Origin of the sequence: Vibrio sp. NH-UV-68 (assembly GCF_042940635.1) — a bacterium.
In the GTDB taxonomy this organism is placed as follows: domain Bacteria; phylum Pseudomonadota; class Gammaproteobacteria; order Enterobacterales; family Vibrionaceae; genus Vibrio; species Vibrio pacinii.
Genome location: NZ_CP134975.1, coordinates 2,710,562 through 2,768,232, shown reverse-complemented (window position 1 = coordinate 2,768,232; position 57,671 = coordinate 2,710,562). Strand labels below are relative to the sequence as shown.

Below are 57,671 nucleotides of genomic sequence, written 5' to 3'. Positions count from 1 at the left end.
TTTTATTAGTGATTGTCGCCGCGATGGTGCTGATACTGGCACTCGGGATTTTCTTGCCGATGTGGGGCATGCTTGATGCAATTAAAGGCTAGTGGCGATAATGTTCAGAAATCTAGGTTAGTTATCTGGTTATTACTGCTTATCCTTTTGGTTATGAGCTTTCTGTTTGCATGGCAAGCGGTTGAACAACAAGCCAGTAAATCAGCGTTGCAATTGGCTAATCAGCGCATAAATGAACGGGCAAGTTATTACAAACAACAATGGCTACTTGCAAAGCAACCAACCAGCCTCAAGATAGGCTCACAAAGGCTGAACTACACTAATACAGGATGGATAACACCTCTCAATCATCAATCGCAAGTAGATTGTAAATATTGGCTGGAGATTTTGTATCCAGAAACAGAGTTACTTGGCAGTCAGCCGCTTGAGGTTACCAATGAATCTATAGCGGGTCATTATCGTTGTTTGTATAACTATAATCAGAATGGATTTATTTCTATTAGTCTGATTGATAATAACTTTTCAGCAATAGTTGGCTTCTTAATTTAGTCGATTTATTGACATATGACATATAGCGAAACCATATAACCTCCGTATAATGCGGAGCAGAAACTAACGGGTTGTTACACTATGGCAAATAAGCAAACTGGTTTTACTCTGGTCGAGTTAGTGGTGGTGATTGTGGTTGTTGGACTACTCGCCGTTGCTGCGCTGCCGCGTTTTCTTGATGTGACCGATGAAGCAAAAAAGGCCAGCATTGAAGGTGTCGCGGGTGGATACGCGACAGGGGTTTTGTCCGCGCGTGCTCAGTGGGAAGCCGAAGCCAGGCCTTCGCTGAGCATCAATGGTGTTACGCGTAACTCAGTCAACTATGATGGCGTCAACTTTTGGCTGACCAGTTCAAATCAAGCTAATGGTAACTTCCGTGATGGTTACCCTTACGCGATCAATAACGATGACAGTAGTTTTCCTCTCTCACTGACCGATCAAGCATGCATTGATTTGATGGATAACTTACTGCAAAACCCACCACGAGTGGGGACGATAGCTGACGCTGAAAATAATTCAGATATCAAATATACCGCGCAAGCGAACGATGGTGATGCCACTTGTACCTACACACAAAAAGAGGGTAACAGCGATCACCAGTTTGTGTATGAAATTGAAACAGGTCGTGTGACCGTAACTTTGCAGTAACCCTGTAAGCAACCGACATAGAGAGAGTTAACGATGAAAAGACAAAGCGGTTTCACCCTAATTGAATTGGTGGTGGTGATTGTCATTTTAGGTATTTTAGCGGTCACCGCGGCACCGCGTTTTTTGAACTTGCAAGATGATGCTCGTCAAGCAACGTTAGAGGGCTTTAGAGGTGCAGTGGCAGGGGCTATGGGTATTTCTTATGGTCGAGCGGCGGTTTCAGGTATTGAAACAGTGCAATGGACGGCTACAACAACTAACACAATAGATGGAGTTCAGCACTCATTTGGTTATCCAATTGCAGATAATACAAACGGTATTGGTGCTACTATTGATCAGTCTGGTGACTTTATCGTGATTGCTGACTCTGGGGATAGTGGATCTAATGCCGCTACTATTGTATACGGTATTGCAAATTACAGTGGCGCTTGTGTTCGTTATACCGAAGCTAATAATGCAACCACACCAGCAACAGTAGTTCTAGTTGTGCCGGGAGCTGATAGTGAACCTACTACTGCATGTGATGTACCAGCACAAGCACCAGCACCTTAAAACTCGTAGTGGATTCTAAGGCCAGCCTCGCTGGCCTTTTTCTTCTTTCTATATTGCCTTTCCAGTCCTTCGCAAATTTCCTTGAAAAACAACAGCAATTGAATCGGCTAGGTTATACTTAGTGGTAGTTTTTTGACTTTGATTGTTGGCGAGTATGACACGCGTTAAAAACACTGGCTTTACATTGGTTGAACTGATTGTGGTGATCATCTTAGTCGCGATCGTCTCGCTCTATGCGGCCAGTCGCTACATTGGGCGTGGCAGTTTTGCGCCGATGGTCGCGCAAGAGCAGGTCATTTCGGTGATTCGCCAAGTGCAAGTTAATCGTATGCAGTCTAATGGGGCCAACTCATGCGCTGCCGATAGCAAGACCGCGCTTCGAGTTACCTCAACTTGCCTTGGATCCATTGAGGGCTGCACCCTTGCTAATGCTCAGCGCAGTGATAGGGTTTCGATTGACGAGGTTCGCTTCTCTCCAGTATTAAACTGCCTCGAATTCAATTTACTTGGTGAGCCTAGCCAGCGAGTAGAGCTGCAAATTCGTTCTCAATCCTCAATTTGCGCCGTTAGCATTGAAACCAATGGCTACGTGGCGCAAGGGAGTTGCACTTAATGCATAGTCGCCAACGAGTATCATCAGGGTTCACACTGATTGAAAGTGTGATTGTGATTATCGTTATGGGGTTGGCGATGCTCACCATTGCTAACTTTCTCGTTCCGCAAATCGCACGTTCGGGCGATCCGCATTATCAGACTCGCGCGGCCGCTTTAGGTCAAAGTGTGATGACGCAGATTTTGGCGCGCAGTTTTGACCATCATAGTGATTTTCAAGGTGGTTTGGTTCGTTGCTCATCAAGCGACACAGGCGCGACAGATTGCTCTGCGTTCAACGGTAATAGCCGCAGTCTCCGCATTGATAGCGATCGTGGCGAAACGGATGATAATCCTAATCGATATGACGATGTTGATGACTTTATCGGTTGTTGGACGCCAAATGCTACCGCGGGCTGTCACGATCTTAATCATTTAATTGGCGATAGCAATGGCACCTATCGAAACTTTCGCTTGGATATTACGGTGGCTTATGCCAATGCGTCTGATGCGAGTTTAAAACGAATTTCGTTGACCCTATCAGCCAGTAACCACACACCAATTTCGTTTATTGGCTACCGAGGTAACTACTGATGCGTCAGCGTGGTTTTACCTTAATTGAGATGATTTTAACCATTGTCGTCGGTGGTATTTTGGTGTTGGGTATTGCCGGATTTGTCGAGCTTGGCGCACGAGGCTACGCCGACACCGTCGATCGTCAACGCTTGCAGACCCAGGCTAAATTTGTGTTAGAGAAAATGTCTCGTGAAGTGCGCCACGCGGTGCCAAACCTGTTTCGTTCGCAAGATAATTGCGTGTTCTTTTATCCTATTGTGTATTCGGGGTTCTATGCTATCTCGAATAATGATATCGAGTTTATTGTCGGTCAGCGAGATGACCTAGATGCAAGCAGTTTTGACAATTTAGCCATGATTATCAACCCTACCACCAATCTCACTGTACGTGATGATTCATTCTCTTTGACGGGGAGGGTAACGGCCTTAGCCAATCAGGTATTCTCGGTTGCAAATCAAGCCGGTAACCTTAGCAGTGAATCGGTCGCCAAGCGGTATTATATCTTTAATCCCAATCAAGAACGCCGCTATTGTATTGCTTCATTGGCAGGTCAAGGCAGAGTTGAAAGAGATGGCGCGGCCCTGTCAGATTTTGTGGTTAGCGGCGTGTTGGAATACCTGCCAGCCACGGTGCAAAATAATGGCTTAGTGCATACCAATTTAACTTTCGCGCAAAATGGTGAAACAACTAACTTTGAACAACAGATACAGGTGATCAATGTTCCCTAAACGCCAGCGAGGTAACCTCTACATAGTGGTGATATTTGTGCTTGTTGTAATGGGCTTTCTTGCTACCGCACTGAGTCGAATAGAATTATCCAACAGTGATGCGCATACCCGTGACGTTCTGGGCACTCAAGCTTGGTTGTTGAGTCACTCGGTTAACGAGCTAGCCTTGACGCTGTTTTATCCGCTCAGCTCGACAAGCTCTGCAATCGCTGCTCATTGTGATCCTGATGGAAACAGCAATACCAGTGATGTGTCTGTTGAGCTGCAAAATCGAGCCAATCAGCTCATCAGTACAGTGGCAAGTTGCCGTAACGTCACGCTAAGTTGTAACGTAAAAGGGCCCCTTGATGGCGAAACATTTTATCGACTTGAAAGCAGCGTGACTTGTGGCTCAGGGTTATCACAAGTGGTAAGAAGTCAGCAAGTATGGGTGAAGGAATGATGATCAACAAACAATTGGGTATTTTACTATCATTATTTTCTTTGAGCTTGTGGTACTCACCGCTGCTGCTGGCCAATACATGTCAGGTTGACCCTAGTGTGGGATTTAAAGTGGTATTCTCGATTCAAAATTCTGGTTTGAATGAGTCATTAGATGGTATCAAAGCGGTCGGCGGCAACAATACTTCTATCCCGATTTGGACTAATGATGATAGCGTTCCAAACACAAGTGACGGAGCCCCTTTTATTCGAGACCCTGATTTTATGGTGGTTGGCGGAGACTACTCTGTACAGTTGTTATTTTTTCCTGCCGCGAGTGGTAGTAGTGTAGGCCAACTTGATTACTATGTTGATGATGGTTCAGGCTATATTTTTATTGGCTCTTATCCAGCGGACTTGAAGGGGATTCACCCCAATAAAGTTCAGTTATCTGGTGAGGGGACCTTGTCCTTGAGCTGTAACAAACCCGTGGTGCCACCTCCCACTCCTTTACCTGATCTATGTAATTATTTCCCAGAATCTTTGCAAACAAACCGCTACGTGAGGGCAGGTTCAGGTTGGCAGCAATGGGATGGTTATTTGAGTATCTCAGGAGGGAGCGGAGCCGGTAACCGTATCTTTTTAGATCAATTCACTCGTTCACAACCTCTGGCCTTTGCAAGTTCGCAAGTCAATGGCAATAGTAACAATGCGTGTGTTTATAGAGATGGCGTTAATGCTGGCGGTAGCTGTACGGTAAGTCGTGACCGCAACGTGTTTCCTTTAGGACCGCCGCAGCCGAATTCATTTGATTATGGTGGTGAAAATATTGTCTCGCCCAATGGCGGCAATGTCTTGCTTTCACCAGGCTTGTACAACTCTTTTGCTTTTGGAGTTAATGGCAGTTCGATAACGCTTCAGCCCGGTGAGTATTGGGTTAGCAACCTTAACTTCAACAATAATGATATTGCGCTCTACGTTACGGGTAAAGTTGTGTTGCACTACAACCAAATCAACTTTAGTCAAAATAGTCGTGTTTACCTCAATGCGGCGAAGAATGAGGCGGAAGACGGAAGCTTTGATCACAATAACCTGTCACTTATTGGCCATGGAAGTAATGCCCAATTTTATCCGCAACGCGGTAGTGATATCAGACTGAATGGCAATATTTATATATCTATACAGGCGTCGGCGGGGTTTGATGTTAACGCGGTGGATCGCTTTCAAATGCAAGGTTCGATCAGTGCACCAGTGGTTAACTTCCGAGCGACAGACAATAGTTATATCAAAACCAAACCCGTTAGTGGTTGTTATTTGCCTCCAGAAAATCCAATCGTTAACAGTATCGACATTAAACCCTTTAATTACCATTTAACCTGCGAAAACGATCCGCAAGATATTATCGAAGTGCATATATTAGATAGCGATAGCAACTTGGTTTCGGGCCACAGCCCGACGTTAACTCAGGAGGCTGGCAGTAACTTAGTGATCACCAGTCTTGGTGAAGCGAATGGGATCGCACGGTTTCGAGTGCGTACCTCTACGCCAGCCTCGCTAGGTGACTATCTATTAAAAGCCACGCTCAATATCGATGGCGATACCTATGCAGATAGTGATTTTGTTCGTTACGTACCGTATCGATTTCGCCTTGACGATCAAGCGGTCTTTGCTGGGCAAAATACGAATGTCGCCGTAAAGGTTGAAGCTTGTAGCAATGGGAATGTGATTGATCTCGGCTACAGCGGTTCGCCGAGCGCTGCGTTTATCTATAATCGACCTAATAACGCGGTTGTTGATCCAAGTGACTTCTCTTTTAGCGCCGATCTTAACAACAATAACCGTACCGCGGTGATGAACTTTAAAGAGTCAGGACATATCACGGTGAGCGTGGAGGATGAAGGATTCGACTGCTCAGGGCAAGATGACTGTCCTGCTGAAGGAGGAGCGCTCAAAGGCGAATTTTCCGTCTACTCAAGGCCATGGAAAATCGCCATTTGTGATGTCGCTGATAGTACAGCTACGATTGCCAATCCGGCTACGACGACTGCTGCACCTGGCTTTCTTGCCGCAGGCGCTGAGTTTGATGTGACCTATCGTCCGATTGTACACAGTGATTCTCGCAATGGCGCGACGAACGAGTGTGCTTATCCAGTGACGGGGAATTACCCACTTGATAATGGGCCACTCGAATTATCAACCCAGTTAGCCTATCCGAACAATGGTGATAGTGGCGCCATCAGCCCTGGGGTGACGAGCTTTATCCCTAATGATGGGCTGGACAAAACAGTGCGCCACCGCTGGACTCAGGTCGGTACTCTTAAGCTTGAAACCAACGCCAGTTACCTCAATTTAGCGGTTATGCCTGACCAACAAAATATTGGTCGTTTCTATCCCGACTTTTTCACCATCGAAACCAACGCGTGGAATGATCCAACGACAGGAGTGGGTGACCAAGGCTTCACTTATATGAACCAGCCGTTTGAGAATGTCACTGCAACGGTGGGGGCATTTAATCTGCAAGGGGGACCAGTGAGTAATTACGGATTGTTTGCTGAGGAACTGCAGGCCGTGTTCGCCATGGACAATCAAGATAGATTGGAAAACGCTGATGTCGCTAGCTTGGCGACCCAATCGGATTATCAAGGACATCAGTGGGTATTAGATAGTAATGAAATTGTCTGGGCTAAATTATCTGACTTAACCCCAGACGGCCCGTTTAACTACTTTTTTGGTCAGAGCCTTGATGTGAGTTTGACGGTTGCGGAGTCGGTGGTTGGCGATCCGGTGCAATTCAAGCTTTCAGCAAGCGATAGCAATGCCACCACCACCCAAGTGCTTCCTGATGATCAACCGCGATTGGTTTTTGGCCGATATGATCTTACCGATGTCGGTGGTGTCGAAGATGCGACACTGACGGTACCGCTGCAGGTTCAGTATTGGAATGGTTCGCGATTTGTCATTAATCCTGATGACAGTTTCTCTATCTTTGATGGTTCACATTACTGTAGTGAGATGGTTTGGCCTAACGCGGGGGAGTCTGGTGATAATGTGCGTTTAAGTGGCAACGGTGTGCTCGATCAAGGTACTTCTTTAGCGCTGAATGCAACCCAAACTATTGCCGCGCGCGAACAGGTTGAGTTGTGGTTGAGGCTCGATGATAGTGCTTCATCGACAAACTGTAATGGCGTCAATAATGGGCAAGTTTGGTTGATGTACGATTGGGATCAGGATCAAACTAGCGAAGAAAATCCGTCAGCAGTGGTCACGTTTGGTATTTTCCGCGGTAACGACCGAGTAATTTTTCGTGGTGAACCGGGCCTAACCGGGCTGTAATTATTGTCAATTATTTGCCCATCGTTAGGAATCTGTTAGAAATTGCGTGTTTCAGCCCATGTTTACACTTCAATGCCTTGCTGCGGAGGCAAGGCATTGGTACATTTAGTGCAATTTTCTATCTTCTAATTCTTTCAGGACGAGCGAAGAATATGTTCAAAAAACTTCGTGGCATATTTTCAAATGACCTATCTATCGATTTAGGTACTGCCAACACTCTTATCTACGTAAAAGGACAGGGCATTGTCCTCGACGAGCCTTCCGTTGTAGCCATCCGTCAAGATCGCAAAAGCGCCGGAAAAAGCGTCGCTGCGGTTGGTCATGCTGCAAAACAAATGTTAGGCCGTACGCCAGGGAATATCTCTGCGATCCGTCCAATGAAAGATGGCGTTATTGCCGACTTTTATGTGACCGAAAAAATGCTGCAACACTTCATTAAGCAAGTGCACGACAACAGCGTACTCAAACCAAGCCCGCGCGTTTTGGTGTGTGTACCATGTGGTTCCACTCAAGTTGAACGTCGTGCTATTCGTGAATCGGCGCTTGGTGCGGGTGCGCGTGAAGTTTATCTGATTGATGAGCCTATGGCGGCGGCGATCGGTGCTGGTTTACGTGTCTCTGAACCGACAGGTTCAATGGTGGTCGACATCGGTGGTGGTACCACGGAAGTGGCAGTCATCTCACTCAATGGTGTGGTTTATTCGTCGTCAGTCCGTATCGGTGGTGACCGTTTTGATGAAGCGATTATCAATTATGTTCGTCGTAACTACGGCAGCTTGATTGGTGAAGCGACGGCGGAAAAGATCAAACATGAGATCGGTTCAGCCTATCCAGGTGATGAAGTTGAAGAGATCGAAGTGCGCGGACGTAACCTTGCAGAAGGTGTACCACGTAGCTTTAGCCTCAACTCAAACGAAATTCTTGAAGCATTGCAAGAGCCACTAACGGGCATTGTGTCTGCCGTTATGGTGGCACTAGAACAATGTCCACCTGAGTTGGCATCAGATATTTCTGAAAACGGCATGGTATTAACAGGTGGTGGTGCACTACTGAAAGATATTGATCGCCTTCTAACCGAAGAGACAGGGATCCCAGTGGTGATTGCTGAAGAGCCATTGACGTGTGTTGCACGTGGCGGCGGTAAAGCTCTAGAGATGATCGACATGCATGGTGGCGATCTGTTTAGCGAAGAATAATCGAATTCTCTTGGTGAAAGCCAAGAGCAGTAAGATAAGGATCTCATAGTTTATGAAGCCTATTTTTGGCCGGGGACCTTCACTTCAGTTACGCCTATTTTTTGCCATTATTCTATCAGCCAGCTTTATGCTGGCTGATAGTCGTTTAGGTGCATTTGCTCAAGTGCGTTATTTACTCAATAGCTTAGTTGCGCCGATTCAGTACTTAGCCGATGTTCCGCGGGTGATGTTTGATGGCGCTTACGAGCGCTTTAACGTACGCCAAGACTATATGGAAAGTACGCGGGTGCTAAAGCGTGAAGTTCTGCGCCTTAAAAACGATCTGCTACTGCTTGATCAGTATCGTGAAGAGAACCAAAGACTGCGTAAGTTATTGGGTTCATCGTTTATTCGAGATGAGCGCAAGGTCGTGACGGAAGTAATGGCGGTAGATACCTCACCTTATCGTCACCAAGTTGTTATTGATAAAGGCATGATTGATGGTGTTTACGTTGGCCAACCTGTGGCGAATGAGAAAGGCATTGTCGGTCAAGTGACCTTTGTTTCGGCGCACAATAGCCGTGTACTGTTACTCACCGATAGCCTGAGTGCGATTCCGGTACAAGTGATTCGTAACGACATTCGAGTAATTGCGTCAGGCACGGGAAAAAGCGATCGCATTAACCTTGACCATATCCCGATTAGCCTCGATATCGAAGAGGGCGATCTGTTAGTCACCTCGGGCTTGGGCGGTATCTATCCTGAAGGTTTTCCGGTGGCACATGTAGCGAAAGTTGAGCGAGATACGGCACGTGAATTTGCCGTGATTGAGGCCGAACCTGTGGTCGACTTTGAACGTCTGCGTTACCTGTTATTGATCTGGCCAAACGATTCTCGTCAGGAGAAAGTTCAACAAGTATTGCCTGAGAATCTTGAGGAGTAACCGCAATGGCAAATAGTGTACTAAAAGGTAAACTTGTCATTGCTGGCTCGTTTTTGATTGCTCTGACGCTGCAAACTATTCCATGGCCAGGCATGTTGGACTTACTGCGTCCGTCATGGTTGCTACTGGTGACCTGTTACTGGGTGCTGGCTCTGCCGCATCGAGTGAATGTTGGTTCAGCCTTGGTGTTGGGCTTATTGTGGGATTTGCTGCTTGGTTCAACGCTAGGAATTCGCGGCATGATGATGTCGATTGTCATTTATCTGGTCGCGCTCAATTTCCTCGTCTTACGCAATATGGCCTTGTGGCAGCAAGCGATTGTCATTGGCACGATATCCGTGATGTTGGATATTTTGATCTTTTTCGGCGAATACCTGATTCAAGATGTCACATTTAATCCAGTCTCGTTATGGAGCGGTCTAATTAACTGCATTTTGTGGCCGTGGATGTTCTTATTAATGCGTCGGGTACGACGCCATTGGCATATTAGATAGAAAATGAAGCAAACACTGATTCTGGCTTCGGCCTCGCCGCGCCGTAAAGAGCTACTGACTCAACTGGGCTATCAGTTTGATGTCATCAAAACGGATGTTGAGGAACAGCGCCAATCTGGTGAAGGTGCTTACAACTACGTTGCGCGATTATCGCAAGACAAAGCAAGAGCGGCGGTGAAGCTGCAGCCAGATTCGGTAGTGATTGGCTCTGATACGATTGTCGTCTGCGATGAGAAGGTATTGGAAAAGCCGGATGATTTAGCGCATGCTAAACAGATGCTGATGATGCTTTCAGATCGAGCACATCAAGTGATGACAGCCGTGACTGTCATGACTAAAGAGATTCAAGAGACTGTGGTTGTGACCACAGACGTATGGTTTAAACCCTTGTCAGAGCAAGAAATAGAACAATATTGGCAAACGGGTGAGCCATGCGATAAAGCTGGTAGTTATGGAATTCAAGGTCTCGGTGGACGATTTGTCACTCGGATTGAAGGTAGTTATTACGCCGTCGTCGGCTTGCCTCTCTATGAAACTGACCAGCTCTTGCACAAATTCTTATAATTATTTTTGAGGTGCGCTCATGAGTGCAGAGTTGTTGATCAACGTGACCCCGAGTGAAACTCGTGTGGCCATGATTGAAGGGGGAGCCCTTCAAGAAATCCACGTCGAACGTGAAGCAAAGCGCGGTATTGTTGGAAATATTTATAAAGGTAAAGTCAGTCGAGTGCTACCGGGTATGCAGGCGGCTTTTGTTGATATCGGTTTAGAAAAAGCCGCTTTTTTACATGCTTCCGATATTGTCCCGCATACTGAATGTGTTGCAGAGAACGAAAAGCAGCAGTTTCAAGTGCGTGATATTTCAGAGTTAGTTCGTCAAGGGCAAGATATCGTCGTGCAAGTGGTTAAAGATCCACTCGGCACCAAAGGTGCCCGGTTAACCACGGACATCACCTTGCCTTCACGCTATTTGGTGTTTATGCCCGGGGCAAGCCATGTTGGGGTCTCTCAGCGTATCGAAAGTGAAGGTGAACGCAACCGCTTGAAGAAAGTGGTCGGCAAGTATTGTGATGAAGATGGTGGCTTTATTATTCGCACCGCTGCAGAAGGCGCTGACGACAAAGAGCTTTCTCAAGATGCCGCATTTCTTAAGCGTTTATGGTCAAAAGTCAATGAACGTCGCAGCAAGTACAAAACCCGTTCTGCCTTATATGGTGAGCTTGGTTTATCACAGCGTATCTTGCGTGATTTTGTTGGCACCGAATTAAATAAGATCTTAGTCGATTCACGCCAAGAATTTGAAAACCTCAAAGAGTTTACTTCTGAGTATGTTCCTGAACTGACGGACAAGCTTGAGCTTTACGAAGGTGATAAACCGATCTTCGATATGTATGACACCGAAAACGAGATTCAACGCTCTCTGGATCGTAAAGTTGAACTTAAATCGGGTGGCTATTTGATCATCGATCAAACCGAAGCCATGACCACCGTCGACATCAATACAGGTGCGTTTGTCGGGCGTCGCAACCTCGAAGAGACCATCTTTAATACCAATATCGAAGCGACTCAGGCTATCGCTCGCCAACTGCGACTGCGTAATCTTGGTGGGATCATCATTATCGACTTTATTGATATGATTTCAGATGAGCACCGCAATCGAGTATTAGTGTCATTGGCAACGGCGCTGGATAAAGACCGAGTCAAAACCAATATTAACGGTTTCACTCAGCTGGGGCTGGTGGAAATGACACGTAAACGCACTCGAGAAAGCATTGAACATGTTCTGTGTTCGAGCTGCCCAACGTGTGAAGGCCGAGGTAGCGTCAAAACGGTTGAATCTGTCTGTTATGAAATTTTACGTGAAATTACCCGCGTTAATCGTGCTTATGATGCTGATAAATTTGTTGTTTATGCTGCACCTGCCGTGGTCGATGCTTTGCAGGGCGATGAGTCACATGCATTGGCTGAGTTGGAAGTATTTATTGGTAAGCAAGTTAAAATTCAAGCTGAGCCTTTGTACATCCAAGAGCAATTTGACGTTGTCATGATGTAAAGGCAGGTTGTGAATTCCACGCTTACGCGCTTAACGCGATTTTTTCTCTGGTTTACAGTGTCGGTACTGGTGCTATTGGCGATTACCGTCACTGGGCTCCGTATCGCCTTGCCGCAGCTCAACCACTTTCAACCTCAGATCCAAGCTTGGATCAATCAAAGCTCAGGACTTGAGTTTGAAATCAGCGAAATTCACGGTTTCTGGCGTAATACCCATCCGTCAGTTTCGCTGCGTGGGGCTAAGGCTAATACGCCGAAAAGCAGTGGAATTGAGTTTTCTGCTCAAAATGTCGAGATTGAACTCGACCTCTTTCAATCGCTGATTCAACGCCAACCTGTGGTGGCGGATCTGAGTATTCATCAGCTTAACCTCGACATTAGTTCAGTTGAGTGGGTCACTGACAGCGATACGCCGGAGCTTAATCCTCAGGGAGAGCAAAAAACTGTTATCGAGCAACTTGATCAATTGCTGTTGCGTCAGCTAGATAGCTTTTCTCTGAAGCAGTCAAAAATTCACTTCTTAGGTATTGATGGTATACCGCGCGACCTTGAGATTACCCACTTACAGTGGCAAAACGATGGCCGTCGCCATTTGGCCGATGGTGAAGTTAATCTTGCGCAAAGTAATGTTAACTCAGCCAGAGTCAAAGCTGACTTCATCGATCACGGTTCACTCAGTGAGGTCAGTGGTGAATTCTATGCCTCTGCGCAAAATGTTCTTATTACTCCGTGGCTGACTAAGTATTTCCAAAGTGAAATGGGAATTGATAAAGGCCAAGTAAGCTTTAGTAGTTGGTTAACATTAGAACGAAATCAACCAGTTAGCGCTTATGTTGAATTGCAGTCATCCGAGTTGATTTGGCAAGAAGGCAAACGCCATGAGCTGTTTCTAGAGTCAGGTGTTTTAGAACTTGAGCCGCGTAAAAGCGGTTGGCAAGTAAATGCTTACTCACTTAATTTATATACCGATGACAAAGCCTGGCCAGAACTCGACATGGCATTTGATTGGCAGCCGGATGTTTGGCGTATCAACGTTTCTCAGCTTGATGTTGCGGCCATCACACCCCTCTTCAAACTGGTGCCAGAATCCAATACTGCCAATGAGTTTCTCGAAAAATTGTCGCTGGGTGGATTGGTCGAAGACATCCGGATCTCCGCTCATGGAGGCTGGGAGAATCTGCACTATTCGGCCGAGCTTAGTCAGGGCAGTATGTCGCAATGGGAATTGCTGCCAGAGGTACATCAGTTATCAGCGTCGATCGCAGGTAACCTGCAACAGGCGCAGGCCCATGTCACATTGATTGACGATACGTTACCTTATGGTGAGGTGTTTCAAGCCCCGCTGAATATCAAACAAGGTCAAGTTGATCTGGTGTGGCAAAATAGTCAACATGGCTGGAGTTTGTGGGCTGATAAAGTCACTGCCGCCACCCCAGATCTGCAAGTGTTGGGGGCATTTCGTCTTGATTTTCCCGACCACCAAAGCCCATTTCTTTCCTTCTATGCCGAAGCCGACTTATACAACGCGGGTGAAACTTGGCGTTATCTGCCGACCTTAGCGCTTGGTCAAAGTCTCACGGATTATTTAAGTACTGCGATTCAGGCTGGTAAGGTCAATACCGCAAAACTGCTGTGGTATGGGGAATTGGGCGATTTTCCCTATCAAAATAACAATGGCATGTTCCAAGCGTGGGTAGGCTTAAAACAAGCAAAATTCAGCTTTGATACCGCGTGGCCATCGATTACTGATCTTCAGCTCGATTTGCTGTTCCAAAATGACGCCATGTACTTGGACTCTCATAGTGCCACTTTAATGGATGTCGATGCGAAGCGTATTACTGGCCGTATTCCACACTTAGCTCCGGGCGGGCATATTGAAATAGAAGCCCAAGCGGTTGCCGAGGGGAATGCGGTACGTGATTACATGACCGCATCTCCGTTAGTGGATTCGGTTGGCGCTGCATTGACCGCAGTACAAGTCGATGGTCTGGTTGAGTCGAGCTTTCAGCTTAATATTCCGTTTGACAGTACAAAGGAAGCTCGCGCTTGGGGTTATGCCGATCTTGCCGATAATCACGTTACGATTGAAGCGCCGCCAATGACACTGGAAACGGTATCGGGCCGAGTGAAATTTGATAACGACGTTGTCAGTGCGGCAGGCCTTGAAGCGACACTGCTGACGCAGCCAGTGGCGATTGATTTTAGTGGTGAAAACATTGCACAAGGTTATGGTGTGGCAATTGATGTTGTTGGTGATTGGGACATCAAACCACTGACGCCATACCTTGGTAAACATTGGTTAGGCCCAGTTGATGGTCATGCACCATGGCGCATGGATGTCGACATCCAGCTTAATGATGTCGGTTTTACCTATCAAGTTGATACCGAAGCAGATTTAAAGTTGGTAAGTAGTCACTTACCACAGCCTTTAGCGAAATCGTTTGGCGAGGCAGGGAAAGCTCGCTTGCAAGCTTCGGGTAATCAAGAAAGCATTACGGCGCGAGTGCAAATCCCCAACTTTAAATATCAAGCTGAAATTGATATTCGACCGAACGTTCCTGTTCTGACCGATACCAATTTAGTACTTGGCAAAGGCAGTTTTAAAATTAGTCCTGTGGTGGGTCATCAAGCGCAGATCAGGCTCGATTCATTCGACTTAGATGATTGGCTTGAAATGTTGAGTGCAGATCAAGGGCCGTCTCAAGCGATACTGGCAAAGTTAAAAACGCCTGAAATCCCTTTTCCTGCAAGAATTGATATTGATGCCAAGGAGTTGCGTATTGCAGGCATCGACTGGAATGATGTCGACTTTAGCGCTAAGCGCAAAGGGTTGGGTTGGTATCTCAGCTTGGATAGCCAAGAAGCCAAAGGCGAGGCGAATTATCTGGATCCGTATGACTTGTCTGTGGCGCTAGAACGATTGCATGTCTACGTCCCGGCATTGGATGAAGAGCGTCAAGAACCATTGATGTTTGAGCCAGAAAATTCTGACCGACCACTGATCAGTGCGTTTGAGCGTCAGGTTCATCAGCAAATTCCTAATATCACGCTGACCATTGATGATTTTTGGCTACAGGGCTATCGGGTTGGCAAGGCGCATCTCGATTTACAGCGTCAAGGCGATAAACTTGAGTGGAAAAATCTCACATTTGAAAGCGGCACCAACCGAGCCGATATCAAGGGCTGGTGGTTACTGAATGAAACACAAAGTCACACTCAATTTGATATCCACATCTCGGGCGAAAATAACAGTGACGTGATGGAGCGCTTTGGTATTACCAGCGGAATTCAACGTGCGCCTTTTGATATCACCGCCGATGTGCAATGGGATGGCTCGCCTTGGTCTGGGCGGATGGATACCCTCTCGGGCGAGGTCTCGACTAAGCTAGGTAAAGGGTTCATTTCTGATGTCAGTGGCGCGGCAAGATTGCTGGGGTTATTTAGTTTAGATTCGATTATTCGTAAAATGCAGCTTGATTTCAGTGATGTGTTTGACAAAGGGATGGCATTTAATTCGATTACTGGCAGTGGCTCGATTCGTAACGGTATTTTTCTTACTAATGATATCGAGATGGATGCAGTGGCCGGTGAAATGACCATCAAAGGTCTAGCCAATCTAAATACCCGTATGGTCGATGCCGAAGTGAAGTTCGTACCGGATATAACGTCAGGTCTGCCAGTACTGACGGCTTTTGCAGTGGCACCACAGACCGCTTTGTATGTTTTGGCCATTACCACGGTGATTTCACCTGTCGTTGAAGTGTTTACTCAGGTTGACTATCAAGTCAAAGGGCCGTTAGATGCACCTGTCGTTAAAGAGCTGTCACGCAGTAGAGGTGAATTTAAATTACCAGAGAAACTGCGCACAGTGATTGAATAAGGATAATACTCATGGAACGAGTCGGTTTAATACAAATGACCTCAGGGCCCGACCCTGAGCTCAATTTATCGTACATTAAACAGCAGGTGATGCAGCTTGCGCAGCAGGGAGCTGAACTGATCGTCACGCCAGAAAATGCTTTAGTGTTTGGTAGTCGTAGTGATTACCATCAAGTGGCTGAACCTCTGGCTGATGGACCACTACAAAAAGCGCTTGCCAGTATCGCCGATGAATATGGTGTGTGGCTACTTATCGGCAGTATGCCGATAAGCCGAAATAATGGCGTAACAACCACCTGTTTACTGTTTTCACCACAGGGTGAGTTGGTGTGTCACTATGATAAGTTGCACATGTTTGATGTTGATGTCGCCGATGGTCATCAACGTTACCGCGAGTCAGAAACGTTCACGCCAGGTCAGCAAGTCGTCGATTACAGCACGCCATTTGCCCACCTAGGCCTGACGATCTGTTATGATGTACGCTTTCCTGCACTGTATAGTGAACTGGCGCGATTAGGCGCTAATGTGATCACTGTCCCAGCGGCCTTTACGGCTGTCACTGGCCGCGCCCACTGGCAAACATTACTGCGCGCGCGTGCGATTGAAACACAAGCTTGGGTGATTGCCGTCAATCAAGTGGGCACCCATCCCTGCGGTCGTGAAACATGGGGGCACTCAATGGTGATTTCGCCATGGGGTGAGGTGATCGCTTCACTGACCGATCAAGTCGGTAATATATTGGTCGATATCGACTTAAGCCAAGTAGAACAATTAAGAGCAGCCATGCCGATTCGTCAGCATGCTCGATTCAGCAACCAGTTACAAAAAGAGTAAGAGCACATATATGACTATAAACCACGTAGAAAATGCGTTGCTAAAACCCGCCGGTTTGGGAGAAAAAGAGATCATCGACACGTTGGCGAGTATTGCAACTCGTCAAATCGATTATGCAGATATCTATTTTCAATCTAGCTGGCATGAATCGTTAGTGCTTGAAGACAGCATTATTAAAGATGGCTCGTTTAACATCGATTGTGGTGTCGGTGTACGCGCGGTCGCTGGTGAGAAAACTGGCTTCGCTTACTCAGATCAGATTCAACTCGAAGGCCTTAAGCAGAGTGCCCATGCGGCGCGAGGTATCGCACAGCAAGGTCAAAATGGTCAGCTTCAAGCGTTTAAGCGCAATGAGAATCAGCATTACTATGCTGCTGTTAACCCACTGGAAAGTTGGGCAAAAGAACAAAAAACACAACTGCTGAAAGAGTTGGATGCTTATATTCGTACTAAAGAGCCGTTGATTAAAGAAGTCTCGATTAGTCTAAGTGGTGTGCATGAGCAAGTGTTGGTTGCAGCAACCGATGGCACCTATGCTGGTGATATTCGACCATTGGTGCGTTTATCGATCAGTGTGCTGGCACAACAGGGTGAGCGCCGCGAGCGAGGTAGTGCTGGTGGCGGTGGTCGCTTTGACTATGACTTTTTCCTCAGTGAGAGTGAAGGGGCTAAAGTCGCTTACCAATATGCCGATGAAGCAATTCGTACCGCGTTGGTTAATTTAGCTGCGGATGCTGCTCCTGCAGGGACGATGCCTGTTGTTCTCGGTTCTGGCTGGCCTGGTGTATTACTCCATGAAGCGGTCGGACATGGCTTGGAAGGCGACTTTAATCGTAAAGAGGCTTCTGTCTTTAGCGGTAAGATTGGTCAAAAGGTGACTTCTGATCTTTGTACTATCGTTGATGATGGTACGCTAAAAGATCTGCGTGGTTCACTTAATATCGATGACGAAGGGGTGAATGGTCAATACAACACCTTAATCGAAAACGGTGTGTTAAAAGGCTATATGCAAGATAAGCTCAATGCTCGTTTGATGGGAGTTAGCCCAACGGGTAATGGCCGCCGTGAGTCTTATGCGCACCTGCCGATGCCACGGATGACCAATACCTATATGTTGCCTGGACAGCATACTCCTGAAGAGATTATTTCAACCGTGAAGAAGGGCTTATATGCACCGAACTTTGGTGGTGGGCAAGTGGATATTACCTCAGGTAAGTTTGTGTTCTCAGCATCGGAAGCGTATTTGATTGAAGACGGAAAAATCACTCGTCCCGTCAAAGGGGCCACGCTGATCGGTTCTGGTATTGAAGCGATGCAGCAAGTCTCTATGGTCGGTAACGATCTCAGCATTGACCGTGGTGTTGGTGTGTGTGGTAAAGCGGGTCAGAGTATTCCTGTCGGGGTTGGTCAGCCGACGCTTAAGTTAGATTCAATTACGGTCGGTGGTACTGAGTAAAGCCAGAGCAGGCTTCGCCTTTCGAGAGATGAGAGCGGCGATATCGTTGAAAGTTATTAACGGTGACTGTTCTCGTTTATTCCTAATCGCCTGAAAGTAAAAGAAAAGGGTTGGCACATAGTGCCAACCCTTTAAATTTTCTCGCTAAATCCCATCACGTTCAATAGGGCAACTCATACAGCGTGCACCGCCACGGCCACGTCCTAGCTCGTTGCCCGGAATGGTCAACACTTCAATGCCTGCCTTATCGTATTTCTCATTGGTATAAACATTACGCTCATAGCCGATCACCACTCCCGGCTTAACCGTAAGTACGTTATTGGCGTCATTCCACTGTTCGCGTTCAGCTTCATAGCTATCACCACCGGTGGTAATGATCTTAAGGTAGTCAAGATCAAGCGCTTGTTCGATTGCGTGGATAAAGCTTGGCACTTTTTCGACCTTCATCTCACCGCCATCTTTAGCGGTTAAACTCCAGGTGTTAAGGTCTTTACGCATGATTTCTGGGTAAACAGAAAACGTGTCGATATCCATATGCGTCATAACGGTATCAAGGTGCATGCAAGAGCGGTGTTTTGGTAGCTCAATTGCAATCACTTGTTTGGCCTGGCCATGTTTAAACAAGTTTGCCGCAAGGTTTTCAACACCTTGAGCCGTGGTCCGTTCAGACATCCCGACCAAAACGGCGCCCTTGCCGATAACCAGAACATCACCGCCTTCAATATTCGCGTTGTCGTAATGCAGATCTTCATCGCCAAAGTACTTGATGAAGTCTTGTCCAGCAAAGACTGGATGCCAGCGATAGATGGCTCGAAGGTGGTTGGTTTCACGCTGACGGGCCGCTTTCATCATTGGGTTGAGCGACACACCACCGTATACCCAACATGAGGTATCGCGTGTGAAAAGGTGATTAGGTAACGGCTCAATCACAAAGTCGAGCGGCCGATGCATACTTGGTAGCATTGAGGCGGACTGAATGGGTAGCTCTGAGTAAGCCAGGCCCCCAAGCAGTATCGTGGCGAGATGGTCGTTATCCATATCTAATAAGTAATGGCGTAAATCTCTGGCGAAAGTGGGGCCGTAGCGCAAATCTGAAATTTGCGTATTGAGTAGCCAGCTTTTTGCTTCCTCGACGGCTAAGGTTTCAACCAACAGATCGTGCAGTAGTAACACCTCGACGCCTTGGTTTGTCAGTGTCTGAGCAAACTTATCATGCTCTTCACCAGCGGCCTCGACAGCGAGAACGTCATCAAACAGTAATTCGTGACAGTTTGAAGGGGTGAGGTGGGTGAGTGCGCGCTCAGGTCGGTTTAACAATACTCGTCTTAATTGACCAACTTCTGAGCCTACGTACAACTTACTCATCATGTATCCTTACTTATTATTCCTGAGCCTAGTTATGTCAAGATTGTTATAAAGATGCAAGCCTATTTAATGGATGGATGAGTGGCTAAAAATGGATATGTTAGTCATATGTTCTGATGTGTGGTGGTTTTATGCGAACTATCACTATTGTTGACTTTTGTTACTCAGGCGTTGAACTGCGTTGCTATTCGTCTCGATTGGCGGTCATGAATGCGAAATGCCGCTATAATCGAGCATAGCTATGCAGATATCAGCAAGGTGGATTAAAATAGTCATGTTTTTATTCATTTCCCACCTTGCTTGGGATATGCAAATAGACAAGATAAAAACGCATAAAGCCTAAGCATAACCAGCTTTAGCCGCACAGATAGAATGTTCTGAATTACCACATTGCTAAAAAAATGTTAATTGTCATTGTTGTGAAGTGGATCTTACTTGATCGCTAGCAATTCTGCGGATAAAGATCTGGATCTTGGCCGATTTCAGGTAGTATTTTCACTGGATCCATGCGATATTTCACCGCTGTTACTTATGATCAATTTTGTCACTATCTGGAGCACGACATATGTCTCATGAAGATGAATATCTATCTGTTGAAGCGTTAATTGAAATTCAAAAAGAGGATACTCGCGATATCATTCAAGCCTTATTGGAAGATGGCAGTGATCCAGATGCTTTGTACGATATTGAACATCATCTTTTTGCTGAAGATTTCAACACACTAGAAAAAGCGGTAGTTGAAGCGTTCAAGATGGGCTTTGAAGTCCTTGAAGCTGAAGAGACAGAAGACGAAGATGGCAAAAAGTTACTCTGCTGTGATGCGACCATGGAGTCGACACTAAACGCAGAAGCGATTGATGCGCAAGTTGAAAAACTGATCCATCTTGCTGAAAAATACGACATCATCTATGACGGCTGGGGCACTTACTACGAACACCCCTACGATTCTGATGAGTATGAAGACCCAGACGATTTTGATGAAGATTAAAAGTGCGAATTTATGAGAGCCTTGCCACATGGTGAGGCTTTTTTTTAACTCTTTTTTAATTTTTGTTAACCATACACTTTTAATGGTGAAAAGGTGTGATATGGTAAGTGGTGACTAGAGAATGAATTGGCGATATTCAAGTGACTGATATTATTTACGACATCAAGACAAAAACAATTAAGCACTTCACTTATCGAAAACCATCAGTGTTCATTGATGATAATGGTGAGCCTCAATACCAATACTCTCCAAACAAAGACAATCATACGCACATCAAGAAGATTATCTTCCTGAGTCTAGTTGGTTACGAGAAAGTAAATCTGCTAGATGAGAACGATAAACCAATTAAAGATGAACATGGTAATCCAATTTTCGTTAAAGGAGATTTGGTTTCCTACGAACCAATGAATTACGTAAATGAGTTCATCCTTGCAAAACACGTTGTCGATGACAAAGAAGACGCTCAGCAAGCTTCTAAAGCTCTCGTTCACTTTTTCAGGTTTATATTAGATGCTCAGGCAAAATGGGACGCTAAATATGATAACGAAGATTACGATCCTTTAATCGACCCTCCCCGCCCTGCATGGGATAGTTTTTCTCCTAGAAAAAACCAACGTGTCACCACTATGTATAGAAATGCTGTCCAAAGGACTACTCTCGATGGCACAGGATTATCTAAAACTACTGCAATGTCATACGTGCGTTCAATGATTGATTTTTACAAGTACCACCTCAGGCAGGGCATGAAATTTAATAACCCACCATTTGAATTTGAGACCTTCCTGATTGATATCGATAACAGCGGCACTAACATGAAGGCTCATAAGCGTAAAGAGGTGCAAACTACCGACCTTCGATTAAGTTTCGCAAAATCTAAGCAAAATGATGGTGGAAGGCTACCTAATGCTCGACGTGAGTTAAAGCCGCTTGCCAATAGTGAATGGAAGGCAATTAAAAACATTCTTGTTCAGACTAAACGAGTGCTCAAGAACGTTAAGGGTGACGAAAAGCTAGTAAGTCTGCCTGAGGAGTATTGTTTGCTGTTTTGCCTTCTTCGTTATACAGGTCTGCGCAAGGAGGAGGGGGCGAGTTTACATCTAGGCCAAATCATTCGTCCTAATACGGAAGGCGTTATGTTGAGGCTTGGTGTTGGTGACCAATATGGCTCTCTGACTAAAGATCCTAGTGGCGGCTATAATAATAAATCTCGCCGTACAATTATCCCTAGCTCATTGATGCTTGAGCTTTACCAATATAGCCATTCTGAAAGATATAAAAATCGTTTTGAGAAATTTAGAGAGAGGTGTTTGGTTGAGAGAGAAGCTGGCAATGATGCGTACTTTGATGGTGTTGATGGTGTTGATGAGGCGAAGAAATATCTTTTTATTAGCAACTCAGGTGTTCCGTTTTTTAAGAAATTGGAAGAAATCAATACTCGATGGAATGAGGTAAGAAAAACCGCAAGGATGAATCTGGTCAATGATATTGATGCAGTAGTTCATAATCTTCGCGCTACTTTTGCTGTTTCTATTTTTCGGACGTTGTTGAAAAAAATGAGCGCTGACGATGCGCTAGCACGAGTGTCAGCACTCCTTGGGCATGAAGACCTATCTACCACGTTGCTTTACTTAAAAGTAGCTCAAGAGCAGCCAACAGGTGACGAAATTTGGGAGGATGTGCTGGATTATCTCGGTGTGTTCGATGAGGAAGATGAGGTGGATAACCTCCCTGAGGTCGAAAAAACTTATAAAAAAGAGGCATCTCAATGAGTCGTAAAACTCGCTCTAAATCCGTTGAACTTGATGATGACTTTTATGGGCAACCCGCCGCCACGGTTGAGCCGCTCCATTTGTCAGAATTAAAGCTGAAGTGTGATGGGGGTACAACCCACATTGATCAACTTGTATATAAAGGTGCGCCTAACTACGCCCCAAAAGGTGAAAAAATAAAGGGGGTGGACTACATCCCTGTGTTGAGTCGAGAGCGCTTTGTGCGGGATATCTACCTGCTGCTAAAAACAGACTTTAATCGCACTAAGAAACGATATTTTGAGCATTTGAGGTCTTATATTCGTTGGCTTGATACCATTCAACGAGAGCCGATTGACGGTGATTATTTTCACCCTGACCTCTATAACGCCTACATGGATTATCACCAAGAGAAATGTAACCGAGGTGAGCAAAAGTTAGGAACCTGGAATGGCGCAAAGCAGATGTTGAGTTTCTTTCTTACATCCCATAACCGCAGTCTAGAAGCGAAGGGACTAAAGTCGATTAAAGGGACAAAAAAAGAGACTGAATCCCACAAAGGGATTGATGTTTCTGGTGAGTTCAAACCGTTAGTTCGATGTTTCATTGCGGCTTTTGGTCAATTTAGAAAGCACTTTCTTGAAGGAACTCGGCCTGATATTCATCCTTTCTGGAATGAACAGAGGTTTAATCAGGTGGCTCAAAAAGAAGGATGGACGGTAAGAAAAAGAGCCCATCAAAAAAATAGTTTTAAAACCTCTGTGTGTAACGAAAATGCAACACGTAACCAGTTTACTCGGCTGGCTTCTATATTGGCATTCTGCTTCACAGGTCAGAACACGACCCCTCTCTTAAATCTTCGTTTTAGCGATGTGAGATTTACAGATGAATCACATGGAAAAATGTACTTTGATATGACCAAAGCCCGCGCAAAACATCTAGGTTTTGACACCTCTATGGGGTTTCATAAAAAGACTCAAGAGTTCTTCCATCAATGGTTGGAAATATCCAAGGAGCTTCAGAAGGAGTCAGGCACTGATTGGGTTTTTCCTCACTTTATGCAGTCGGGTGAAATAAGAGGGTGTGTTGAAGCGGGGCGAACCACGCCTCAAAAGAGTATTAATAGTTTTACGAAAAAATTAGGGCTTGCCCATATCACTCCTTCGATATTGCGCCAAACCAAGATCGACACGTTAATGAGGGTGACTGAGGATATTTACTTGGTCTCGATGTCAGCGAATAACGACGTTAAAACGATTCAGGCTAGTTATGCTCATGGCAACGAAAGTGACCATCAACGCAGTCTTGCTGCGACAAATGAAGCTCTGTATGACGCTGTGAAAAATGGAACAGACCCTCATGAGGCAGCAAGTCAGGCAAAGTTCAGCTACGCCGATGTGTTGAGTGATTATGACTATAAGCGGCTACGCAAAGAAGAACGGGAAAATGACGCACAAACGCCACTTGGTGTTCGCTGTAAAGATGCGACGAAAGGCGCAGCAAATACCATTAAGAAAAATTTAGAAAAAATGGGCATTAAACAGTCAGAAGAGAAAAAATGTACCGACTTTCTCGGCTGTTTTGAATGTGAATATCATCGGTTGGTGTCTGAGGTAGAAGATATTTGGTTGATGATGTCCTTTAATGATACGTTGCAACAAATGAAAGACTATCCAGCAATTAATAGCTTGCCAACGGATAAATTTCACAAGTTGTGTAACACCATAAAATCGATTCTAACGCGATTTAAAGTGGTTTCCCCTGATAATTATGCTCAAGCTCAGGAAAAACATAGCGACTCCCCCCACCCGCTTTACAGCGATGGATACAGCCTAAAGGACTTACTGGAAGCATTTTCATGAATGATCACAAACGCAACACTCACAATAACGTGACTTCACTAGCGCCTTTTCAGAAGTCTCCAAGGGCTTTTTTTATGGAAGGGTTAGATAAAATCGATGCTACAGATAAGCCATACCACGTTGATGAGTGGGATTTCTCTCCCTCGCATACGGCTGGGGTTCGATATAGCTTAACCGTGAGTTTTAGGGCAACAAAGTCTGAATATATTAACGGAATACAGGATGCGCTCTATAAGATATATCACCATTACAAGGATAAAAACTCATCGTATTTATCAGTCAATTATATGGATCAACTAAAAAATGGATTGCAGCATATTGCAGGCTGCTTAGATGGCACAGAATGGCACAACCTAGAAAATAACCGTGGGTGGAAGTCCTTTCTTCGTCAACTGAAACAAAAGAAACTTCGCTCTGGCACTATTCAACAAATTCTTCAGTCATTGAACAAACTGACGGAGTGTAGGGAGTTAAACGTCTACATTGATTCAAAGGCGCTAGAGAAGTGCGCATCCAATAGTGAAACGAAACAACATGTCGCTATTCCGCATCGATTGTATCAGCGCATCCTGTCTCATGCCCTAGAAGTTGTTGAAAAGTATCACCCCTATCGTGATGACATCTCAAATATTATGAGTCAGGCGTATGATATTCAGGAGCGGGTAAGGTCAGGGGAAAGACTTGCTACTGACGGTCGTGGTAATGGACGTGATGAACTCTCAATGTCACCTGGTGCAATTAATTTGAGAGTTAGGCACGCTATAAAGCGCATAGTTCATGATATTCCTGACTTTGATATAAGGCTAGATGGTTCTCAGCTCTCTGATATTCTGGTCAGTTGTCTAATCGTTACTCAGGGGTTTTCAGGGGTTCGAATTGGTGAGGCGGTAAGTTTTAATGCCAATAGTGCTGATGAAGTCATCGTTAATAGTAACAAGGTCACTGTCCTTATAGGGGAAACAACCAAAGGTTATAATGCCAAGCCTAAGACTGTTACATGGCAATCGCATCCCGTAGCTAAAGTTGCACTAGAGCTAGCCTACGACATGATGGCGGCTAACCGAGCGCTTTATCAAAAGGAGGTTGATGAAAAAGAAAGACAAGGTGAAACCCCTGAAATTATTAACCATTTGAGAAGGCAGTTGGAGTCAGTATTTATACGGCCTCAAGCAACAAAGCACGCAAGTAATAACTACATATTCAATCCGAAGAAGGCTCTGAAAAAATTTATTAAAAACTTAGACTACAGGGCAACCATTGAAGATGTTGAAGAATTTAATATGCTCAATCCAACAAGAGAGAGAGAGCTAAAAGTTGGTGGTATATACTCAGGTTTGTCTTCTCACGACTTTAGACGAACTTTTGCGGTATTTTTCGTTCGGTACGGATTTGGTACAGCCTCTGGGATTAAATTTCAGTTCAAGCACGAAAATATCAACATGTCAGGCTACTATGCCAACAATGCTGAACTTGCGCAGATGAATGACCTTCTGATGGATGAAGAAATCCTTGAAGACCTGAAAGAGGCAGGTATTGATTTAGGTGTTGACCTTTTTGATGAAATCTTTAACCAAAGCGAGCACTTGAGCGGTGTTAAAGGTGAAGCAATTATGCAAGACCGAATGAAGAAGCTAGAGGCAGGAGAAAGTATCTTCATGACTCGTGAGGATATTGAGGAAAACCTTCGTCGCGGGAACTTCCATATTATGCAACTCCCTAGTGGTGCCTATTGTACTAATGGTTCTTGTGACCGAGTGTGTGGAACTTTGGCATTTCGTGCAGAAGTCAAAGAGTGTGCTCACAAGGTGGTTTCGGATAAAGGGGCTAAAGTGATTGCTAAACAACGAGATCGACTGATTGCTAAGTTTACGAACCTGAACACTGGCGATCCACTGAAAAGCTCGATTCTGACTGGTTTAAAACAGAAAATTCAAGTGGAAGAACTGACGCTTAAGGCGCACGAAATCTCTTACACGCCATTTAACGATGAAATCATCTTTAATAGCGCTAGTTAAGAGATGGAGTCGATATTATGAGCCAAGAAGAACTAAAAACGCTGGTACAAGAAGAGAAATCTCTTTCCGCTGAGGAAAAGCTCCAAAGGGCATTAGACCGCCTGATAGGTAAAGGTGGTAAGCCTCTGAGAACAAAGGTAAAGGGTCGCCTAACGCTTAATAAAATTAACAATGAGGCTGGCTTGGGGCGAAGCTATATCCATAAGTTTAAGGATTTTGTTGAAAAGGTCGCTAACCCAGCAATCGAAAAATACAACGCTTCCTTGGATGCTCCTAGACAATCGGAGCAAATAGCTTCGGAGTCAGTGGATATGAGTGAAATTAATAGACTCAGAGCCGAATTAAATCGTGAAAAGGAACTAAAGATCGAGTATCGGCGGGAGCGAGATGAGGCGCTTGCTATCAATACTAAACTCGAAACATTAAATAAGTCACTAATGTTTCGTGTGTACGAACTTCAGGAGCAGCTTTCTGCCGAAGTTGTGGAGTTCGAGCATCACAAAAAGTCTTAACTGCCAGTTTTTGCTGCTATTTGGTAAATGTTGTTTTTTTGACTGGTAGTCAAGCCACTTAACGTAAACACGCATTCATGTAATGAAGTTAAAAATCAACGTGGCAATCAAATTTTAAAAATGATCAATCAAATTTTAAAACTGATTAAAAGAGAGGGGGTAAAGTGCAAATCAAAGAAGCCAAGATAAAATTCGACGCAGGATGCTTTAAACAAGCATGTATTACAGACGCTCTTATGAGCCAAGGGTACAATTTAACTTTAATTGGCAAGAAACAAGCTGATAATGCTGTTTTGAGTAGCCAGAGGGCTTCTGAAGAAGCAAAAGCGTTTAAAAGTTATGATGCTGCAATAAAGGCAGCAAAAGACATTGGTTTTCAAGATGTCACTGTAAGATTGTCACGCTTAAGATAGTTTAAATATCAACTGGTTACTTTGATTTGTGGGTTGTTTCAGAGATGTTCTAATTAGTTGTTGCTTCATATTGTCGTTCGACAATATGTCTGACCATGTGTAGAAGCTGATTCTTGATCTTGTTCGTCACGACTAGAACTTACGGTCTCCCTGCTAGTATCCTAGCTCACTATGGATGAAAACATTTTAGAATCTAAGCTCTAGGTTGATGTTGGCGGGTAAGCTATGTTTGGGCAAAGCAAAAGTGTGTCTAGGTAGTCGGTGGATGTTCAATATGAACTGTGTTGCCCCATATTGATTAAATTATTGAGATCTAAGCTGCTTTCATCAAACAAAATTCTTCATTGAAAATACTAGGTTACTGTACTCTATGCATAATGTTTTTATATGAAGGCTAGAGCATGGCAATAAAGAACGTAATTCTTCATGAAGTTACACGTAAGAACGATGGTGATCCAGTAGTAACAAATCTGCGTGATGAAGAAAACTCGATTGAAGGCTTAGGAAGCAAGCTAACTGAACAACTAATTGACTTGTTTTCTCAATCAACGCTTAATATTGGTGAGTTTGGCGTAGATGGTGATTCGACGCTTGAACCAGCTTTCGAGCAGCAGTTAAAGCGCCTACAAAATAAAGAGAAAACCTTCGTTGAAACTACCAAGGACATGGCTGAGCGATTTGCTGATATTATCCGTGAGCCTAAGCTCCAAAGTGTCAAAGGTGGTATACTGGCATTTTACATGTATGAGTATCGTGAGAACACATTGTTAGCGATTACCGTACTAAATCGAATTGACGGTATTAACGCAAGTAAAGATCTTGATTTAAGTTCAGCTACAATCATAGACCTTAACCGCTTACACTTAGGCGCATCTATCAACTTAACTGACTGGGACGAGGGCTTGAGTACTCGCTATATCAAGTTCAAAACAGGTCGTTCTGTTGAAATGCGCGATTACTTTGAGTCTTTTATTGGGTGTCAGCGTGATAAAGAAGCCGCAACTCGTGAAACGAGTGCTTTAAAAACAGCGATCAAAACTTATTCTTCTGAGCTAGGCTTAGGTAGTGATGAGACACAATCAAAATTAGATAGTGCTCATAGCTTTATCCAAGAGCAACAGAAAGCGGGTAAAGAAGTGCTCCTAACACATGTCGCTAATGCAGTTTTCCCTGATTCAACTGACGATTTCTTAGCTATTGCTCGTAATGACGAACATCAATTAAGCGAGCAAATAGCGATTAGTTCAGCAGAGTTGAAACGTTATGTTCGCTTAAGTGGCCGTGGTAAAGGTGTATCAATTAGCTTTGACAACGAGTTGCTTGGTAAGACCGTTACATTTGAAAATGAACAGTTGATTTTTACTGATATCCCAGAGACATTGAAACAGAGCATTATAGACCTTCAGCGAGAAGCTAAAGACAATGACTAGCTATGAATATTGAGACATTAAAGCTATACAAGTCGATAAGAGAGTTGATGACCGATGTGGTTGTTGACGGTAACGACGTGTCTGGTTTTGTAGACTTTAACGCAGATATTGTTGACAAGCTTAAGCGGTTGAATGAAGTCGGGCTGTGCTCGGCTTCATTTAGTATTTATAAAGACGATACTAGAAAGGTTGATTTAACAGTAAACAATGAGATTACTGATAAGCACTACAATGTGTGTAATCGAGCTAAGATCGAATTAAGCAAACAATCAGCTCAAAACAAAGATCACTTTATATGCTCTACTTGGGCTGATTTAACAAACTATACAGATTATCTGCTCAATCCTGTTGAGGCAGTCTATATCAGCGATCTCAACGAGATTCTCACGAAAGATTCTACAAATGCTAAGTTCAAAACTTATCTAAATGTTTCAAAAGTGTGTAACTTGATTAAGGATGTTGCCCATGTAAACAAAGGCAACATATATACTATTTTATGTGGTCAACCACTAGATATAACTTTGTCTGTTGATCACTCCGTGCTTAGTGCAGACATTGATATTGGTTTTTATGATGAGTTGCTAGGTAAAGACCAGCACAAAGAGGCGATGAACAGTTTAGTTCGCGAGGCTCTTTACAACCTATTAAGTGATCTTGACCCTAAGTCGAGATTGCCTCATCTAGTTAACAATTTTAATGCATTTACAAGTAAATTATTAGTTAGTTATGAGCAATATGTTCGAAACTATTCATTTGATAAAGTACGTAAAGAGTATCGAGAGAAAGCAACAGAGTACATAGACAAAGTAAATAAAGTGTTTGATGAAGTTGCCACCAAAACATTTTCGATTCCATTGGGTGTATGGTTTGCTACTTCGCAAATGCAAGCAACAGACTCGATAGAAAGCCTTCAATTTTTTAAGAATATCTCGTACTGCTTGATGGTGTTTTTCCTGGTTGTCGTGGTCTGTTGGAATCTGTTAGGTCAGTTTGCGACATTAAGTGCTACTGAGAATGAATATAAAGATCTGTTCAAGCGTCTCGGTGATGAGCTTGAATCAGGGCAAAAGGATGAGCTTGGAACATTAGAGCAGGGCTTAGATACAAGAAAACTGAGAGTGTGGCTCAAGCTAGTAGCGACTATGGTTTTCGCTATCGTATTGCTTGGTTTTACAGTGCTGGTCACGTACAAAGCGATTACGCTTCCAATAGTAGCTGGATAAAGTATCACAATAAAACATATTACATGTACAACTAAGATACTATGTCGCTCATAATCAGATTTAGTTAGAAAAGCCTTCGACAGTGTCAAAGGCTTTTTTGTATCGACCAACTCAACTCAAACAATTTAGTCTTTAATCAAGTTCCAAGGCATTAAGTTTCATTGTGCTTGGGAATAGTCATAAAGTTTTTACCATTGCCAGTTAATGAATGAAATTATTCGAGTTGTTCTTCCATTTAATATGTTTCCTAAAATCAACGACATTCGGGCTATTGGCGATTGCCTCATCGATCTCTGCCTGAGTGTTTTTTTCTTCACAGCGTTTTTGGTACTTTTTGCGTATTACGTTAGGTATCAAAACGAATGATGCCCAAAATGAAGCTTTTGCGGCATCATAAATAGCACTTTCAATGTATGTACGAAAATTCTCGTCTCCCGCGACTTCGACAGCATAAGCGATAAACTCATCATATATACTTCCATCTCTAGCAGACTGTAACGCCCAGACAATGCCACTACGCTCTCCATCATACAAAGGTAGTTCTAGCTCCTTTGTAGCTTGTTCAAGCTCTGACAAAGCGGTCATTGTGGTATCTAGCACCAATGAAGAAACAATACCTAACTCTTTAAGCTCACTGTAATATCCCGTAGTGAAAAGCGAACCAAAATCCCTCTCATAGGGTAATTCCGCCTTGAACGTAATCGTGGCTAGTTCTTGAGTATTAGAAAGTCGAGAAACTTGAGAAGCGCGATAGAGTTTTTTATCTCCTAGTAGCATCGGAATTGGTTCTGATGGTCGGTCATCGTTACTGATGCGGTTAGGATTGTTTCTCTTAAAGTTTTCAGCCTGCTCGAAAATCTCTTTGTACACTTCATCACGGTCGATTGGCGGGTATCCCCATTCATCAAGCAAGATAATCAAGTCGAAATGCAGTTCAGCTTTGATATCGTCTCGCTTGTTCCAATCGGTGTATTTGGCTTTATCATCAATGACCTTCTTCACCTCTTTAGATAGGTCAAGCAGCTTCTCTTCTGGGTAGGTAAAGTCGTACTTATGAGCCAGTGAGATGAGAATGTCGTAAAAGGCTTTTTCTTCAAAATCTATCCCCATTTCACCAAACGAGGACATCTCAGCACGCAGTTCATTGTAAAGATTGATAATTTCATCAGAAAAATCATTAATGACTTCCGAACGAAGTACATCCTTTTCATCACGCTCATTGTACTTTTCAACCAACATATTCATTTTCTTAGTGAAATCGACACCTTTCACTTTATTGGTCTTTTTAAACTCGCCAATCGCTTTGGCAAGCATCTGCTGAAGAAGTTGAAGTTTAGTGTTTGGCTGTTTCACCATCTCCAACTTGGCAAGGTAATCATCATCAAAAATATCAATCTCGCCACCGTCTTTCTTACCCAGTTTAAAGATCTCTTCAACACCATCACTCATTAGTGCGTCTTTAACCAAATCACGCACCTTGCGGTTCATTTGGTCAACATCTGGCGCACCACCCGTAGTGATCTTAAATACGATGGTTCGAACCGCTAGATAATAGTGAATCTTGTCCTTATGCTCTTTGGTCAGCTCACTACTACCCACACAAATGTCATAGGCTGATTTAAGGCGTTTGGTCAGATCCATAAACGTCTTTTCAAACTTCTTGGTTCTTAGTGCAAAATCAGCCGAAGCATTTAAGCAATGTAACTGCTCTAGTGGCGTACCATTGAAGTAGGGCTTAGAGTCGAACTTATGGAACAGCCCATCCAACAGGTTCAGGTGATCCTTAACGATAATGACCGACTGTTTAATGTCTTCTAGGTTCTGATCTTGCCCTGCTGTATATTGAGAAAGTGCAAGGTTCATCTGTTTTTTTATGCCGATGTAATCGACAACCAGACCATTCTCTTTACCTTCAAATTTACGGTTTACTCTCGAAATGGTTTGGATCAGATTATGCTTTTGCAAAGGCTTATCAATGTAGATGGTATCAAGGAACGGCACATCAAAGCCCGTTAACCACATATCAACCACAATAGCGATTTTGAAGTTCGATTTACCATTTTTAAACTGACGATCCAGCTCTTTACGGTACTCTTTGTTACCGAGTTTGTTCCACAGAGCTTTATCATCGTCTTTGTTACGAGTCATAATCATCTTGACTCGTTCCATCGGCTTCACTTTCTTCTTATCACTTTCTGATAGGGATGCACCGTCTTCACAGACTTTTACTTCATCCCACTCAGGGCGAAGCTCAAGCAACTCTTTGTAAAACTGATAGGCGATTTCACGACTGCTACAAACGAACATTGCTTTGCCTTTTTGAGTCGTGCCTTCTTCAACACGATTCTCATAATGCTCAACAAAGTCTTTCGCTATGGCTTTAATACGATCTGGGTCGCCTAGTATGGTAGACATACTCGCCATAGCCGTTTTGCTTTTATCTATTTGATATTCGTTTGTCCCTGCTTCTTCACATTCTTTATAGTATTTTTCGACTTCATCAAGCTGGCGACCATCAAGTAGCACTTTTGCTGCTCGACCTTCATAAACAATACGAACAGTAATTTCATCATAAACCGATTCTGTCATTGTGTAGCTATCTACAACCGCACCAAATACATCCAGCGTTGCGTCAATCGGTGTGCCAGTAAAGCCGACATAAGTAGCATTTGGTAAAGAGTCGTGAAGATATTTAGCAAAGCCGTAAGTCTTTTTCACTCCGTCTTCAGTAACGGTAATTTTCTGTTCTAAATTGGTTTGGCTGCGGTGCGCTTCATCCGAGATACAAATGACGTTAGTTCGCTCCGTCAGCAGCTCCAAATCTTCAGTAAATTTATGGATGGTAGTCAGGAATACACCACCACTTTTACGCCCTTTCAAGTGTTCACGAAGTTCAGCACGGCTCTCTACACTAATGATGCTTTGATCACCCACATAACCTTTTGCATTGGTGAATTGACCTGAAAGCTGATCATCCAGATCAGTACGGTCAGTGATGAGAATAATGGTTGGGCTACCTAATTCGACATCTTTCATCAGTAGGCGAGATAAGAACAACATGGTGTAGCTCTTGCCACAACCAGTTGCGCCAAAATACGTACCACCTTTACCATCACCACTCACCAGCTTACCGTGCTCATCAAAGCACTTCATATGTTGTTTGATATTGGCGAAAAGCTTGGTTGCTGCGTAATACTGAGGGTAACGACAAACAATCTTTTCTTGTTTGCTTGAAGTATCAGGAAAGTAGATAAAGTGACGTATAACATCAGTGAGTCGTTTTTTGTTAAACAAACCGCTGATCATCGTAAACAGTGAATCAATACCGTCTTTATCTAGCTTCTCTGCACCCGTAATTTTGCGCCAAGAGTAATAAAACTCGTATGGGGCAAAGTAAGACCCCATTTTGTTATTCACACCATCACTAATCACGCACAAGGCGTTGTATTTAAATAGCTCAGGAATGTCTCGGTCATAACGAGTGGTAAGCTGCTTATACGCATCATAAATGGTCGCTTCTTCACGAATCGCGCTCTTAAACTCAAACACCACCAATGGCAAACCATTGATGTACAAGATGCCGTCAGGGATACGCTGCTCATAGCCTTGTATCTCCATTTGGTTGACGATGCGATAGCGGTTGTTCTCTAAGTCAACGTAGTCGATAAGCTGAATGTATAAGTCTTTCTGGTTTGCATCTTCACGCTTGAGCAAAAAACCATCAGAGACAAACTTCATAATGGCTTTGTTGGTATCGTAGAGATCCGAAGCAGGAAGGTACTCAAGCTTATGGATAATTTGCTCTATCTCATACGTTGTAATGCCTTCCGCTTGGTAACGTTTGGCTAGAAATTCACGAAGATCGGACTTAATCAGCACATCTTCAGGTGCTCGCTCAATCGCTTCACCACGAGTATGTGGATAGCCTTCTTTATCTAGCAGTTCAATAATGGCTTGTTCAAGCCTTTCTTCTGTGAATTTCATCTACTGACTAAGCCTTTGTTACTTTTTGTAAAAGAGTATCCTTCATCATCTCAAGCTGATGATTTTGTTTAACTTTATCCATCATCAAGTTGAAACTAGGAAGTAATAAGTCATTGAATTTCTTCAGGGTAAATTCATCTGGTATAAGCATTTCAAAATCTTCAATCTCATCACCACTGACGTTGGCTTGACGACTATCACCTCCGATACTGTCCATCTGTTCTTTGAACTCCCGACTTAACAAATAACAGTACAAGTAGGCACATCGCTCGTTCGGATTTTCCCCTAACTCAAACTTCCCTACCCGTTGGTTAAGATAATATTTATTAAACAAAGGAGGAATTAGACCGATCTTACCCATCGTGAAGCCTGTCATTGCAATTACAATATCCCCGCTTTTACAAGAAAACTTATCTTTGCCTTCGACTCTTGAGGGAGAAACATAATCCAATGTCTCATAGTTAACCGTGTTGTTATGAAAGCTACCTATTTTGATAACTGGACTGCCGCTGTCCGTCCACCAAGCACTCTTAAAAGCAAAACCTGATATTACTTTTGCATAGTCTCTAACATTAGATTTTCTCCAGCCTAATGGAAGACCTTCACACAATTCTCCTCCGCTAGATTGATAAGGCTTTCCTTTCAATTGAGGACTACCGACATAATCAGCATAATCATTCGTCACTGAAAATTCGAAATCGACAAACCACTGCTTATAAATAGCTTGAGCAGTCTCTTCTAGTTTTTGGTTGAACTTATCATTTAAAGAAATACGGTCGTTCACCACATTATATTCACACACGATTTCACGCTGCTTTTCGATAGATGGGACTGGTAGTTCAACGTCACACATCTCTTGCCAATCAAATAGCTCTCGCACCGTTCCGTGGGACATATAACGAGCATATCGATCAAACTCTGAACGTCTGAACCACATCATCAAATACTCAGGATCAAGTAGCTCAGTATCGACTATCTCAAATACTGTGTAAGACGTAGAAACAATGCACTTCTCTTCACCAAGGAGCGCCACTGATATCTTTTCACCATTTCGAGAGGTTACTGGTCCATATGCGAATTGATGGTGCTCAACAACCTTATACTTCGACATATCAGTGCCGACAGTATTAGCAATTGAAGGAATAAACTGTTTAGTAATGCTCACGCCAAGCAGCAACTCAACGCTGAGATCTTTGTTCTTAACCGAGACTTCTTTAATGAACTGACCTAGTTTTTTATAGTTTGATCTCATAGCCCAACTCTTTGAAAACGTTTAGAAGTTCTTTTTTCGACTTTTCTTCTTGAGCAAGAAGACCGCTAAATTCTTCTTTCAAGCCGTTCATCTTCTGGTCAAAATCAATATTTTCATCACGGTTAGTAAATTCAATGTATTTACTTGGTACTAAAGAATAGTCCTTTGCGGCAATCTCTTCTTTTGAGGCCGAGTAACAATATTCAGCAACATTCTTATAAGTATCTTCAGCTTCCACTTGTTGCCAAGTATGAAGCGTATCTGCAAAATCCTTAATATCTTGCTCAGAGAACTGTAAATACTTCTTCTCGAACGGTTCACCTCGTTTACGTAAATCCATAAATAGCACTTCCTCTTCACGGTCACGATAGTTACGAGTGACATCTTCGTGAGGAACGATATGCGCTTTTTTGTTCTTGTTGAGAATCCACAAGGTCACACTAATATCAGTGGTGTAGAACATATTACGAGGCAAGATGATAATCGCTTCAACCAGATTATTTTCAATTAGCTTCTTACGAATCGCTTTTTCCGTACCATCTCCTGATAAAACACCATTAGACAAGACAAAACCCGCAACCCCGTTCTCAGATAACTTCGACACCATATGTAATATCCAACCATAGTTGGCATTGCCTGTTTGTGGTGTTTCGTAGCCGTCCCAGCGATGATCATCAACCAGCTCATCGGAAGCTCGCCAGTCTTTTTGGTTAAATGGAGGGTTTGCCATAATAAAATCAGCTTTTAGAGTTTCGTGCTGATCACTGGCAAAGGTATCTTTTGCCGCTGCACCAAGGTTGGCAGAGATACCACGAATAGCGAGGTTCATTTTCGCTAGTTTGTAGGTTGCACCTGTGTACTCTTGACCATACACAGAAATGTCTTTCTTATTGCCTTTGTGGTTCTCAATGAACTTCATTGACTGAACAAACATACCGCCCGAACCACAACAAGGGTCATAGATTTTACCTTTGTATGGCTCAATCAATTCTGCGATTAGGTTAACGATGCTCTTTGGTGTATAGAACTCGCCTTTGCCTTTACCTTCTGCAATCGCAAATTTAGATAAGAAATATTCGTAGACACGACCCACCACATCTTCGTGCGGATTGGCTAAGGTGTCGATGTTGTTAATGACATCAATCAGTGCAGCTAGCTTACTGACATCCAAACCAAGACGGGAGAAGTAATTGTCAGGCAATGCGCCTTGCAGTGCTTTGTTGGTTTTCTCGATGGTGCTCAGCGCAGTATCGATCTTTAGGGCAATATCTTCTTGTTTAGCGTTCTTCTGGATAAAGCTCCAACGGCTCTCTTCTGGCAAGTAAAACACATTGTCTTTGGTGTAGGCGGGAACCATATCAACGTGTTTTTCCAGCCCTGCATCAATCAACTTTTGGCGCTGTTTTTCAAATGTATCGCTGATGAACTTGAGGAAAATCAGACTCAGTACGATGTGTTTGTATTCGGACGATTCAACACTACCACGTAGTTTGTTGGCTGCATCCCAGAGTGTTTCTTCAAATGATTTTTCGTTTTTCTTTGCTGCTGGTTTTTTAGCCATGTTCTTGTTTGCCATGCGAAATTTAGTGGGGAAATTTTACCGTAATATGCAACATACGCCTAGCGTGCTACCTAGTAGATGTACATTGTTTGTCGTGGTTGATGAAAATTGACCGTGTTTTAGGGGAGAAGCTCCTTAGCATCACAGCCCAAGGTTTCCGCAATTTCATACAACTTCTCAATCGTGATATTGACTTCACCGCGCTCAATGCGTCCTACATAACTTCTATCTATCTCTGCGAACAACGCGAGTTTATCTTGAGTTAATCCTTTAGATTTCCTCATTCTTGCAATGCGTTTGCCCACAAGTGCTGCAAGCTTCTTGTTCATGTTTTTTATTTATGAAATTAATTTGTTGAACAATTGCACAGTTGCGGCATATAACTCCACGGATTATAATCCTCAAAACCATCAATAAAGGCCGTTTTTTGAACACATGAAGATAAAGATCAGAAAAGAGTTATTTCTCGCCATTTATTACAATGAACATTTCTCTGCCAATGACTTAAAGTCGTTTCCATTAGACGGTGATGAGAAAGAGTATTTATCGGATGAATACGTTGAAAAAAAATTGAAGGAAATGTCGCTTATCGGTGCAGTCCTGTCGTGCGGTTTCGATAAGCATGGAGATGAGTTGTTTTCCAAAGGTTTTATGTTTAACCATACCGACTGGGAGGTTGTTGATTACGACAATTACAGTGAGGATTCCAATTATCTTTCTCTCAAGAAAGAAAGTCTCTTGACGATTTTGCAAGATAAACAGTCAGAGCTGTCAGAGTCCTATTCTCTTCATAGCAGGGCATGGAGGCATTTCAATCGGTTGTGTGCGCAATACTCAGAGCTTAGGCCATGCATAGAGCAATACATCTCAGAGCATGACAATCGTAGATTGGATCTCAAAGCCGAAATGCTGGCAGTAGAAAATGCAATTACCTTCTACAAAAACACAGCCCAACTAGAAGAAAGTGGGGGCTAATTTGCATAATCCTATAGTTTACGCACATGCCACAAATAACAACATGCTCGTGGGGCAGTTTGTTCAACGGTCGAAGAACAACTTGTCATTTTCATATTCTGAACAATGGCTAGCATATCATTCATCCTTTCCGATTTCGTTGAGCCTACCGTTAAGAATGGGAGAAAATTCATCATTTAATGTATTGAATTTCATGAATAATCTTCTTCCTGATTTAATGGAAGAACGATTAAGCCTTGCTCACTCAATGGGAGTGCAATCCAACGATGTATTCACCTTACTCTCAAAAGTTGGTCACGATTGCACGGGCGGCATTTCATTTACTGAGAGTAGGGAGCCGCCAAATATAGGGTGGAAATATCGAGAGATCTCGGCAAGTGAATTAAATGAACTCGTTACTCAGCGTAAGTCATTTCTTCCATGTTTTGGTGACTACAGGCCATGTGTATCTGGTACACAAAGAAAAACCACGCTGATGAAAACAAATGGAAGGTGGTATGTCCCACAGGGAACCGCGTTCAGTAGTCACATAGTTAAGTATCCGATGGATGTTATTACCCAAAGTAACTCCGTGCTAGATATGAGTAGCAGCATTGAGAATGAATTCATCTGTACGCAAATAGCGAAGGAACTTGGTTTTAACGTTCCTAATGTGGAGATAATAACGACTGAATCAGGAGCTAAAGCCCTTGCAGTAAAACGGTTCGACCGATGTTTTGGTGATGGAGTTGTGACTCGTAGACACCAAGAAGATTTCTGCCAGGTTTTCGGTGTACCTGAACATCTAAAATATCAATCGGAGAACAACCTCGGTGTCTCCAAAATTGTTGGTGTTTTAAGTCTCTCTGCGCAAAGTAAGACGAACAATTATAACTTTTTTAAGTTTATGATTTTACAGTGTCTTCTTGGTGCCACTGACGGTCATCTCAAGAATTTTTCCGTGCATATTGCTCCTGGAGGACACTATCAACTTGCACCGTTTTACGATTTGTTATCAGCTTACCCCGCAGTCAGTGCTACAGGGTTAAATAAGCGCAAGCTAAAACTAGCAATGGGACTGCAAGCATCACGAGGATACAAATACCATATCAGCAAAATTTGCTTACGGCATATAGAGCAGACAGCGAGTCGGTTCGGTATCAGTAATGCTGAATGCCATGAAATCGTCTCTGCCTTTCTCGCTCAATTTAGTAGCGCACTTAGTTCTATAGACAAAAGATTCCCTGGACAGGAGTTTGCGTTGGTAAAGGATGCAATATTTCAACATGCCACTGAAATCGTTGAAAAGTTAAACAGAACAATTAAGTAAACACCTGGGGTAACAATTGTTGCCCATGTTGTAAACATACTCGTTAGCAGTGAGGGGAAATATGGCTGAAACCACGACCAATGGAAGTAATACGACTCTCGATTTGAAGCAGTCTTTCGCGCTGTTAAGTGTCGATAAAAACGGTATCGTAACGATGAAATTTGGAGATGAAGTAACGGTTTTTATGAACGACAAATGCCCAGCAATCACGACTGATTTATTAAAAGTGATTGCGTCAATAAAAAACGGGAGTAGCCAGCAATGAAGCGCGAAAAAGAAAAGATCCGTGATCTAACAGAAACTTCGTGTAAGAACCACTTCTGTTGATTGCTCCTTCCCAAGAAATGAAAAAAGAATTAGATGTGATCGTCGGTCATTATACGGTCGATTTAGATGGCGACTATTAGGAGTGTGGATGGTATGAAAGCAAAAATCGGCATTCTATCAGAAGAGCTTGCTCGTAAGCGTATGGTTCGTATTGCAGAAGGAAAAGTGACGTCTGAAGAACCTTACCCTCAATTTTTGTTTGAGTCACTGGCTGCACTTTCACAACTGTTGTCTAACGAAAATGTTGAACTGTTGAATTTGATTGCTCGCGAGAAGCCAAACAGTTTTGATGAACTTGCTGAAATGAGTGGGCGCAGTATCAAGGATGTTACTGATGCTTTCGATGCTCTTTCATCTAAGGGCTTTGCTTGCCTGGATGTGAGGGGAATGGAATCTCGACCAATAGCGTTGTTTACGAAGTTCGAGATCGTTATGGGCAGTTTGCTTTAACTTTGAACTGTTAATTAGCATCAATATAAATGGTATATGCAAACAAAACTCCAATAATTTTTGTTAGATTGATTGTGTGCAACTTGGTTCGCATTTCGAGGTTGCTTTTTAGCTTAAGCTGGCATATCGAACACAATAATCAAGGAAGCAATAAATGAAATACTATGTAAACAAAAACAAACAACCTAATGGAGATAATGAGGTTCATACATTAAGCTGTTCATGGTCTCCCGCAGAGCATAATCGTGTTTATTTAGGAGATTATGCTAGTTGTGCACCAGCAGTAGTGCGAGCACGCCAACTGGGATATAACGCCAATGGATGTGCACATTGTAGTAGTGCTTGTCATACATCATAGTTTCACAGTTAATGATAAAAGGTGAGAATTCTAATGGAAAGATTCTCACCTTTTATAAGTTACAACCTTGAATTGAGTAAAAAGGTGAGAATAGTGTGAGAAGTCTTTCTAAGAAAGCGTTCTCATACTAATTTAAATAAATAAAGTGTAGAGGTGTTCGAAGGCGAAGATGCGCTTTACCCAGAAGAAGATGACAGCGACGAAGAGTAAGCCGTCGAGCTCATGACTGAATCTGAATATCAGCCAATTGGCTGATATTTTTGTATTGGTCCCTTGGTTGGCTATCTTTTGACGCTCACCTGGTATTATAATCGTCAAACTTTGATCTAAGACAAGTTTGAAACTATGCAACTCTCTCTTGCTGGCCTTTGGCAAGTCTCACCGTTGACTGACTTATCTATCCCTCAGGATGACATTACGTTTCCTGCTCCATTGAGCCAAGCACTCCCTGATACACTGTCTGAAAGCGAAATTGCTGAGCAAGAGTGGCATTTAATGCACGATATTGATGTTGATGAGTCGATGTTGGCGTATCCATCAATTGATCTTGTGATGGCTGGGATCGACTATTACGCAGAAGTGCGTCTTAATGGCGTCGCCGTTTTTGATTGTGATAAGTCTCAGCTGGTTTATAAAAAAGATATTCGTCCTTATCTGCAATTAGGTCGCAACCGTTTTGAGATTTTGTTTCTGGAAGAGGAGCAAGATTGGTTGTTGGACGAGCAAGAGAGCGCGCCACTTTGTCCTTTGATTGCAAAGGATGACACTCCATCTGACTCACGCATCGGCGTGTGGCAAGTTCCTTACCTGCAGTTGATTGCCAATGTTCGTTTAGAGCATGTGGCGACAGAACAGATTTGGCACCATGGCGGTGGCTGTGAATTCCTTGTTGATCTCTACTATAAAACGTATTCACCAGGTCTTGTGTCGGCGTCGGTTAAATTTAATGCTATGACCTACCACTTGCCGATTGATGTGCGAGATAATCACACTAGTGCGTTGTTCCAGATTGATGCGCCCATTTATGCCGATGTGAGTCATCCTAAGCGTGAAGATTTGTATCTGCTTGAGGTGACGCTTGATGGTCAAACTCAACGCTTTCGTATTGGTTTGAGTCGCGATCTTTGCGTCACACACTATGCACTGTGAATACAGCCCCATTCAAGGCGTGCATGTTGTTTACGTAACCACACTTTTTCATGCCAGTAGTAGGCAAAGGTATTAATCGTTGGCTCGATGGTGGCCATAATTCCGCCAACAAACGCGTCACCGGTGACTAGGTAAACCACGCTAAATGCAACGCTAAAGTGTACGATAGCAAAGCTGGTTGTCTTCACTTTGGCTGATTGAGCCAGTGTGCGCAGTGCGGCGTTGTTACTCCAGACACGTTCATGAAAGTAAAACGCAACGGTGTTGACCGATGGCTCAATCATGGCAATCAGACTACCGAGCAGAAGATCACCGGTTAGCAAGTACGCTACCGTCAGGGCGATGGTAAAGTGTAAGGCGGCGAAAGTAGCGGTCTTTTTCATCATCATGGCCTATCGTTGGTTGGGATAGGGTTATTATTGATAACTATTCGCATTAAACGAAGTGGATTTAACCGATACTCTTGATAGGTAATATCAATGAAAAAGGCGCTCAATGAGCGCCTTTGGTGTTATTTGAGCTTGTATTTACCCTTGCGGCTTAACGACAAGAACGTTAATCGGAGAGTTATGCACCACTTTACTGGCCACTGAACCAAGCACGACTTTATCAATCTTAGAGCGTTTATGACTTGGCATTACGATCAAATCTGCACCGAGTTTTTCTGCATAATCAAGGATGGTGGCATAAGGCTTCCCTTCCGCAACATGCACTTTATACACGACATCTTCGGCAATATGCTGCACAGCGAACTTTCTCAGTTGGCTTTCGACGTCTGCTTTCATTTTCATTGCGGCATCTTTGGGGAAGTAGGTCGCAACCATCGACATATGGATGCCCGGTAGAACGTTGAGCAGATGGACGACTGCGTTGGATTGCTTCGCTTGCCACACGGCAAGCTCAACGGCTTTGTCTGAAAAGCCTTTGTCGTTTAAATCGACCGGAACGAGAATTTGTTTATACATTGTAATATCTCTATGTCATCTCTTACCGCTTAAAACGGTAGAGTGGATTGATTGCATCTTATTAGTTTAGCCCCACACCCAGTGCGGGGCAGACTAAGTTACGCGCTCAGTTGTTCCTTGCGGATTCGGCGTTTCTGGTTTAACCCTAGGCCGATCAAAATCAATAGGGCGGGTAAGAAAACCCACTCTTTCATTGGTCTATCTGCTTCGACGACCACAGAACGAATTTCCCAATCAAAGTCGACACCAGAAGATTCAGCCGGACTGCCAAACTCGACCATATCAACGATCATTCGTCCGTTGGTATTGTTGAGCATCAACCCCATCGAAGCAATGCGTTCTTGTGCTGTTGTCGCTTGATCATCGAAAGGAAGACGTACCGTTTTTGAGATGTAATCACCTTCAAGATTTTCACCAGCAACCAGCAATTCGATCTCTTCGCCGACATTCATTTGTCCTGCAACTTGAGCGATCTCTGTGCCAGGGTAGAGCAATTTAGCTGGGTAAATTTGATCCCACCAAAAGCCAGGACGGAAGAAGGTAAAGGTCAGAACCAATAATAGAACCGTTTCCCACCACTTGTTCTTGGTAAACCACCAACCTTGCGTTGCTGCAGAGAATATCAGCATAGCGATAATTGAAGATATGATCGTGAGCATTAAATGCCACCATGTATCAATCCCCATCAACAATAATTGGGTATTGAAGATAAACATGAATGGCAAAATAGCGGTACGAATATCGTAGGTAAAGCCTTGAATACCCGTACGGATGGGATCAGATTTTGCGATTGCTGCCGCGGCAAAGGCAGCCAAACCAACTGGCGGAGTATCATCGGCCAAAATACCGAAGTAGAACACGAATAAATGCACCGCGATCAATGGAATGATCAAGCCACTTTGTGCGCCTAAGGTCACAATCACAGGAGCCATCAAGGTAGAGACTACTATGTAGTTGGCGGTTGTTGGCAGGCCCATGCCTAATATCAAACTGATCACGGCGGTAAATAGCAGCATCAGTATGATGTTACCGCCAGAAATGAACTCGACAAAGTCGGTCATCACTAGGCCGATACCGGTTAAGGTGACCACACCCACAACTGTGCCAGCCGCTGCGGTCGCAACACCGATACCAATCATGTTACGCGCGCCGGAAACTAAGCTTTCGACCAGATCAACAAAACCAACTTTGGTTTGCTGAGCAATAGAACCTTGTTTGGAAAGTATCGCCAGCAGAGGACGTTGAGTGATCAAAATAAAGATCATAAACACGGTCGCCCAAAAGGCAGATAGGCCAGGTGAAAAGCGTTCTACGGTTAGACACCATACCAACACAACGATCGGTAGCAAGAAATGCAGCCCCGATTTGATCGTTGGACCAGGATCGGGCACTTCAGTTAGTTCGGCATCAATCTCGAGTGCGCCTTCTTCGGCGTATTTGGCCGAGATAGAAACCAGACCAACGTAAGTGAGTAACAGCGCCACTGTCATGATCGATGTTGCGGCTTCACCAAACACATCTTTGGTCCAGCCAACACCGTAATAGACCGCGCCACTGAGAATACACAAGCCTAAAATAGTGCCGGTGAATGACAATAGACTATGAATCAACTTCGGAGTATGACGACGTGGAAGCCCTGTCATTCCAGCTTTACATGCTTCTAAGTGAACAATATAGATAAGCGCAATGTAAGAGATAAGCGCGGGCAAAATTGCGGCTCGAATCACTTCAACATACGAGATGCCGACATATTCGACCATTAAGAAAGCGGCGGCACCCATAATCGGTGGCGTTAGCTGGCCGTTGGTTGAAGCGGCCACTTCGACCGCACCGGCTTTGGTTCCAGGGAAGCCAACGCGCTTCATCAATGGAATGGTAAAAGTACCGGTCGTCACTACGTTGGCGATTGACGAACCAGAGACTAATCCAGATAGCCCTGATGCAACGACGGCAGCTTTGGCTGGGCCGCCGCGCATGTGACCAAGCAGTGAGAAGGCGACTTTAATAAAGTAAGCACCGGCTCCTGCACGCTCTAACATGGCGCCGAAAAGGACAAATAAGAAAACAAACGAGGTAGAAACCCCAAGTGCAACGCCAAAAACCCCTTCCGTGGTTAGCCAAAGGTGTGACATAGCTTTGTTGAGGCTAGCGCCTTTATGGGCGATCACGTCTGGCATGTATGGACCGCCAAAAGTGTAAAGCATGAAAACAGCGGCCACGACCATTAAAGGGGGACCAAGTGCGCGGCGAGTGGCTTCAAGCAACAACACCATGCCAATGACTGCCACAATGATGTCTAGTGAGGTCGGTGCCCCCGAACGGCCCGCCAATTCGGTATAAAAAAGATAAATGTAAGCGGCAGATAAGCTGCCAGCAAGCGCCAATAACCAGTCAACCGCTGGAATATGATCGCGAGGAGAATTCTTCATCGCTGGGTAAGCAGTAAACGCAAGGAAAACGGCAAACATGAGATGAATAGATCGTGCTTCAGTGTCGTTAAGTACGCCAAAATTGAAAATGAATGGCAAAGGTGATGCGTACCAAAGTTGGAATAATGACCAACAAAGTGGCACAAACCATAAGATGCTACCCGCAAGCCCTGATGGGGCGCGTGCACCTGTATCGGATTGAGCTACCATTTCTTGCACATCTTGAGACGGAGTGGTTGTCTTCGACATGTACTAAATCCTTATTATAAACGGTCCGTATATTTATGATTGTCAGAACCTGTATTTAGCATCTTTCATTGTAGTGAAAAGATGAAATATTGCTCAGTTGTTTAGTTTTATTAGAGATAAAGAAAAGGTGAGTTTCAAGAGGACAAAACTCAAAGCAGATGTTGTGATTAAAATTAGTCACCGAGAAGGCGTTGCCTTCTCGGTGGTCAAAGGTGACTTACTTAAGTAGGCCAATCTCTTTGTAGTACTTCTGTGCACCTGGGTGTAGAGGAATCGAAAGACCCGCTTTCACCATGTCTTCTTTTTTCAGGTTTGCAAACGCAGGGTGTAGGCGTTTGAACGTATCGAAGTTTTCGAATACAGATTTTGCTACGTTGTAAGCAACATCATCAGAAACGTTGGTTGTCGTAACCATGGTTGCTGCAACACCAAAACTGTTTACGTCTTTGTCAGTGCCACGGTACATGCCTGCTGGTACTGAGCTGTAGGCGTAGTATGGGTTATTCGATACGATGGCATCGATCTTAGCACCCGTTGCAGGAATTAGCTTCGCATCACATGAAGTTGTCGCTTCTTTGATTGATCCGTTTGGATGACCAACCACATAGACAAAGGCATCAATTTTGTTATCACACAACGCTTGTGAACGCTCAGAACCTTTAAGTTCTGACGCAAGTTTAAAGTCTGCGTTGGTCCAGCCCATTGCTTCCATTACCACGCCCATTGTTGCGCGGTCACCAGAGCCTGGGTTACCAATGTTAACGCGCTTACCTTTCAGGTCAGCCACGCTTTCAATGCCAGCGTCAGTACGTGCGATGATGTTGAATGGTTCTGTGTGTAGAGAGAACACGGCGCGTAAATCTTTGTACGGGCCTTGCTCAGCAAACTTACTTGTACCGTTGTAGCCGTGGTATTGCCAGTCAGACTGAACGATACCGAAGTCGAGTTCGCCTGCGCGAATCGTGTTGACGTTGTAGATCGAACCGCCCGTAGACTCGACAGAACAACGAATATTGTGTTCTTTACGACCTTTGTTAACTAGCTTACAAATTGCACCACCAGTTGGGTAGTAAACACCCGTAACTGAACCTGTACCAATAGTGATGAACTCTTGGGCGTTAACTGCGCCAGCGCCGATAACGGCCGCTGCAATCGCACCAACTTTAATAAGTTTGTTCAATGCCATGAATTTCCCTTCCTTATTCATTATTAACCCTAAGCAAGTGTAGTTGCTTAGAGAGTTTCCTCGTGCTGGAAACGGCATCTTTTTCAATCCGTATGTTGAAAAAGTGGCTGAATAATAGCAAAAAATTGGCACATAATTACACGCGTGTTAAAAAATATAGTCAATATGCCTATATGCAACGTGAATGTGGTAGGAATGTTTTAATATTTACTTTATTTAAAATCAGCAGCTTAGCTCTTAGTTAGTGCTTAAGTGTGATTTTTTTAAGATGTGATCTAAGTCACGCCGTCAAAGCGACGACGTGTATACCCCTTTGAGCGGCAATTTTTGCTTAGCCTGTGTACTCAAAAAGGTCGCAAACGGAAGCGAACAGTTGCTCTGTTGTAATCGACAAGGTTGGGGTAATAAATATCGTATCATCACCGGCAACGACGCCAAGTATGCCTTCTGATTTGCCCAATGAGTCTAACAAGCGAGCGATCAGTTGCGCAGCGCCAGGACCGGTATGAATCACAACCAGTGCATTGTTGTGGTCAATATCGAGTACCAATTCACGTAATGAGCTTGAAACTGTTGGTACGCCCAACTCTGCTGGCAAGCAGTAGACCATTTCCATTTTGGCATTACGTGTTCGAACGGCACCAAACTTAGTCAACATACGTGACACTTTAGATTGGTTGATATTGTCGAATCCTTCATTCTTGAGGGCTTCGACAATATCGCCTTGGGAACCGAAACGCTCTTCTTTTAATAGGGCTTTAAAAGCGCGAACGAGGTTATCTTGTTTTTCAGAATGGCGCATGATGTTCTTTCTATGTTTGTGGGTATAAAAAGCAAGTGAATATTCTCGCATAGCTATGCAGTTAGTGCCAATGGTAACAGCCAAATCTGTCTAACGTATCACTGTAAATTGACACAATATCACGCTAAGAAATACGACCTAACCCTTTGTCATTCAAGGTGAAGAAGCACATAATAGCCACCTATTGTGTAGCACGTTTTTGTCTGGTTGCGCAAGGTCGCAAAGCTGACGTTAATTGATTGTAATCAGGATGTGATTGGTTTAGCTTGAGCGTGCCCGATTAAAAATTGCCCTACAAAACATATATAAGAGAATCTTCTCAAGGAGAACTACGATGAAAGTAGCTGTTATTGGTGCCGCTGGTGGCATCGGTCAAGCCCTCGCCCTTCTACTTAAAAACCGTCTTCCAGCGGGTTCAGATTTAGCCCTTTACGATATCGCACCAGTGACCCCTGGTGTAGCGGCTGATCTTAGCCACATCCCGACGCCTGTATCTATCAAAGGCTATGCGGGTGAAGATCCAACGCCAGCACTTGAAGGTGCAGACGTGGTACTGATTTCTGCAGGTGTGGCGCGTAAGCCAGGTATGGACCGTGCAGATCTATTTAACGTTAACGCGGGTATCGTTAAATCGCTTGCTCAACGCATTGCTGATGTTTGTCCAAAAGCGCTCGTGGGTATCATTACCAACCCTGTTAATACGACTGTGCCGATTGCGGCTGAAGTGCTCAAGCAAGCCGGTGTGTATGACAAGCGCCGTCTATTCGGCATTACTACTCTTGATGTGATCCGTTCTGAAACCTTTGTTGCTGCTTTAAAAGACAAAGATCCAGGTGAGGTTCGTGTTCCTGTTATCGGTGGCCACTCTGGCGTGACGATTCTGCCGCTACTTTCTCAAGTCGAAGGTGTTGAATTTACCGCTGAAGAAATTGAAGCGCTAACAAAACGTATTCAAAATGCCGGCACGGAAGTGGTTGAAGCGAAAGCGGGCGGCGGCAGTGCAACCCTTTCTATGGGTCAAGCAGCATGTCGTTTTGGTCTTGCTTTAGTCAAAGCATTGCAAGGTGAAGAAGTTATAGAGTACGCCTACATTGAAGGTAATGGTGAGCACGCTCCGTTCTTCGCGCAACCCGTTAAACTGGGTAAAGAAGGTGTTGAAGAGATCTTGAGCTACGGTGAGCTGAGTGATTTCGAAAAATCTGCACTGGATGGCATGCTTGAAACGCTAAATGGCGACATTCAAACAGGCGTTGATTTCGTCAAGTAAGCCAGATTGATTTCAATCAGAAGCCGACGTTCGCGTCGGCTTTTTTGATCTTTTACTTTTGTCGCACGTAAGGAGGGTAGACAAGAGGAGAGTGAAGATGGAAATCTGTCAGGTAAAACAAGGCATGTTGGTCGAGTGTGCGCAGGGAATTGGCAAGGTGCTGGTGGTTGATAGAGCAACCAATTCAGTATTGATTGAAGAGCAGTCTTCTCAGAGACAACTGGCTGTCGAGGTTAGTCAACTGATTGATAGTTCTCGGTGTCAACCCAGCTAAAAATTAGGATTAATAAATCGTAGTGGTTTAAAAGCGAGCACGTGGCTCGCTTTTTGGTTTTTGTGTGCTGTTTACTTGCGCACTGCGATCGCTTCAATTTCGATACCGACATCTTTTGGCAGACGTGCTACTTCAACACATGAACGTGCTGGGTAGTTGGCAACGTTGTGCTCATCAAAGAACTTGCCGTACACCTCATTGACGGTACCGAAGTCGTTTAGATCTTTAACGAAGACTGTCATTTTTACGATATCAGTCACTGAAAGACCAGATGCTTCTACAACCGCTTTTACATTCTCAAGTGATTGACGTGCTTGTTCTGCGATATCGGCAGACACTTCACCAGTGGCAGGATTCACCGGGATTTGGCCTGAAGTCAGGACCATATTGCCTAGGTCAACACCTTGTACATATGGGCCGATTGCTGCTGGGGCAGATTCTGTGTGAAGCACTTTAGTCATTATTATATTCCATCGGTTAGGGTCAAAATTCAGGCATTTAGTGTGCCGCGAAACCCAGTCGGGGTAAAGAAAAAATCCTCACTCATCACGAGCAAGGATCGACATTTTTGTTGGTTTATTGCGCCGGGGTTGCTTAACGCTCAGTCACGATATCGCGCGAGAATACCTTTTCGCAGTATTTACACTTGAGGCGAATATCTTGTTTCTTTTCGACCACTTTAAAGCTGCTTTCTACAGGCTCGTCGTGGCTGATGCAGTTAGTGTTTGGGCACTCAAACACATTATTAACTTGCTCAGGAAGCTCCAGCGCTAGCTTCTTGACGACTTTATAATCTTCAATTTGATTGACGGTTGCATGTGGTGCGTAAAGGGCCAATTTACTGGCTTGTTCTTCACTAATAAACACATTCTCAATCTTAAGTAGATCTTTGTGTCCAAGTTCAGAAGAGGGAAGGTTTAAGCCGACCGTGACACGTTGCTGTGATTTGTCCATTGAGAACAGTTTGAGCACTTTAATGCCAATTTGGGCCGGGATATGGTCGATTACGGTACCATTTTTAATTGCTTCAACCTGCAATTGAGTCTGTTTAGCCATTGATGTTTCTCCCTCGATTACAGTGTTTGATTCAGTACTAAAGCCAATAGAGCTTCACGAGCGTAAACGCCATTTTCCGCTTGCTGAAAGTAGTACGCGTGTGGCGTTTTATCGACGTCGACGGTAATTTCGTCTACGCGTGGCAGCGGGTGAAGTACTTTGAGATTGTCACGTGCGCCTTCGAGCATCGCCGCAGTAAGAATGTAGGCTGACTTTATATGAGCGTACTCTGACTCATCAAAACGCTCTTTCTGTACGCGCGTCATATAGAGGACATCCAGCTGTGGGATCACGGTTTCCATATCGGTATGCAAACTGTAAGCGATACCGGCGTCATCCAACTCTTCACACAGGTAATCTGGCATCGCTAATGCTTCTGGGGCAACAAAGAAGAAGCGGATATTGTTGAACTTCGCGAGAGCTTGAGTCAGTGAATGAACCGTTCGGCCGTATTTAAGATCGCCGACGAAAGCAACGTTAAGGTTATCTAGACGCCCTTGAGTCTCGGCAATCGAGAACAGATCCAGTAGCGTTTGGGTTGGATGTTGGTTTGCACCATCACCGGCGTTAATGACTGGTACGCCGTTAGAGAATTCAGAGGCAAGACGCGCGGCTCCTTCTTGTGGATGGCGCATAACAAAAGCGTCAACGTAAGAAGAAATAACCTGCACCGAGTCCGCTAAGGTTTCGCCTTTCTTAGCTAGTGAAGTATTACCACCATTATCAAAACCAATCACATCGCCACCGATACGCTGGATGGCGGTTTCAAATGAAAGACGCGTGCGGGTGGATGGTTCAAAAAAACAGCTCGCAATCACTTTGTTCTTAATCAGCTCCGGTTTTTGCTCGGCTTTCAGTTCACCTGCTGTGTTGACAATTAATTCCAGCTCGTCACGCGACAGCTCAGGAATTGAGATAATGTGCTTGTTGTAAAGCGAGTTTGTCATAGTCATCTTCCCATCTGAGTACGAATTTTAGGCAATAAAAAAGCCCCCCATTACGGGAGGCTTTAAAAATCGTTAGAAATAGAAAAAACCAACGACGGTAAGCATTTCCGCTTACCCAGTGTAATACGTTGTGTAGAACACGAATTACGTGGCATTTTTTTCTCTATATCCAGACAAATTGCGCAGCATTATACGCCTAACTTTTTCCAATGCAAGCGATTACATTGTGGCCTTGTTGTGCTGGTTATTGTTTGTTTACGCACCGAGTGTAGCGACCATCACCGCTTTAATTGTATGCATACGGTTCTCCGCTTCATCGAAGACAATCGAATGCTCAGACTCAAAGACTTCGTCAGTCACTTCGAGGCCTTTCATGCCATATTTTTGTGCCACTTGTTTACCAATCGCCGTTTGATCATCATGGAACGCCGGTAAGCAGTGCATAAACTTCACTTGTGGATTACCGGTTTGCTCAATAACCTTCATATTGACTTGATAAGGCGTCATCATGGCGACACGTTCATCCCAAGCTTCAGGGGCTTCGCCCATAGAAACCCAAACATCTGTATAGAGATAATCACACCCTTGTACTCCTTCCTCTACGTTTTCCGTTAAGGTGATTTTCGCGCCAGTTTGTTTGGCGATGGCTTGGCAGGTAGTGACTAACTCGTGTTCTGGCCAAAAGGCTTTTGGTGCGACAAGGCGAATATCCATGCCCATTTTGGCCGCGCCAACTAACAGAGAATTCCCCATGTTGTTGCGTGCATCGCCAAGGTAGGCAAACTTAATCTGATGCAGCTGTTTACCGCGTCCATGCTCAAGCATGGTTAGGAAGTCAGCCAGAATTTGCGTTGGGTGAAACTCGTTAGTTAAACCATTCCAAACTGGAACGCCGGCGTAGTGACCGAGATCTTCGACAATCTCTTGACCAAAACCACGGTATTCAATGCCGTCGTACATGCGACCCAATACGCGAGCGGTATCTTTCATTGACTCTTTTTGACCAATTTGCGATCCCGATGGGCCGATGTAAGAGACTTGCGCGCCTTGATCAAATGCCGCCACTTCAAACGCGCAGCGAGTGCGAGTTGAGGCCTTTTCGAAGATCAATGCGATATTTTTACCGACCAGTTTCTTTTGCTCAGTGCCGGCATATTTCGCTTTCTTCAGGTCGGCAGAAAGATCGAGCAGAAACTGGATCTCTTTAGGGCTGAAATCCAACAATTTGAGGAAGTTTCTGTTACGTAGGTTAAAGGCCATACTCCAGTCCTTGAATGCTAATTCATTTAATGGAGATAGTTAAACATATTTAAACGGCGTTTGTGAATATTTATTTTAAAATAATGGTGAGATATGAATTATATCTCACCATAAGTGATTATAAATTCTCTTCGGCAAATTCAGCTAAGCGGCTGCGTACCACGCCATTAAGGTGGATATTGGCACTGCCTTCAAAGCTTTTGAAGCGCTCAACCATGTAAGTTAATCCAGAGGTAACCGGGGTTAAGTAGTGAGAATCAATTTGTGCTAGGTTACCTGAACAGACGATCTTGGTTCCTTCACCACAGCGAGTAATGATGGTTTTGATCTGCGACGCAGTGAGGTTTTGACATTCATCAAGCAGAACAAAAGCGTTTTGGATCGAGCGACCGCGCATAAAGTTGATCGACTTAAACTGAATGTTAGCTTTATCACAAATGTATTTGAGCGAGCCTTCAGTGCAGTGATCGTGCTTATGTAATGCCTCTAGCGTGTCGGTCACGGCGGCGAGCCACGGCAGCATCTTCTCTTCTTCGCTACCGGGTAAGAAGCCAATCGACTCGCCAATATCTGGCGTGTTTCGAGTGACAATGATCTTATCAAACATACCTTTCTCTATGGTCTGTTCGAGTGCGGAAGCGAGCGCGAGTAAGGTTTTACCACTACCAGCAGCGCCGGTCAGGATCACGAGATCAATATCTGGATCGAGTAACGCATCAAGTGCCATGCCTTGGTAGATATTCTTCGGCGTGATATCCCATGCGCGGCGGTGCATCAATCTTTCGCGACTCAGATCTTTGATGGTCACTTTGTCTTGTTCAATCTCTTCGACGCGGCCAGCGAAGTCACTCTCTTCATCAATCACATATTGATTAATATAGGTAGGCTCAAACGTTTGTCTATCAAGTGTATGGTAGGTACGTCCAGCGAGGTTGCGGCTTTCGACGTCTTGCACGTTACTCCAGAATTCGCCTTCGATTTGTTGAAAGCCTTTGGTGAGGTACTGAACATCATCGATCAATTGGTCAGTGCGGTAGTCTTCAACAAAACGCACGCCAGCCCCTTTGGCACGTAACCGCATGTTGATGTCTTTAGTCACTAAGATGACTTCGCGCGGCGCACGCTTGTTTTGCAAGTAAAGCACACCATTCAAAATGCGATTGTCGCCAGCCTTGTCGGCAAAGGCTTTGATGGTCTCGTGCAGTTCAAAATCAGCCAAAATAGCGACATGGCCTGTGGTGGTATGATCTCTGTTGATGGGAATGCCGTCGGATATTTCATCTGGCGTTGCGTCTTTAAACATCGCCTCTAAGGCGCGAATCGCAACACGTGCATCACGCGCGACATCACGTTTACTGTCTTTGATACGATCAAGTTCTTCAAGTACGGTCATCGGAATGATGACGTCATGTTCTTTAAAAGAGTAAATGGCGAGCGGTTCGTGAAGAAGAATGTTTGTGTCTAGGACAAATAGCTTCCGGTCTGTATCACCCATAAGCGTCTCCTTGCCGCGGTGCGGCTTGCTTACCCCTCATACTTGCGCATGAAGTGGTTTACTTGCGGTTGCTTGCACAGCTGTAGCCAGATCACGGATGGTTTGACTACAAAAATGCAAACCCGTGTTGATCGTCATCCTAATGAATGCATCACATGTGCCAGTCATAAACTTGACGCGCGATGATGCGGCTCATCAATAAGTATAAGGTGCTTTTTCTACACTCTTAGCTAGAAGTGCCATTGATTTCTTACACTTTGATGTCATCCCCAAGTCGGATAAAAAAATATTGCGTTTTGAGGCCTTTGTACGTGACCAATATCACAGCTTCAAGTAAGATTAGCGACCTTTTTTGACGCAGCCGCTGACATCCTTTTTCCCCGTCAGTAGCCTTTCAAGTTGCGTGAAAACCGCTAAGATTTATAGACCCGTTTTTGATTAGAAAATAGATGAGGTAGTCGATTCATGACATTTGCTTTGGGCCAACGCTGGATCAGCGATACAGAGGGCGATCTAGGTTTAGGAACCGTTGTAGCATTAGATGCACGTACTGTGACTTTAATGTTTGCTGCTTCGGAAGAGAACCGAGTTTACGCTCGAAACGATGCGCCCGTAACGCGAGTCACTTTTAATGTTGGCGATGTGATTGATAGCCAAGAAGGTTGGTCAATCAAGGTTGAGCAAGTAGTCGAAGATCAAGGCTTATACAGCTACCTTGGTGTGCGTGAAGACAATGGCGAGGAAGTGGTGCTGCGTGAAATCATGCTTAGCAACCAGATTCGTTTTAATAAGCCTCAAGACAAACTTTATGCCGGTCAAATTGATCGCATGGATAACTTTGTGCTTCGTTACCGTGCATTGATCAATCAATATCAGCAACACAAGAGCCCGATGCGTGGTCTATGTGGCATGCGTGCAGGTTTGATCCCTCATCAGCTTTATATTGCTCATGAAGTGGGGCGTCGTCATGCCCCTCGTGTTTTACTGGCCGATGAGGTTGGTTTGGGAAAAACCATTGAAGCGGGGATGATCATTCACCAACAAGTATTGGCTGGCCGAGCTGAGCGTATCTTGATTGTGGTGCCAGAAACGCTGCAACATCAATGGTTGGTTGAGATGATGCGTCGCTTCAACCTGCACTTTTCTATTTTCGATGAAGAGCGCTGTATTGAAGCGTTCGCCGATGCTGATAATCCGTTCGATACTCAACAATATGTGTTGTGTTCGCTCGATTTTCTGCGTAAGAGCCGTCAGCGTTTTGAACAAGCACTTGAAGGCGAGTGGGATCTGCTGGTGGTCGATGAAGCGCACCACCTAGAGTGGAGCGTCGATGCGCCAAGCCGTGAGTATCAAGTGGTTGAAGGGTTAGCGGAACGTACTCCAGGTGTGTTGCTATTGACGGCGACGCCTGAGCAGCTTGGGCGTGAGAGCCACTTTGCCCGTTTACGCCTGCTCGATTCAGACCGTTTCTTCGACTATGAAACCTTTGTTAAAGAAGAAGAGCAGTATGCGCCCGTTGCCGACTCTGTCAGTGCGCTCTTCTCTGGAAAAATGCTCGCAGATGACGCGAAAAATCAAATCAGTGAATTGCTGTGTGAGCAAGATGTCGAGCCGCTGTTCCGCATTATTGAAAGTGACAGTGACGAAGAAGCCAAAGCGGCGGCGCGCCAAGAGCTGATTGATAATCTCATGGATCGTCACGGTACTGGCCGGGTGTTGTTCCGTAATACCCGTGCTGCGATTAAAGGTTTCCCAACGCGTAATGTTAATTTGATGCCGATGGCTATCCCTGCGCAATACACGACCTCAATGCGTGTGTCAGGTCTGATCGGCGGTAAGATGAGCCCTCAAGCGCGAGCGATGAAAAACCTCTATCCAGAAGAAATTTTCCAAGAATTTGAAGGCGAAGAGTCGAGCTGGTGGCAGTTTGATAGCCGAGTCAATTGGCTATTGGAGAAGATCAAAGAGAAGCGCAGTGAGAAGATTTTGGTGATCGCATCACGCTCTAGCACCGCACTGCAGTTAGAACAAGCGCTGCGCGAGCGTGAAGGGATCCGTGCAACGGTCTTCCATGAAGGCATGTCGATTATTGAGCGTGATAAAGCGGCCGCCTACTTTGCTCAGGAAGAGGGCGGGGCGCAAGTGCTTATTTGTAGTGAAATTGGCTCTGAAGGTCGCAACTTCCAGTTTGCTAATCAACTGGTGATGTTTGATTTACCCTTTAACCCTGACTTGCTTGAACAGCGCATCGGCCGTTTGGACCGTATTGGTCAGACTCGCGATATCGATATTCATGTGCCTTATCTTGAAGGTACCTCGCAAGCGATTTTGGCGCGTTGGTTTGATGAAGGTCTCAATGCATTTGCCGAGACGTGCCCAACTGGTCGTAATGTGTATGACCAGTTCGCTGAGCGTTTAATTGAGATGTTGGCCTCGGGCGATACCTCTGATCTCGATGAGGTGATTACCGAGTCGGCGGCGATGAATAAGGCGCTTAAGGCGCAGCTTGAACAAGGTCGTGATCGCTTGTTAGAGATGCACTCTAATGGTGGCGAAAAAGCGCAAGCAATCGTTGATACAATTGCCGCGACAGATGGCGATACTAACCTAGTGACATTTGCATTAAGCCTGTTCGATACTATCGGCCTTGATCAAGACGATAAAGGCGAGAACGCCTTAGTGGTGACGCCATCAGAACATATGCTGGTGCCAAGTTATCCAGGCTTGCCTTATGAAGGGGCGACGATCACTTTTGATCGTGAAACAGCGCTGTCTCGCGAAGATATGAACTTTATCAGTTGGGAGCACCCAATGATTCAAGGTGGTATTGATCTTCTGATGAGTGAAGGCGTGGGCACCTCTGCGGTATCACTGCTGAAAAACAAAGCCCTGCCAGTCGGTACTATGTTGTTAGAGCTGATTTACAAAGTGGATGCTCAAGCGCCGAAACGCAGTGGGATCAGCCGCTTCTTACCGCCGACTCCGATTCGCATCATGTTGGATGGCAAAGGCAATGATCTTTCTGAACAAGTGGAGTTTGAAAGCTTCAACCGTCAATTAAGCCCAATCGGTCGTCATATTGCGACAAAATTGGTGGCGTCAGTGCAAGCGCAAGTGCATCAATTGATTGCCGCTGGCGAGCTTCTGATTGTTGATAAAGTGGCCGCGATCCGCAGCCAAGCACAACAAGAGATGCAAACTAGCCTCAATGCTGAGCTGGAACGCTTACAAGCACTTAAAGCCGTCAATCCAAATATTCGTGATGAAGAGATTGTCGCGATTGATGAGCAGATCAAAGAGCTGACTGGCTATATTAGCCAAGCTCAGTATCAATTGGACTCTCTGCGTATGATTGTCGTTTCTCATAACTAGAAAAATAAACGTCCTTACAAAATCTAGCGGCGAATAAAACGATGAGGGCTCTCTCCAGTGGAGGATCTCCCTCATCATCCTTTTGTTGCGATTGGACATGACGTTTGGTTTGATATTTCGCGGATTTCTTTATGGCCATGACAGAGTACCACCCGCCAACTGAGCCTTGGGTTGATATTGTCTTTGAAGATGAGCATATTCTGGCGGTGAATAAGCCGTCGGGATTGTTGTCTGTTCCTGGGCGTTTAGCTGAGCATTACGACAGTATGTGGTCTCGCCTAGTGGATATTTACCCCGATGTTCAAGTGGTTCACCGCCTTGATATGGACACTTCGGGGTTAATGCTGCTAGCGAAAAACAAGCTTGCTGAACGAGCGCTGAAAAAGCAATTTCAATACCGCTTAACCCACAAGGTTTATTATGCGCGGGTATGGGGCCATGTTGTGGCGGATGAGGGAGAAGTTAATTTGCCGCTTATTGGCGATTGGCCTAATCGTCCTAAACAGAAAGTGTGTTTTGAAACAGGCAAACAGGCTAAAACGCGCTATCAAGTGGTCAAACGTGAAGCAAAAACCACCTTGGTTCGCTTGCTGCCTATTACAGGGCGCTCACACCAATTGCGTGTTCATATGCAAGCGCTAGGACATGCGATTGTTGGTGATGAGTTTTACGCCCAAGATGAGGCGTTTGATTTTTCTAATCGATTAGAATTGCACGCCGCTGAACTGAGTTTCTACCACCCAAAATGCAATAGTTTGCGTAGTCTGTTTGTTCCTTGTGACTTCTATCTTGAAGCGGAAGCGATTATCTTTCACTTTTTCGCACCTGTGCGAGAATTACCAGACTATAAAACGCTGCCACACCCATAACCTATTTCCAAGGCAGCGACACGGAGGTTCCATGACGCTGCCGACTATTGTCTTTCTTGATCGTGCTACGATCCCAACTCGAATTGATTTGCCCCATCTGCCTTTTGATCATCAATGGCGAGAGTATGATCTGACCGCGCCTGGCGAGGTTGTTGATCGTCTTCAGCAAGCGGATATCGTGATCACCAATAAAGTGGTTCTTGATCGTGCGATATTGATGCAGTTGCCGAATCTTAAGATGATCGCGATCGCCGCAACAGGCTTTAACAATGTCGATATCGAAGCGTGCCAAGAGTTTGGTATTGCCGTAACCAACATTCGTGGGTATGCCACCCAGTCGGTTCCAGAG

50 protein-coding genes (2 of these 50 running past the window's edge) are annotated in these 57,671 nt (G+C 44.4%); 35 read left to right on the top strand and 15 right to left on the bottom strand.

Features of this window, described 5'->3' with window-relative positions:
- The 17 genes from ViNHUV68_RS12625 to tldD all read left to right on the top strand — a co-directional run.
- On the top strand, positions 1 to 92 hold the 3' portion of the coding sequence (locus tag ViNHUV68_RS12625; RefSeq protein ID WP_038175297.1) for a type II secretion system F family protein. The gene continues 1,129 nt to the left of window position 1, outside the view; 92 of the gene's 1,221 nt are visible here — the last part of the coding sequence; its start codon lies beyond the left edge, outside the window; its stop codon occupies positions 90 to 92.
- Positions 76 to 549 carry an MSHA biogenesis protein MshF gene (locus tag ViNHUV68_RS12620; RefSeq protein ID WP_391088404.1) on the top strand — a complete coding sequence of 158 codons (474 nt, stop codon included), beginning with the start codon at positions 76 to 78 and terminating at the stop codon, positions 547 to 549. The genes ViNHUV68_RS12625 and ViNHUV68_RS12620 overlap by 17 nt, the downstream gene beginning before the upstream one ends.
- A gap of 81 nt (positions 550 to 630) precedes the next feature.
- The gene (locus ViNHUV68_RS12615) at positions 631 to 1,197 is read left to right on the top strand and encodes a prepilin-type N-terminal cleavage/methylation domain-containing protein (RefSeq protein ID WP_391088403.1); all 567 of its coding nucleotides are present in this window, start codon (positions 631 to 633) and stop codon (positions 1,195 to 1,197) included.
- A gap of 33 nt (positions 1,198 to 1,230) precedes the next feature.
- Positions 1,231 to 1,749 carry a prepilin-type N-terminal cleavage/methylation domain-containing protein gene (locus ViNHUV68_RS12610; protein WP_391088401.1) on the top strand — a complete coding sequence of 173 codons (519 nt, stop codon included), beginning with the start codon at positions 1,231 to 1,233 and terminating at the stop codon, positions 1,747 to 1,749.
- Between the two features lie 154 nt (positions 1,750 to 1,903).
- Entirely contained in the window at positions 1,904 to 2,362 is a 459-nt protein-coding gene (locus tag ViNHUV68_RS12605) for a prepilin-type N-terminal cleavage/methylation domain-containing protein (protein ID WP_391088399.1), read from the top strand.
- On the top strand, positions 2,362 to 2,934 hold the full coding sequence (locus tag ViNHUV68_RS12600) for a prepilin-type N-terminal cleavage/methylation domain-containing protein (protein WP_038175304.1): 573 nt from the start codon (positions 2,362 to 2,364) through the stop codon (positions 2,932 to 2,934). Before ViNHUV68_RS12605 ends, ViNHUV68_RS12600 begins: the two co-directional genes overlap by 1 nt.
- Positions 2,934 to 3,644, top strand: a complete 711-nt coding sequence (locus ViNHUV68_RS12595) for a prepilin-type N-terminal cleavage/methylation domain-containing protein (protein ID WP_391088397.1) — start codon at positions 2,934 to 2,936, stop codon at positions 3,642 to 3,644. Before ViNHUV68_RS12600 ends, ViNHUV68_RS12595 begins: the two co-directional genes overlap by 1 nt.
- Positions 3,634 to 4,086 carry an MSHA biogenesis protein MshP gene (locus ViNHUV68_RS12590; protein WP_391088395.1) on the top strand — a complete coding sequence of 151 codons (453 nt, stop codon included), beginning with the start codon at positions 3,634 to 3,636 and terminating at the stop codon, positions 4,084 to 4,086. The genes ViNHUV68_RS12595 and ViNHUV68_RS12590 overlap by 11 nt, the downstream gene beginning before the upstream one ends.
- Positions 4,083 to 7,397, top strand: coding sequence for a DUF6701 domain-containing protein (locus tag ViNHUV68_RS12585; RefSeq protein ID WP_391088393.1), 3,315 nt, complete (start codon positions 4,083 to 4,085; stop codon positions 7,395 to 7,397). The genes ViNHUV68_RS12590 and ViNHUV68_RS12585 overlap by 4 nt, the downstream gene beginning before the upstream one ends.
- A gap of 152 nt (positions 7,398 to 7,549) precedes the next feature.
- Complete coding sequence (locus ViNHUV68_RS12580; RefSeq protein WP_100753358.1) at positions 7,550 to 8,593, top strand: rod shape-determining protein; 1,044 nt, start codon at positions 7,550 to 7,552, stop codon at positions 8,591 to 8,593.
- Between the two features lie 52 nt (positions 8,594 to 8,645).
- Positions 8,646 to 9,515: a rod shape-determining protein MreC gene (gene mreC / locus ViNHUV68_RS12575; RefSeq protein WP_038175310.1), complete on the top strand. Its 870-nt coding sequence runs from the start codon at positions 8,646 to 8,648 to the stop codon at positions 9,513 to 9,515.
- Between the two features lie 5 nt (positions 9,516 to 9,520).
- Positions 9,521 to 10,009: a rod shape-determining protein MreD gene (mreD, locus tag ViNHUV68_RS12570; RefSeq protein ID WP_038175311.1), complete on the top strand. Its 489-nt coding sequence runs from the start codon at positions 9,521 to 9,523 to the stop codon at positions 10,007 to 10,009.
- Between the two features lie 3 nt (positions 10,010 to 10,012).
- A complete protein-coding gene (locus ViNHUV68_RS12565) occupies positions 10,013 to 10,573 on the top strand; it encodes a nucleoside triphosphate pyrophosphatase (RefSeq protein ID WP_038175312.1) in 561 nt (186 codons plus the stop codon).
- A 19-nt stretch (positions 10,574 to 10,592) separates the two neighbouring features.
- Positions 10,593 to 12,062 (top strand): ribonuclease G, encoded by a 1,470-nt coding sequence (rng, locus tag ViNHUV68_RS12560; protein WP_038175314.1) that lies wholly within the window; start codon positions 10,593 to 10,595, stop codon positions 12,060 to 12,062.
- Positions 12,063 to 12,071: 9 nt separating this feature from the next.
- Positions 12,072 to 15,941 (top strand): YhdP family protein, encoded by a 3,870-nt coding sequence (locus ViNHUV68_RS12555; RefSeq protein ID WP_391088389.1) that lies wholly within the window; start codon positions 12,072 to 12,074, stop codon positions 15,939 to 15,941.
- Between the two features lie 11 nt (positions 15,942 to 15,952).
- Complete coding sequence (locus tag ViNHUV68_RS12550; RefSeq protein WP_038175316.1) at positions 15,953 to 16,774, top strand: carbon-nitrogen hydrolase family protein; 822 nt, start codon at positions 15,953 to 15,955, stop codon at positions 16,772 to 16,774.
- Positions 16,775 to 16,784: 10 nt separating this feature from the next.
- Positions 16,785 to 18,230, top strand: a complete 1,446-nt coding sequence (tldD, locus tag ViNHUV68_RS12545) for a metalloprotease TldD (RefSeq protein WP_038175317.1) — start codon at positions 16,785 to 16,787, stop codon at positions 18,228 to 18,230.
- A 144-nt stretch (positions 18,231 to 18,374) separates the two neighbouring features.
- Here the strand turns inward: tldD and arcA are convergent, their stop codons facing one another.
- Entirely contained in the window at positions 18,375 to 19,595 is a 1,221-nt protein-coding gene (gene arcA, locus ViNHUV68_RS12540) for an arginine deiminase (protein ID WP_038175318.1), read from the bottom strand.
- A gap of 565 nt (positions 19,596 to 20,160) precedes the next feature.
- Between arcA and rraB the strand changes: the two genes are divergently transcribed.
- The 8 genes from rraB to ViNHUV68_RS12500 all read left to right on the top strand — a co-directional run bounded on the left by rraB (position 20,161) and on the right by ViNHUV68_RS12500 (position 29,786).
- On the top strand, positions 20,161 to 20,583 hold the full coding sequence (rraB, locus tag ViNHUV68_RS12535; RefSeq protein ID WP_391088386.1) for a ribonuclease E inhibitor RraB: 423 nt from the start codon (positions 20,161 to 20,163) through the stop codon (positions 20,581 to 20,583).
- 140 nt (positions 20,584 to 20,723) lie between these two features.
- A complete protein-coding gene (locus ViNHUV68_RS12530; protein ID WP_372243048.1) occupies positions 20,724 to 22,352 on the top strand; it encodes a tyrosine-type recombinase/integrase in 1,629 nt (542 codons plus the stop codon).
- Positions 22,353 to 22,432: 80 nt separating this feature from the next.
- Positions 22,433 to 24,193: a hypothetical protein gene (locus ViNHUV68_RS12525; protein WP_391088384.1), complete on the top strand. Its 1,761-nt coding sequence runs from the start codon at positions 22,433 to 22,435 to the stop codon at positions 24,191 to 24,193.
- On the top strand, positions 24,190 to 26,208 hold the full coding sequence (locus ViNHUV68_RS12520) for a hypothetical protein (protein WP_372243050.1): 2,019 nt from the start codon (positions 24,190 to 24,192) through the stop codon (positions 26,206 to 26,208). The genes ViNHUV68_RS12525 and ViNHUV68_RS12520 overlap by 4 nt, the downstream gene beginning before the upstream one ends.
- A 17-nt stretch (positions 26,209 to 26,225) precedes the next feature.
- Positions 26,226 to 26,720: a hypothetical protein gene (locus ViNHUV68_RS12515; RefSeq protein ID WP_372243051.1), complete on the top strand. Its 495-nt coding sequence runs from the start codon at positions 26,226 to 26,228 to the stop codon at positions 26,718 to 26,720.
- Positions 26,721 to 26,884: 164 nt separating this feature from the next.
- A complete protein-coding gene (locus ViNHUV68_RS12510; RefSeq protein WP_001165850.1) occupies positions 26,885 to 27,133 on the top strand; it encodes a hypothetical protein in 249 nt (82 codons plus the stop codon).
- 401 nt (positions 27,134 to 27,534) lie between these two features.
- Entirely contained in the window at positions 27,535 to 28,563 is a 1,029-nt protein-coding gene (locus ViNHUV68_RS12505; RefSeq protein ID WP_274676072.1) for a nucleoid-associated protein, read from the top strand.
- Between the two features lie 2 nt (positions 28,564 to 28,565).
- On the top strand, positions 28,566 to 29,786 hold the full coding sequence (locus tag ViNHUV68_RS12500) for a hypothetical protein (RefSeq protein WP_391088381.1): 1,221 nt from the start codon (positions 28,566 to 28,568) through the stop codon (positions 29,784 to 29,786).
- Between the two features lie 201 nt (positions 29,787 to 29,987).
- Here ViNHUV68_RS12500 and ViNHUV68_RS12495 read toward each other — a convergent pair whose 3' ends face one another.
- The 4 genes from ViNHUV68_RS12495 to ViNHUV68_RS12480 all read right to left on the bottom strand — a co-directional run bounded on the left by ViNHUV68_RS12495 (position 29,988) and on the right by ViNHUV68_RS12480 (position 36,912).
- On the bottom strand, positions 29,988 to 33,770 hold the full coding sequence (locus tag ViNHUV68_RS12495; RefSeq protein ID WP_391088379.1) for an HsdR family type I site-specific deoxyribonuclease: 3,783 nt from the start codon (positions 33,768 to 33,770) through the stop codon (positions 29,988 to 29,990).
- Between the two features lie 7 nt (positions 33,771 to 33,777).
- Entirely contained in the window at positions 33,778 to 35,022 is a 1,245-nt protein-coding gene (locus tag ViNHUV68_RS12490) for a restriction endonuclease subunit S (protein ID WP_372243054.1), read from the bottom strand.
- Entirely contained in the window at positions 35,006 to 36,583 is a 1,578-nt protein-coding gene (locus ViNHUV68_RS12485) for an N-6 DNA methylase (RefSeq protein WP_391088377.1), read from the bottom strand. Before ViNHUV68_RS12485 ends, ViNHUV68_RS12490 begins: the two co-directional genes overlap by 17 nt.
- Before the next feature lie 119 nt (positions 36,584 to 36,702).
- The gene (locus ViNHUV68_RS12480) at positions 36,703 to 36,912 is read right to left on the bottom strand and encodes a helix-turn-helix domain-containing protein (protein ID WP_282248631.1); all 210 of its coding nucleotides are present in this window, start codon (positions 36,910 to 36,912) and stop codon (positions 36,703 to 36,705) included.
- A 106-nt stretch (positions 36,913 to 37,018) separates the two neighbouring features.
- On the opposite strand from ViNHUV68_RS12480, the gene ViNHUV68_RS12475 reads away from it, so the two are divergent.
- The 5 genes from ViNHUV68_RS12475 (at position 37,019) to ViNHUV68_RS12455 (ending at position 41,151) form a co-directional block, all read left to right on the top strand.
- Positions 37,019 to 37,558 carry a hypothetical protein gene (locus tag ViNHUV68_RS12475; protein ID WP_391088374.1) on the top strand — a complete coding sequence of 180 codons (540 nt, stop codon included), beginning with the start codon at positions 37,019 to 37,021 and terminating at the stop codon, positions 37,556 to 37,558.
- A complete protein-coding gene (locus tag ViNHUV68_RS12470) occupies positions 37,548 to 38,867 on the top strand; it encodes a HipA domain-containing protein (protein WP_372243056.1) in 1,320 nt (439 codons plus the stop codon). Before ViNHUV68_RS12475 ends, ViNHUV68_RS12470 begins: the two co-directional genes overlap by 11 nt.
- Before the next feature lie 61 nt (positions 38,868 to 38,928).
- A complete protein-coding gene (locus ViNHUV68_RS12465) occupies positions 38,929 to 39,132 on the top strand; it encodes a hypothetical protein (protein WP_000852433.1) in 204 nt (67 codons plus the stop codon).
- 155 nt (positions 39,133 to 39,287) lie between these two features.
- Entirely contained in the window at positions 39,288 to 39,644 is a 357-nt protein-coding gene (locus tag ViNHUV68_RS12460) for a transcriptional regulator (RefSeq protein ID WP_372243057.1), read from the top strand.
- A 703-nt stretch (positions 39,645 to 40,347) separates the two neighbouring features.
- Entirely contained in the window at positions 40,348 to 41,151 is an 804-nt protein-coding gene (locus ViNHUV68_RS12455) for a hypothetical protein (RefSeq protein ID WP_391088372.1), read from the top strand.
- On the opposite strand, the gene ViNHUV68_RS12450 is transcribed toward ViNHUV68_RS12455, so the two are convergent.
- The 5 genes from ViNHUV68_RS12450 to argR all read right to left on the bottom strand — a co-directional run bounded on the left by ViNHUV68_RS12450 (position 41,139) and on the right by argR (position 46,782).
- A complete protein-coding gene (locus tag ViNHUV68_RS12450) occupies positions 41,139 to 41,534 on the bottom strand; it encodes a DUF2061 domain-containing protein (protein WP_391090320.1) in 396 nt (131 codons plus the stop codon). The genes ViNHUV68_RS12455 and ViNHUV68_RS12450 overlap by 13 nt on opposite strands.
- A gap of 144 nt (positions 41,535 to 41,678) precedes the next feature.
- Positions 41,679 to 42,116, bottom strand: coding sequence for a universal stress protein (locus ViNHUV68_RS12445; RefSeq protein WP_038175321.1), 438 nt, complete (start codon positions 42,114 to 42,116; stop codon positions 41,679 to 41,681).
- Between the two features lie 98 nt (positions 42,117 to 42,214).
- Positions 42,215 to 44,794, bottom strand: coding sequence for a TRAP transporter permease (locus ViNHUV68_RS12440; protein WP_038175322.1), 2,580 nt, complete (start codon positions 44,792 to 44,794; stop codon positions 42,215 to 42,217).
- 217 nt (positions 44,795 to 45,011) lie between these two features.
- A complete protein-coding gene (locus ViNHUV68_RS12435; RefSeq protein WP_038175323.1) occupies positions 45,012 to 45,980 on the bottom strand; it encodes a TAXI family TRAP transporter solute-binding subunit in 969 nt (322 codons plus the stop codon).
- Between the two features lie 331 nt (positions 45,981 to 46,311).
- Positions 46,312 to 46,782 (bottom strand): transcriptional regulator ArgR, encoded by a 471-nt coding sequence (argR, locus tag ViNHUV68_RS12430; protein WP_038175324.1) that lies wholly within the window; start codon positions 46,780 to 46,782, stop codon positions 46,312 to 46,314.
- A 334-nt stretch (positions 46,783 to 47,116) separates the two neighbouring features.
- Here argR and mdh point away from each other — a divergent pair, with 334 nt between their 5' ends.
- Both mdh and ViNHUV68_RS12420 read left to right on the top strand, forming a co-directional pair.
- Complete coding sequence (mdh, locus tag ViNHUV68_RS12425) at positions 47,117 to 48,049, top strand: malate dehydrogenase (protein ID WP_038175325.1); 933 nt, start codon at positions 47,117 to 47,119, stop codon at positions 48,047 to 48,049.
- Positions 48,050 to 48,146: 97 nt separating this feature from the next.
- Complete coding sequence (locus ViNHUV68_RS12420; RefSeq protein ID WP_169739014.1) at positions 48,147 to 48,323, top strand: hypothetical protein; 177 nt, start codon at positions 48,147 to 48,149, stop codon at positions 48,321 to 48,323.
- Positions 48,324 to 48,394: 71 nt separating this feature from the next.
- On the opposite strand, the gene ViNHUV68_RS12415 is transcribed toward ViNHUV68_RS12420, so the two are convergent.
- The 5 genes from ViNHUV68_RS12415 to ViNHUV68_RS12395 form a co-directional block, all read right to left on the bottom strand.
- A complete protein-coding gene (locus tag ViNHUV68_RS12415) occupies positions 48,395 to 48,784 on the bottom strand; it encodes a RidA family protein (protein WP_038175327.1) in 390 nt (129 codons plus the stop codon).
- Between the two features lie 133 nt (positions 48,785 to 48,917).
- On the bottom strand, positions 48,918 to 49,379 hold the full coding sequence (pyrI, locus tag ViNHUV68_RS12410) for an aspartate carbamoyltransferase regulatory subunit (protein ID WP_038175328.1): 462 nt from the start codon (positions 49,377 to 49,379) through the stop codon (positions 48,918 to 48,920).
- Between the two features lie 17 nt (positions 49,380 to 49,396).
- Positions 49,397 to 50,326: an aspartate carbamoyltransferase gene (gene pyrB / locus ViNHUV68_RS12405; RefSeq protein WP_038175330.1), complete on the bottom strand. Its 930-nt coding sequence runs from the start codon at positions 50,324 to 50,326 to the stop codon at positions 49,397 to 49,399.
- A gap of 255 nt (positions 50,327 to 50,581) precedes the next feature.
- On the bottom strand, positions 50,582 to 51,586 hold the full coding sequence (argF, locus tag ViNHUV68_RS12400) for an ornithine carbamoyltransferase (RefSeq protein WP_391088367.1): 1,005 nt from the start codon (positions 51,584 to 51,586) through the stop codon (positions 50,582 to 50,584).
- A gap of 118 nt (positions 51,587 to 51,704) precedes the next feature.
- A complete protein-coding gene (locus ViNHUV68_RS12395) occupies positions 51,705 to 53,081 on the bottom strand; it encodes a PhoH family protein (RefSeq protein WP_038175334.1) in 1,377 nt (458 codons plus the stop codon).
- Positions 53,082 to 53,546: 465 nt separating this feature from the next.
- Between ViNHUV68_RS12395 and rapA the strand changes: the two genes are divergently transcribed.
- From rapA to ViNHUV68_RS12380, 3 genes are all read left to right on the top strand, one after another.
- Entirely contained in the window at positions 53,547 to 56,453 is a 2,907-nt protein-coding gene (gene rapA, locus ViNHUV68_RS12390; RefSeq protein ID WP_391088365.1) for an RNA polymerase-associated protein RapA, read from the top strand.
- A gap of 131 nt (positions 56,454 to 56,584) precedes the next feature.
- On the top strand, positions 56,585 to 57,322 hold the full coding sequence (gene rluA, locus ViNHUV68_RS12385; protein WP_038175336.1) for a bifunctional tRNA pseudouridine(32) synthase/23S rRNA pseudouridine(746) synthase RluA: 738 nt from the start codon (positions 56,585 to 56,587) through the stop codon (positions 57,320 to 57,322).
- A 31-nt stretch (positions 57,323 to 57,353) separates the two neighbouring features.
- Positions 57,354 to 57,671, top strand: the 5' end (the start) of a protein-coding gene (locus tag ViNHUV68_RS12380; RefSeq protein ID WP_038175338.1) for a D-2-hydroxyacid dehydrogenase. It continues 645 nt past the right edge of the window; 318 of the gene's 963 nt are visible here — the first part of the coding sequence; it begins with the start codon at positions 57,354 to 57,356; its stop codon lies beyond the right edge, outside the window.

Bases quoted from the DNA above. Each gene is read 5' to 3' on its own strand.
- ViNHUV68_RS12620 (WP_391088404.1), top strand. From the start codon at position 76: ATGCAATTAAAGGCTAGTGGCGATAATGTTCAGAAATCTAGGTTAGTT.
- ViNHUV68_RS12615 (WP_391088403.1), top strand. From the start codon at position 631: ATGGCAAATAAGCAAACTGGTTTTACTCTGGTCGAGTTAGTGGTGGTG.
- ViNHUV68_RS12610 (WP_391088401.1), top strand. From the start codon at position 1,231: ATGAAAAGACAAAGCGGTTTCACCCTAATTGAATTGGTGGTGGTGATT.
- ViNHUV68_RS12605 (WP_391088399.1), top strand. From the start codon at position 1,904: ATGACACGCGTTAAAAACACTGGCTTTACATTGGTTGAACTGATTGTG.
- ViNHUV68_RS12600 (WP_038175304.1), top strand. From the start codon at position 2,362: ATGCATAGTCGCCAACGAGTATCATCAGGGTTCACACTGATTGAAAGT.
- ViNHUV68_RS12595 (WP_391088397.1), top strand. From the start codon at position 2,934: ATGCGTCAGCGTGGTTTTACCTTAATTGAGATGATTTTAACCATTGTC.
- ViNHUV68_RS12590 (WP_391088395.1), top strand. From the start codon at position 3,634: ATGTTCCCTAAACGCCAGCGAGGTAACCTCTACATAGTGGTGATATTT.
- ViNHUV68_RS12585 (WP_391088393.1), top strand. From the start codon at position 4,083: ATGATGATCAACAAACAATTGGGTATTTTACTATCATTATTTTCTTTG.
- ViNHUV68_RS12580 (WP_100753358.1), top strand. From the start codon at position 7,550: ATGTTCAAAAAACTTCGTGGCATATTTTCAAATGACCTATCTATCGAT.
- mreC (WP_038175310.1), top strand. From the start codon at position 8,646: ATGAAGCCTATTTTTGGCCGGGGACCTTCACTTCAGTTACGCCTATTT.
- mreD (WP_038175311.1), top strand. From the start codon at position 9,521: ATGGCAAATAGTGTACTAAAAGGTAAACTTGTCATTGCTGGCTCGTTT.
- ViNHUV68_RS12565 (WP_038175312.1), top strand. From the start codon at position 10,013: ATGAAGCAAACACTGATTCTGGCTTCGGCCTCGCCGCGCCGTAAAGAG.
- rng (WP_038175314.1), top strand. From the start codon at position 10,593: ATGAGTGCAGAGTTGTTGATCAACGTGACCCCGAGTGAAACTCGTGTG.
- ViNHUV68_RS12550 (WP_038175316.1), top strand. From the start codon at position 15,953: ATGGAACGAGTCGGTTTAATACAAATGACCTCAGGGCCCGACCCTGAG.
- tldD (WP_038175317.1), top strand. From the start codon at position 16,785: ATGACTATAAACCACGTAGAAAATGCGTTGCTAAAACCCGCCGGTTTG.
- arcA (WP_038175318.1), bottom strand. From the start codon at position 19,595: ATGAGTAAGTTGTACGTAGGCTCAGAAGTTGGTCAATTAAGACGAGTA.
- rraB (WP_391088386.1), top strand. From the start codon at position 20,161: ATGTCTCATGAAGATGAATATCTATCTGTTGAAGCGTTAATTGAAATT.
- ViNHUV68_RS12520 (WP_372243050.1), top strand. From the start codon at position 24,190: ATGAATGATCACAAACGCAACACTCACAATAACGTGACTTCACTAGCG.
- ViNHUV68_RS12515 (WP_372243051.1), top strand. From the start codon at position 26,226: ATGAGCCAAGAAGAACTAAAAACGCTGGTACAAGAAGAGAAATCTCTT.
- ViNHUV68_RS12505 (WP_274676072.1), top strand. From the start codon at position 27,535: ATGGCAATAAAGAACGTAATTCTTCATGAAGTTACACGTAAGAACGAT.
- ViNHUV68_RS12500 (WP_391088381.1), top strand. From the start codon at position 28,566: ATGAATATTGAGACATTAAAGCTATACAAGTCGATAAGAGAGTTGATG.
- ViNHUV68_RS12495 (WP_391088379.1), bottom strand. From the start codon at position 33,770: ATGAAATTCACAGAAGAAAGGCTTGAACAAGCCATTATTGAACTGCTA.
- ViNHUV68_RS12490 (WP_372243054.1), bottom strand. From the start codon at position 35,022: ATGAGATCAAACTATAAAAAACTAGGTCAGTTCATTAAAGAAGTCTCG.
- ViNHUV68_RS12485 (WP_391088377.1), bottom strand. From the start codon at position 36,583: ATGGCTAAAAAACCAGCAGCAAAGAAAAACGAAAAATCATTTGAAGAA.
- ViNHUV68_RS12480 (WP_282248631.1), bottom strand. From the start codon at position 36,912: ATGAACAAGAAGCTTGCAGCACTTGTGGGCAAACGCATTGCAAGAATG.
- ViNHUV68_RS12475 (WP_391088374.1), top strand. From the start codon at position 37,019: ATGAAGATAAAGATCAGAAAAGAGTTATTTCTCGCCATTTATTACAAT.
- ViNHUV68_RS12465 (WP_000852433.1), top strand. From the start codon at position 38,929: ATGGCTGAAACCACGACCAATGGAAGTAATACGACTCTCGATTTGAAG.
- ViNHUV68_RS12460 (WP_372243057.1), top strand. From the start codon at position 39,288: ATGAAAGCAAAAATCGGCATTCTATCAGAAGAGCTTGCTCGTAAGCGT.
- ViNHUV68_RS12455 (WP_391088372.1), top strand. From the start codon at position 40,348: ATGCAACTCTCTCTTGCTGGCCTTTGGCAAGTCTCACCGTTGACTGAC.
- ViNHUV68_RS12450 (WP_391090320.1), bottom strand. From the start codon at position 41,534: ATGAAAAAGACCGCTACTTTCGCCGCCTTACACTTTACCATCGCCCTG.
- ViNHUV68_RS12445 (WP_038175321.1), bottom strand. From the start codon at position 42,116: ATGTATAAACAAATTCTCGTTCCGGTCGATTTAAACGACAAAGGCTTT.
- ViNHUV68_RS12440 (WP_038175322.1), bottom strand. From the start codon at position 44,794: ATGTCGAAGACAACCACTCCGTCTCAAGATGTGCAAGAAATGGTAGCT.
- ViNHUV68_RS12435 (WP_038175323.1), bottom strand. From the start codon at position 45,980: ATGGCATTGAACAAACTTATTAAAGTTGGTGCGATTGCAGCGGCCGTT.
- argR (WP_038175324.1), bottom strand. From the start codon at position 46,782: ATGCGCCATTCTGAAAAACAAGATAACCTCGTTCGCGCTTTTAAAGCC.
- mdh (WP_038175325.1), top strand. From the start codon at position 47,117: ATGAAAGTAGCTGTTATTGGTGCCGCTGGTGGCATCGGTCAAGCCCTC.
- ViNHUV68_RS12420 (WP_169739014.1), top strand. From the start codon at position 48,147: ATGGAAATCTGTCAGGTAAAACAAGGCATGTTGGTCGAGTGTGCGCAG.
- ViNHUV68_RS12415 (WP_038175327.1), bottom strand. From the start codon at position 48,784: ATGACTAAAGTGCTTCACACAGAATCTGCCCCAGCAGCAATCGGCCCA.
- pyrI (WP_038175328.1), bottom strand. From the start codon at position 49,379: ATGGCTAAACAGACTCAATTGCAGGTTGAAGCAATTAAAAATGGTACC.
- pyrB (WP_038175330.1), bottom strand. From the start codon at position 50,326: ATGACAAACTCGCTTTACAACAAGCACATTATCTCAATTCCTGAGCTG.
- argF (WP_391088367.1), bottom strand. From the start codon at position 51,586: ATGGCCTTTAACCTACGTAACAGAAACTTCCTCAAATTGTTGGATTTC.
- ViNHUV68_RS12395 (WP_038175334.1), bottom strand. From the start codon at position 53,081: ATGGGTGATACAGACCGGAAGCTATTTGTCCTAGACACAAACATTCTT.
- rapA (WP_391088365.1), top strand. From the start codon at position 53,547: ATGACATTTGCTTTGGGCCAACGCTGGATCAGCGATACAGAGGGCGAT.
- rluA (WP_038175336.1), top strand. From the start codon at position 56,585: ATGGCCATGACAGAGTACCACCCGCCAACTGAGCCTTGGGTTGATATT.